General features: G+C 66.1%; 49 protein-coding genes and 1 tRNA gene (2 of these 50 cut by a window edge). 38 read left to right on the top strand and 12 right to left on the bottom strand.

Annotated elements, in window-relative coordinates; genetic code table 11:
• A protein-coding gene (locus ACZF5Y_RS13370) for a pyridoxal phosphate-dependent aminotransferase (RefSeq protein WP_497533135.1) crosses the window boundary here: on the bottom strand, nt 1–171 show its 5' end (the start). 1,035 nt of this gene lie to the left of the window's left edge; only the first 171 of its 1,206 coding nucleotides appear in the window; it begins with the start codon at nt 169–171; its stop codon lies off the left edge, out of view.
• Nucleotides 172–244: 73 nt separating this feature from the next.
• On the bottom strand, nt 245–1,018 hold the full coding sequence (locus ACZF5Y_RS13365; RefSeq protein ID WP_497533133.1) for an L-threonylcarbamoyladenylate synthase: 774 nt from the start codon (nt 1,016–1,018) through the stop codon (nt 245–247).
• Nucleotides 1,019–1,244: 226 nt separating this feature from the next.
• Between ACZF5Y_RS13365 and ACZF5Y_RS13360 the strand changes: the two genes are divergently transcribed.
• The 3 genes from ACZF5Y_RS13360 to nusG all read left to right on the top strand — a co-directional run bounded on the left by ACZF5Y_RS13360 (nt 1,245) and on the right by nusG (nt 2,493).
• Nucleotides 1,245–1,320, top strand: a tRNA-Trp gene (locus ACZF5Y_RS13360).
• A gap of 52 nt (nt 1,321–1,372) precedes the next feature.
• Entirely contained in the window at nt 1,373–1,645 is a 273-nt protein-coding gene (gene secE / locus ACZF5Y_RS13355; RefSeq protein WP_497533132.1) for a preprotein translocase subunit SecE, read from the top strand.
• 41 nt (nt 1,646–1,686) lie between these two features.
• Nucleotides 1,687–2,493 (top strand): transcription termination/antitermination protein NusG, encoded by an 807-nt coding sequence (gene nusG / locus ACZF5Y_RS13350; protein WP_053352672.1) that lies wholly within the window; start codon nt 1,687–1,689, stop codon nt 2,491–2,493.
• A gap of 282 nt (nt 2,494–2,775) precedes the next feature.
• Here the strand turns inward: nusG and ACZF5Y_RS13345 are convergent, their stop codons facing one another.
• Entirely contained in the window at nt 2,776–3,600 is an 825-nt protein-coding gene (locus tag ACZF5Y_RS13345) for an endonuclease domain-containing protein (protein WP_497533130.1), read from the bottom strand.
• 399 nt (nt 3,601–3,999) lie between these two features.
• Here ACZF5Y_RS13345 and rplK point away from each other — a divergent pair, with 399 nt between their 5' ends.
• The 9 genes from rplK (at nt 4,000) to ACZF5Y_RS13300 (ending at nt 19,225) form a co-directional block, all read left to right on the top strand.
• Nucleotides 4,000–4,428, top strand: a complete 429-nt coding sequence (gene rplK / locus ACZF5Y_RS13340) for a 50S ribosomal protein L11 (RefSeq protein ID WP_053352670.1) — start codon at nt 4,000–4,002, stop codon at nt 4,426–4,428.
• 11 nt (nt 4,429–4,439) lie between these two features.
• Nucleotides 4,440–5,129 (top strand): 50S ribosomal protein L1, encoded by a 690-nt coding sequence (rplA, locus tag ACZF5Y_RS13335; protein ID WP_053352669.1) that lies wholly within the window; start codon nt 4,440–4,442, stop codon nt 5,127–5,129.
• A gap of 293 nt (nt 5,130–5,422) precedes the next feature.
• Entirely contained in the window at nt 5,423–6,559 is a 1,137-nt protein-coding gene (locus ACZF5Y_RS13330) for a serine/threonine-protein kinase (RefSeq protein WP_053352668.1), read from the top strand.
• On the top strand, nt 6,556–12,711 hold the full coding sequence (locus ACZF5Y_RS13325; protein WP_497533127.1) for an Ig-like domain-containing protein: 6,156 nt from the start codon (nt 6,556–6,558) through the stop codon (nt 12,709–12,711). Before ACZF5Y_RS13330 ends, ACZF5Y_RS13325 begins: the two co-directional genes overlap by 4 nt.
• A gap of 47 nt (nt 12,712–12,758) precedes the next feature.
• Nucleotides 12,759–13,751: an AAA family ATPase gene (locus tag ACZF5Y_RS13320; protein WP_497533125.1), complete on the top strand. Its 993-nt coding sequence runs from the start codon at nt 12,759–12,761 to the stop codon at nt 13,749–13,751.
• Complete coding sequence (locus tag ACZF5Y_RS13315) at nt 13,748–15,115, top strand: DUF58 domain-containing protein (RefSeq protein ID WP_497533123.1); 1,368 nt, start codon at nt 13,748–13,750, stop codon at nt 15,113–15,115. The genes ACZF5Y_RS13320 and ACZF5Y_RS13315 overlap by 4 nt, the downstream gene beginning before the upstream one ends.
• Nucleotides 15,112–17,622 (top strand): transglutaminase domain-containing protein, encoded by a 2,511-nt coding sequence (locus tag ACZF5Y_RS13310; protein WP_497533122.1) that lies wholly within the window; start codon nt 15,112–15,114, stop codon nt 17,620–17,622. The genes ACZF5Y_RS13315 and ACZF5Y_RS13310 overlap by 4 nt, the downstream gene beginning before the upstream one ends.
• Nucleotides 17,622–18,440, top strand: a complete 819-nt coding sequence (locus ACZF5Y_RS13305; protein WP_497533120.1) for a PP2C family protein-serine/threonine phosphatase — start codon at nt 17,622–17,624, stop codon at nt 18,438–18,440. Before ACZF5Y_RS13310 ends, ACZF5Y_RS13305 begins: the two co-directional genes overlap by 1 nt.
• A complete protein-coding gene (locus ACZF5Y_RS13300; RefSeq protein ID WP_497533119.1) occupies nt 18,437–19,225 on the top strand; it encodes a hypothetical protein in 789 nt (262 codons plus the stop codon). The genes ACZF5Y_RS13305 and ACZF5Y_RS13300 overlap by 4 nt, the downstream gene beginning before the upstream one ends.
• Before the next feature lie 118 nt (nt 19,226–19,343).
• Here ACZF5Y_RS13300 and ACZF5Y_RS13295 read toward each other — a convergent pair whose 3' ends face one another.
• Genes ACZF5Y_RS13295 through eccD form a run of 3 tightly spaced genes read right to left on the bottom strand, consistent with a single transcriptional unit; the run spans nt 19,344 to nt 23,305 of the window.
• Nucleotides 19,344–20,618, bottom strand: coding sequence for a S8 family serine peptidase (locus ACZF5Y_RS13295; RefSeq protein WP_497533117.1), 1,275 nt, complete (start codon nt 20,616–20,618; stop codon nt 19,344–19,346).
• Complete coding sequence (eccB, locus tag ACZF5Y_RS13290; RefSeq protein WP_497533115.1) at nt 20,615–21,964, bottom strand: type VII secretion protein EccB; 1,350 nt, start codon at nt 21,962–21,964, stop codon at nt 20,615–20,617. Before eccB ends, ACZF5Y_RS13295 begins: the two co-directional genes overlap by 4 nt.
• Nucleotides 21,965–21,967: 3 nt before the next feature.
• On the bottom strand, nt 21,968–23,305 hold the full coding sequence (eccD, locus tag ACZF5Y_RS13285) for a type VII secretion integral membrane protein EccD (protein ID WP_497533113.1): 1,338 nt from the start codon (nt 23,303–23,305) through the stop codon (nt 21,968–21,970).
• Nucleotides 23,306–23,423: 118 nt separating this feature from the next.
• Here eccD and ACZF5Y_RS13280 point away from each other — a divergent pair, with 118 nt between their 5' ends.
• From ACZF5Y_RS13280 to ACZF5Y_RS13180, 21 genes are all read left to right on the top strand, one after another.
• On the top strand, nt 23,424–24,755 hold the full coding sequence (locus ACZF5Y_RS13280) for a hypothetical protein (protein WP_497533112.1): 1,332 nt from the start codon (nt 23,424–23,426) through the stop codon (nt 24,753–24,755).
• A gap of 83 nt (nt 24,756–24,838) precedes the next feature.
• Entirely contained in the window at nt 24,839–26,170 is a 1,332-nt protein-coding gene (locus ACZF5Y_RS13275; protein ID WP_497533111.1) for an FHA domain-containing protein, read from the top strand.
• Between the two features lie 29 nt (nt 26,171–26,199).
• On the top strand, nt 26,200–26,865 hold the full coding sequence (locus ACZF5Y_RS13270; protein WP_497533110.1) for a hypothetical protein: 666 nt from the start codon (nt 26,200–26,202) through the stop codon (nt 26,863–26,865).
• 176 nt (nt 26,866–27,041) lie between these two features.
• Entirely contained in the window at nt 27,042–27,359 is a 318-nt protein-coding gene (locus ACZF5Y_RS13265; protein ID WP_053353891.1) for a WXG100 family type VII secretion target, read from the top strand.
• Between the two features lie 34 nt (nt 27,360–27,393).
• Entirely contained in the window at nt 27,394–27,690 is a 297-nt protein-coding gene (locus tag ACZF5Y_RS13260; RefSeq protein WP_239684069.1) for a WXG100 family type VII secretion target, read from the top strand.
• 132 nt (nt 27,691–27,822) lie between these two features.
• Nucleotides 27,823–28,158: a hypothetical protein gene (locus tag ACZF5Y_RS13255; protein WP_497533108.1), complete on the top strand. Its 336-nt coding sequence runs from the start codon at nt 27,823–27,825 to the stop codon at nt 28,156–28,158.
• Nucleotides 28,155–29,618 carry a S8 family serine peptidase gene (locus ACZF5Y_RS13250; protein WP_497533106.1) on the top strand — a complete coding sequence of 488 codons (1,464 nt, stop codon included), beginning with the start codon at nt 28,155–28,157 and terminating at the stop codon, nt 29,616–29,618. Before ACZF5Y_RS13255 ends, ACZF5Y_RS13250 begins: the two co-directional genes overlap by 4 nt.
• A 797-nt stretch (nt 29,619–30,415) precedes the next feature.
• Nucleotides 30,416–30,919, top strand: coding sequence for a hypothetical protein (locus ACZF5Y_RS13245; protein WP_497533105.1), 504 nt, complete (start codon nt 30,416–30,418; stop codon nt 30,917–30,919).
• Between the two features lie 77 nt (nt 30,920–30,996).
• Complete coding sequence (locus tag ACZF5Y_RS13240) at nt 30,997–32,298, top strand: hypothetical protein (protein ID WP_497533104.1); 1,302 nt, start codon at nt 30,997–30,999, stop codon at nt 32,296–32,298.
• A 78-nt stretch (nt 32,299–32,376) separates the two neighbouring features.
• A complete protein-coding gene (locus ACZF5Y_RS13235; RefSeq protein WP_497533102.1) occupies nt 32,377–32,778 on the top strand; it encodes a hypothetical protein in 402 nt (133 codons plus the stop codon).
• Nucleotides 32,779–32,785: 7 nt separating this feature from the next.
• Complete coding sequence (locus tag ACZF5Y_RS13230) at nt 32,786–33,454, top strand: hypothetical protein (protein WP_497533101.1); 669 nt, start codon at nt 32,786–32,788, stop codon at nt 33,452–33,454.
• Nucleotides 33,451–34,047, top strand: coding sequence for a hypothetical protein (locus ACZF5Y_RS13225; RefSeq protein ID WP_497533100.1), 597 nt, complete (start codon nt 33,451–33,453; stop codon nt 34,045–34,047). The genes ACZF5Y_RS13230 and ACZF5Y_RS13225 overlap by 4 nt, the downstream gene beginning before the upstream one ends.
• Nucleotides 34,048–34,202: 155 nt before the next feature.
• Entirely contained in the window at nt 34,203–34,520 is a 318-nt protein-coding gene (locus ACZF5Y_RS13220) for a WXG100 family type VII secretion target (protein WP_053353891.1), read from the top strand.
• A 34-nt stretch (nt 34,521–34,554) separates the two neighbouring features.
• Entirely contained in the window at nt 34,555–34,851 is a 297-nt protein-coding gene (locus ACZF5Y_RS13215; protein WP_239684069.1) for a WXG100 family type VII secretion target, read from the top strand.
• Between the two features lie 113 nt (nt 34,852–34,964).
• The gene (locus ACZF5Y_RS13210) at nt 34,965–35,327 is read left to right on the top strand and encodes a hypothetical protein (protein ID WP_497533097.1); all 363 of its coding nucleotides are present in this window, start codon (nt 34,965–34,967) and stop codon (nt 35,325–35,327) included.
• Nucleotides 35,328–35,356: 29 nt separating this feature from the next.
• Nucleotides 35,357–36,793, top strand: a complete 1,437-nt coding sequence (locus ACZF5Y_RS13205; RefSeq protein WP_497533095.1) for a S8 family peptidase — start codon at nt 35,357–35,359, stop codon at nt 36,791–36,793.
• Nucleotides 36,790–37,797 (top strand): hypothetical protein, encoded by a 1,008-nt coding sequence (locus tag ACZF5Y_RS13200; protein ID WP_497533093.1) that lies wholly within the window; start codon nt 36,790–36,792, stop codon nt 37,795–37,797. The genes ACZF5Y_RS13205 and ACZF5Y_RS13200 overlap by 4 nt, the downstream gene beginning before the upstream one ends.
• Complete coding sequence (locus tag ACZF5Y_RS13195; protein ID WP_497533092.1) at nt 37,797–39,263, top strand: S8 family serine peptidase; 1,467 nt, start codon at nt 37,797–37,799, stop codon at nt 39,261–39,263. The genes ACZF5Y_RS13200 and ACZF5Y_RS13195 overlap by 1 nt, the downstream gene beginning before the upstream one ends.
• A 333-nt stretch (nt 39,264–39,596) precedes the next feature.
• Nucleotides 39,597–43,595, top strand: coding sequence for a type VII secretion protein EccCa (gene eccCa, locus ACZF5Y_RS13190; protein WP_497533090.1), 3,999 nt, complete (start codon nt 39,597–39,599; stop codon nt 43,593–43,595).
• A 112-nt stretch (nt 43,596–43,707) separates the two neighbouring features.
• On the top strand, nt 43,708–45,396 hold the full coding sequence (locus ACZF5Y_RS13185) for a DUF5684 domain-containing protein (RefSeq protein WP_497533088.1): 1,689 nt from the start codon (nt 43,708–43,710) through the stop codon (nt 45,394–45,396).
• Nucleotides 45,397–45,545: 149 nt separating this feature from the next.
• Entirely contained in the window at nt 45,546–46,244 is a 699-nt protein-coding gene (locus ACZF5Y_RS13180) for an endonuclease/exonuclease/phosphatase family protein (RefSeq protein WP_497533087.1), read from the top strand.
• Between the two features lie 39 nt (nt 46,245–46,283).
• Here ACZF5Y_RS13180 and ACZF5Y_RS13175 read toward each other — a convergent pair whose 3' ends face one another.
• The 3 genes from ACZF5Y_RS13175 to ACZF5Y_RS13165 form a co-directional block, all read right to left on the bottom strand.
• A complete protein-coding gene (locus ACZF5Y_RS13175; RefSeq protein WP_497533085.1) occupies nt 46,284–47,075 on the bottom strand; it encodes a GntR family transcriptional regulator in 792 nt (263 codons plus the stop codon).
• A 98-nt stretch (nt 47,076–47,173) separates the two neighbouring features.
• Nucleotides 47,174–47,758: a MarR family winged helix-turn-helix transcriptional regulator gene (locus ACZF5Y_RS13170; protein ID WP_497533084.1), complete on the bottom strand. Its 585-nt coding sequence runs from the start codon at nt 47,756–47,758 to the stop codon at nt 47,174–47,176.
• A gap of 5 nt (nt 47,759–47,763) precedes the next feature.
• Entirely contained in the window at nt 47,764–49,401 is a 1,638-nt protein-coding gene (locus tag ACZF5Y_RS13165; protein ID WP_497533083.1) for a DHA2 family efflux MFS transporter permease subunit, read from the bottom strand.
• Between the two features lie 171 nt (nt 49,402–49,572).
• Between ACZF5Y_RS13165 and ACZF5Y_RS13160 the strand changes: the two genes are divergently transcribed.
• Together ACZF5Y_RS13160 and hpaB are read left to right on the top strand one after the other, a co-directional pair.
• Nucleotides 49,573–50,115 (top strand): flavin reductase family protein, encoded by a 543-nt coding sequence (locus tag ACZF5Y_RS13160; protein WP_497533081.1) that lies wholly within the window; start codon nt 49,573–49,575, stop codon nt 50,113–50,115.
• Nucleotides 50,116–50,158: 43 nt separating this feature from the next.
• Nucleotides 50,159–51,622: a 4-hydroxyphenylacetate 3-monooxygenase, oxygenase component gene (hpaB, locus tag ACZF5Y_RS13155; protein ID WP_497533079.1), complete on the top strand. Its 1,464-nt coding sequence runs from the start codon at nt 50,159–50,161 to the stop codon at nt 51,620–51,622.
• Nucleotides 51,623–51,634: 12 nt separating this feature from the next.
• Here the strand turns inward: hpaB and ACZF5Y_RS13150 are convergent, their stop codons facing one another.
• Entirely contained in the window at nt 51,635–52,291 is a 657-nt protein-coding gene (locus ACZF5Y_RS13150) for an SDR family NAD(P)-dependent oxidoreductase (protein ID WP_497533078.1), read from the bottom strand.
• Nucleotides 52,288–53,514, bottom strand: coding sequence for an acyl-CoA dehydrogenase family protein (locus ACZF5Y_RS13145; protein WP_497533077.1), 1,227 nt, complete (start codon nt 53,512–53,514; stop codon nt 52,288–52,290). Before ACZF5Y_RS13145 ends, ACZF5Y_RS13150 begins: the two co-directional genes overlap by 4 nt.
• 164 nt (nt 53,515–53,678) lie before the next feature.
• Between ACZF5Y_RS13145 and ACZF5Y_RS13140 the strand changes: the two genes are divergently transcribed.
• Genes ACZF5Y_RS13140 through ACZF5Y_RS13130 form a run of 3 tightly spaced genes read left to right on the top strand, consistent with a single transcriptional unit; the run spans nt 53,679 to nt 56,624 of the window.
• Nucleotides 53,679–55,190 carry a S10 family peptidase gene (locus tag ACZF5Y_RS13140; RefSeq protein ID WP_497533076.1) on the top strand — a complete coding sequence of 504 codons (1,512 nt, stop codon included), beginning with the start codon at nt 53,679–53,681 and terminating at the stop codon, nt 55,188–55,190.
• Between the two features lie 34 nt (nt 55,191–55,224).
• The gene (locus ACZF5Y_RS13135; RefSeq protein ID WP_497533075.1) at nt 55,225–55,932 is read left to right on the top strand and encodes a FadR/GntR family transcriptional regulator; all 708 of its coding nucleotides are present in this window, start codon (nt 55,225–55,227) and stop codon (nt 55,930–55,932) included.
• On the top strand, nt 55,929–56,624 hold the full coding sequence (locus ACZF5Y_RS13130) for a helix-turn-helix domain-containing protein (protein ID WP_497533074.1): 696 nt from the start codon (nt 55,929–55,931) through the stop codon (nt 56,622–56,624). Before ACZF5Y_RS13135 ends, ACZF5Y_RS13130 begins: the two co-directional genes overlap by 4 nt.
• 55 nt (nt 56,625–56,679) lie before the next feature.
• Here the strand turns inward: ACZF5Y_RS13130 and hisC are convergent, their stop codons facing one another.
• Nucleotides 56,680–57,671, bottom strand: the 3' portion of a protein-coding gene (gene hisC, locus ACZF5Y_RS13125) for a histidinol-phosphate transaminase (protein ID WP_497533073.1). The gene runs 127 nt beyond the window's last position; 992 of the gene's 1,119 nt are visible here — the last part of the coding sequence; its start codon lies beyond the right edge, outside the window; its stop codon occupies nt 56,680–56,682.

The following is a 57,671-nucleotide window of genomic DNA, read 5'->3' as shown; positions in this document are numbered from 1 at the left end:
ACGGGCGGCATCCACGATGTGGTCGGGTGTCGCGAAATCAGGCTCGCCGGCGGCGTAGCTGATTACAGGGCGACCCTCGGACTGGAGGGCCTTCGCCTTGGCGTCGACCTTGAGCGTCGCGGACTCGGCGATGGCGGAAATCTTCTTCGACAAACGGGAGATGTGGCTCACGGTTCGATCCTACTCGGGGGTGCCGACATTGGGGGCATGCCTGGCGGGGTGATCGGAGGAGGGTCCAGAGGGATCAGTAGTACTCGCCGTGGCGGTAGTCCCAGCTGGGAAAGACGTCGGAGAGATTCATCATGATGCGGTCGATGTCGAGCCCCTTCCGAATCATGACGGGCGCCGGCGCCACCGACCGCTCGCCGTGCTGCTCAGGAATGAGCGCACCCCCGGCGTCGACGAACGAGACCATGACGCCCTGCTCATAGCGCGTTTCGAGCGTGGCATCAGGCTGGATCGAGCGTACGTAGTCGTCGGCCTCGATGATGAGATCGGCCTCGGTGGCAATGGCGTCGCCGATCCCGGCAACCACCCCGCGGTTGCCCTTGCCTGACGGGTTGGCCGAGCTCGCGAACGTGAGTCCGTTGCCGTCGGCCCACCGAGCCGCGACGATCCGCTCGCCGGGAATCCCGAAGCGAATCACGAAGCAGCTCGTCCGTCGGCCGTCCATCACGCGGTCTGCGGTGCCGTCATCCGGAAGGCTCGCGAGGCCGTCCTCGCGCCAGGGCAGAATGCAGCCCATCAAGATGTCCTGGTCCCAATGCCGCTGATAGAACTCCTCGATCTCGGGGGTCATCTCGGCGAGTGCGCGCAGCTGATCCATCGAGCCGCACAGCACGACGCCGGGCTTGTTCAGTGCGCGCTGCTTGACGGCGAACTTGCGATCGAGGCTCGCTCGATCTGAGGTGAGGATGATGTAGCCGACCTTGGTCGGGCAGACGACGATGTTGCCCCCCGCGCCCAGCAGGTCGATGGCCTCGGGCTGCACATCACCATTCCATTGCACTCGCGTCACTGCTGCGTTCTCCTTCTGCTGGGGCGTTGTTGCGCCGGCATTCAATTCAATGTTGGATCACCTTATCTTCATCCGATGATACGCGCAGTGGTGCGCGACGCGCCCGGGGAGGGGGTGCCCGGTTCGACACCGGAGGGGGGATCGCGTAGAGTAATCCGTGGTAGTTGACTTCTGCCAAAATTTCCTGTGCCTGCGAGGTGCGGGTGAGGTCGGAAGTTTCTCCCATAGGGCAGTGGCGCAATTGGTAGCGCAGCGGTCTCCAAAACCGCAGGTTGCAGGTTCGAGTCCTGTCTGCCCTGCCACATCCGTCCGGCGCGAGAGCGCCGGACGGTGGCAATGGAAAGGACGAATGCGATGAGCAGCACAGGAGTCGAGGAGAGCGGCGGCCTCGTCGAGCGCGCCAAGGCTGATCGCGCCGCGAAGCGCAATTGGTTCAGCCGAATCGCTCTCTTCATCCAGCAGGTCATCGCCGAGCTGAAGAAGGTCGTCACCCCGACCCGCAAGGAGCTCGTCAACTTCACCATCGTCGTGATCGTCTTCGTGATCGTGATGATGGCGCTGGTGTGGGCGCTCGACCAGGTCTTCGGGTTCGTCACGGTCTTCATATTCGGAACGACGCTCGGCTGATCAGCCGTACGCCGAACCGTCCGTAGAACAAGGAAAGCAGCATGACGAGCGAGAACAACAACCCCGAGGCAGACCTCGACGCGGCACTCGACGCACTGGTGCAGTCGACCGACCCCGTCGCCGACGCCGCGGTTGAGGATGCGCTCGATATCGACAACGCCGAAGAGGCTGAAGCCGCTGCATCGGCGATCGTCGATGAGGAGTCGGAAGACGGCGCCGACGGCGAATCCTCCGAAGATCCCTACAAGGCCTTCAAGAAAGACCTGCGCCGCCGTCCCGGTAAGTGGTTCGTCATCCACACCTACGCCGGCTACGAGCGCAAGGTGAAGTCGAACCTCTGGAACCGTCGCGAGACGATGGGTGCGGTCGACGACATCTTCGAGATCCAGGTCCCCATGGAAGAGGTCATGGAGGTCAAGAACGGCCAGCGCAAGATGGTGACGCGCGTGCGCATCCCCGGGTACGTGCTCGTTCGTATGCACCTCAATGAGACCACCTGGTCTGTCGTGCGTCACACGCCCGGCGTGACCGGCTTCGTGGGCAACGCGCACAACCCGGTTCCGCTGCGCATCAACGAGGCGTTCGAGATGCTGAAGAGCACGGTCGAGCTCGAGCCTGCGGAAACCGCCAAGGGCAAGGCCGCTGCGAATGCCGCGGCTCAGGGCAACGTCGAGATCGACTTCGAGGTCGGCGAGACGATCACGATCAAGTCGGGCTCGTTCGAGGGCCTGCCGGGCACGATCAGCGAGATCAACCCCGCAGCCGGCAAGCTCACGGTGCTCGTGTCGCTCTTCGAGCGCGAGACCCCGGTCGAGCTCAGCTTCGACCAGGTCACCAAGATGGTCTGAGTTTTTCTTTCGCGCGAACGCCCTGCTCTTCGGAGCGGGGCGTTCGTCGTTTCGGTGGTGCGTTGCTGAGGAGGTGCGTTGCGGAGGTGCGGCGGCGGTGGTGCCGAGTCGCGTCCGTGAGGCGGCAGATGCGCGGCCTCCCGCACCGATTCAACGAAACGCATACAGCAGAGACGGCGAAATGTATGTGTTTCGTTGAATCGGTGTCTGAAGAAAAGAACGGCGCACTGTTGGTTCGCCAAAGCCACTGCTCTCGCTGCGGAACGAGATGTCGCGCTCACCTCAGCCGGACCTCAGGTGCAGTCCACGTGCGATGGCGTCGAGGATCACCGTTTGCGTCTCCGGCCAGTGGTAAACGATTTCCGCGTAGGTGAACCGGAGCACGGAGAAGCCGCGGTGCCTGAGTGCCGCGTCGTGCTGCGTATCAGCCGATCGTTGCGTGCCAACGTGATGCCGACCGTCGATCTGCACGACCAACCGATCGCCGATCAGGAAGTCGACACGATGCCCGAATAGCCATACCTGCGGGCGAACGGGAATATGAAGCCACGAGAGACGGGCTCTGAGGAAGGACTCGAGACCGGAATCTGAGAAAGGGGTCGCGGCTTCCAGCAGGTTTCTCGCGCGGGCAGTCCATGGAAGCGCAGACAACTTTTGCAGGTCAGTATGTCCCAGCTGCAAGGCCGAATCCCAGACGGCAAGTGCCTCATCGCGCGGCAGGCAGTGTGCAACGCAGTCGAGTGTGTTGTCGAGACTGTCTTCGAGGAGACCCGGAGCGCGCGGGGTGAGAGGGCGTCTGCGGTGAATGGTGGCGCGAGGCAGGTTTACCCGCCGTCCGCGTGGAGCGGCGACATGCGGCTGGTCCGCCTGCAAAACCCAGAGCCCGATGCGTTGCGCTCGAGTCACGCAGGTGAGTACGACACCGTGCTGCGCCGCGAAGATGAGCGCCGGGTCGGCATCCTGCAATGCGATCCATCCTCGCCGCGGCCGGCGAAGTGTCAACCTGCGTGCCGCGCGGTTGAGGTCGTACTGGGAGTATCCGAGTTCGATGAGGCGAGACGTGCGGCATACGCCGCCGGTTTCACGGATTACACGTTCGATCGCCATGAATCCACCCTCAAGGTTGCAGGCCGGAGGTGAATCGTGGATTCGCTGATCTATGGATGCGGTGGCTCGACGCGGGTCGATCCCGCATTGTGAGCGCACCTCGAGGCACAGTGTGCGTGTGCTCCCGGCACCGATTCGACGAAACGCATACAGCGGGCGCCGTAAAGTGTATGTGTTTCGTTGAATCGGTGCCTGGGGGCGACATGGCCGGCGTGGCGATGGAGGGACCACAGGACACGACACGTGGTCGCGCAGCGCGCGAATCCGGGGTAGACTTACATGGTTTGCGTCCGCGAACGCCTCTGGCGTGTGCGGGGGCAAACGAGTACCGCATCCGGATCGGCCGGAATCGCGGGAGAGCACGCGCATCAGCGCGAGTTCGACGGAAAGGAAACAATCATGGCAAAGGCCAAGAAGGTTACCGGTCTGATCAAGCTTCAGATCGCAGCCGGCGCCGCCAACCCCGCACCCCCCGTGGGTCCTGCGCTGGGTCAGCACGGCGTCAACATCATGGAATTCTGCAAGGCGTACAACGCTGCGACGGAATCCCAGCGCGGCAACATCATTCCGGTCGAGATCACGGTGTACGAGGATCGCTCCTTCACGTTCGTGCTCAAGACCCCGCCGGCAGCTGAGCTGCTGAAGAAGGCGGCTGGCGTGCAGAAGGGCTCCGGCACTCCGCACACCGTCAAGGTCGCCAAGGTCACCGCTGAGCAGGTTCGCCAGATCGCCGAGCAGAAGCAGGCTGATCTCAACGCGAACGACATCGACGCTGCAGCGAAGATCATCGCGGGCACCGCTCGCTCCATGGGCATCACGGTCGAGTAAGGGCAACGGATATGGCACAGAAGTCGAAGGCGTACCGCGCCGCTGCCGAGAAGATTCAGGCAGACAAGTTCTACACTCCCGCTGAGGCAGTCGCCCTGGCGAAGGAGACCGGTTCCACCAAGACCGACGCAACCGTTGAGGTCGCTGTCAAGCTCGGTGTGGATCCCCGCAAGGCTGACCAGATGGTCCGCGGCACCGTGAGCCTGCCTCACGGCACCGGTAAGACCGCTCGCGTCATCGTGTTCGCGACGGGTGCTGCCGCTGAGGCCGCCATCGCAGCCGGTGCCGACGAGGTCGGTGGCGACGAGCTGATCGAAAAGGTGGCCGCTGGCTACACCGATTTCGATTCGGCTGTTTCGACCCCCGAGCTCATGGGCAAGGTCGGTCGTCTGGGTAAGGTGCTCGGCCCCCGTGGTCTGATGCCGAACCCCAAGACCGGCACCGTGACCCCGGATGCAGCCAAGGCTGTTTCCGAGATCAAGGGCGGCAAGATCGAGTTCCGCGTCGACAAGCACGCCAACGTGCACTTCATTGTTGGCAAGGCCTCGTTCTCGGCTGACCAGCTCACCGACAACATCAACTCGGTGCTTGACGAGATCTCGCGTCTGAAGCCCTCGTCGGCAAAGGGCAAGTACGTGCAGAAGGGCGCCGTTTCGACGACCTTCGGCCCGGGCATCCCGCTCGACGTCTCGGGTCTGTAAACAGCTCGAATATCAACAAGCCCCGATCGCACCTGCGGTCGGGGCTTGTTGCGTATATGGGTGCCGGATCATCGAGCCTGCACCACTCGGCGTGCGTCGATGCCGCAACTTGCGCACCGATCGTTGCACTTCGCGCAAGGCCCTGTGGATAACGTCCGTCCCGCTGCCACGCCTCGATTAGGATGATCACGTGACACACCCTTCTCGATTCGCAACCTTCGGCGTGCCCGTGCGCTGCAGGGCGTCGAGTGAAACGGTGATGCGAGCGATGCCGAAGTCTGCGAGGGGGAACGATGCCTAACCGTGCTCCCGTCGGTGCGCCGGCGATCCCGGGCTTCAGTTATGTGCGGCCGCTCGGTTCGGGTGGCTTCGCTCAAGTGTTTCTGTACGAACAAGATATGCCGCGGCGTCTCGTCGCGGTCAAGGTGCTCAACGGTGCGGCGAAGGGGCCGGCAGCGGTTGAGGAGCTGCGCGAGGTCTTCGAGAGCGAGGCCGATGTGATGGCTCGCCTCAGCAGTCACCCTTCGGTCGTCTCGATTTACCAGGCGAGTATCTCGCTTGAGGGGCATCCGTATCTGGCGATGGAATTCTGCCCGGCATCAATGGGCGCACTGACGAAGGGGCAGCCTGCCCGGCTGCAAGATGTGCTTGACGCCGGTGTGCGTATTGCTGGGGCGCTCGAGACGGCGCACCGCGCAGGGGTGCTGCATCGCGATATCAAGCCGTCGAACGTGCTGCTTACGACATTGGGCAAGCCGGCGCTCTCTGATTTCGGTATCGCTCAGGTGCTCGGGCGACGCGAGCTCGACGGCGAGATGGCGATGTCGATTCCGTGGTCGGCTCCCGAGGTGGTCGGGCTGCAGAGCACGGGAAGCGTCGCGACCGAAGTCTGGTCGCTGGGGGCGACGCTGTACTCGTTCGCGGCAGGCCGGTCACCCTTTGAGCTCGCCGATCGCGCGCAGAACTCGCGCGCGAAGCTGACGGAGCGAATCTCGAAGGCGATCTATCAGGCGATCCCGGGTGCGCAGGGGTACGAGCACTTTGACGAGGTCGTCTCGACGGCCCTGCGGAAGCAGCCCCATGAGCGCTACCAGTCGATGGCGCAGTTCGGTGAGGCACTGCAAGGGTTGCAGCGCGCGTACGGGTTCGACGTCACTCCGCTTGAGATCGTCGCCGAGGCATGGCTGCCGCGTGCCGAGTCGGTTCCCGCGGGCACTCGAGGTCCGGTGGTCAGCACCGTGGGGCGCGTGACCCGGGCCGAAGCCCGCGCTGAGATGCTGGCGCAACGCCGGGGCACCGACACCGACGGGCTCATCCTTGATCGCCCGGCGTCGCCGTGGCGCGCCGGGCTCATCGGCGCAGCGATCACGCTCGCGGTGATTGCCGGTGCGGCGAGCCTCATCTGGGCCTTCAGCGGGGCAGGCGGGTGAGCGCGAACACCGGGTCGGAGCGCATCGGCATTCGACGGCTGCAGTGGTGGATCGCCGGTGCAGTGTCGTGCGCGTTGATCGCCACGGTCGCAGTGATTGCGAACGGATACGACGCACGCGAGACTCCGCGGCAAGAACCCGGGGTCTGGGTCGCCCGCGAGGCCGGGCAATACGCGCGAGTCAATACCGACACCGGTGAGCTCGACCTGGTGCGCAAGGTCTCCGACCCGAGTGGCGTGCTGCAGGCGGGTGATCGCGCGGCGGTGCTGTCGAATGGCAACGGTCGGGCGTGGCCGCTCGATGCAGCTGATCCGATCGATCTCGGCGACCGATCTGAGGCCGCAGCCAGCGACGGCGAGGCCACTGACACCGCCGCCGCTGAAGCGGTGGCGCAGACCGACAGTGCTGACGCGCAGAGTGACGACGTGGCGGCGACCGATGACGATGCCGCAGCAGCGGTGCGCCTGCCCGATGGCACCCGCGACGTCGTGAGCGCCGGGCGATTCGTTGCCGTGCGCACCGAATCGGGCGCGGTGTATGTCGGTGAACTCGCCGCCGATGCTGCGGCGACGCAGTTGACCGCCGCCGGGGCCGACGATGCGGCGATTGCCGATCTCGAATCGCGCCTGGGGTCGCTGCAACGCGTCGACCCGCTTGCAGGTGAAGAGGCCGACGCGGAAGGCGCTGAGAACGGAGCGACGGACGGCACCGCAGCGGGCGGCGGATCCGGCGCGAGCGATGGCGGATCGGGCTATCGTGCGACAGCGATCGCGCTGACCGCCGCCGGTCGCCTGGCGATCTTCTCGAGCTCGGAAGACGCCGTTCGCGAGTACGACGCGGCGCGACACGAGTTCGTGGGTGGAGCAGCTGAGACGCCGGCTGCGGCAGGCGAAGCCGCGACCCCGCAGCTCGCACTCGTCGCAGGCGACTGGGTGCTGCTCGACGCCGAGAACGGTGATCTGTGGCGTGAGGACGGCACGACGGCATCGCTCGAACTCGACGGCTCGGCCACACTTCAGGCGAGCGGTGGGGACGGAACGCGCGACGGGCGTCGGTTGCTCATCGCCGACACCAGCGGTCTGCTCACCGTCGATGCCGATGGCACTGTGCAGCGCGAGGTCGAAACGACGGGAACACCCGCGCAGCCCGCATTTATCGGCAATGTTGCGTATGCGGCATGGCTGGGCCAGAACTCCGGCGCTATGTGGACGTCGGCCGAGGGGGAGAAGCCGCTCGCGATCGATGACGCGGCGCGCGAATCGGGCGATCTCCTGCCGGTGATCCGTTCGAATGGCACTCGAGGCGTGCTCAATGAGATGCGCACGGGCATGCTGTGGACGCTGCCGAGCGGCGACTTGATTCCGCTGTCGCAGTGGACGATCTCGGACCCGCCGAAAGAAGATCGTGGCACCGTCGTCGTCGAAGACGTGACTGAGCAGGTCGCGCCGACGGCGGTCGACGACGCGTTTGGCGTGCGGGCGGGCGAAGCCGCTCCGCTGCCCGTGATGCTCAACGACTACGACGCGAATAAACGTGACGTGTTGACGATCGTGCCGGAGTCGCTGAGCGACAGAGGCATCCCCGAATCATTCGGCACGCTGCAGCTCATGCCTGACGGGCAGTCGCTGACGGTGCAGCCGGCGTTTGGCGCGACCGGATCGGCGACCTTTACTTATCGCATCACCGACGGTGCGCTCGTCTCTGAGCCGGCTACTGTGACGCTGACCGTCGTCGGCGATGCGACCAACACGGCGCCGGCGTGGTGCCCGGTCGAGGGTTGCCAGCGCGAGTGGCGAGTGCCGTCGATCGCCCCCGGCGGCACGCTCGTGTACCCAATTCTTGAGGGCTGGGTCGACCCTGAGGGCGATGTCATGACACTTGCAGGTGTCGGGCCGGCACGCTCAGAAGACCCGGTGCGCGCCATCGTCACTGCCGACGGGCGCCTCGCGGTGCGCCACACGGACCCGAATGCCGGGACATCAGACATTGCGCTGCGTGTTTCGGTACGCGACGGCCGTGGCGAAACGGCCGAGCGCGAACTGACGCTCGCTGTCGACCCTGGCGCAACGCCTGAATTCAACGCGACCGCGACGACGGTGCAAGCCGGACGCACCGCGACCGTGTACCCGCTTGAGCGGGTTGCCGGGGGCTCCGGATCATATGCGCTACTCGATGCCACCGAACCCAGCGGCACCGTGCGCGTGACGCCGAAAACGGCGAGCGGGGCGGTGGAGATCGAGGCCGACCAGCCGGGCACTGCGACGGCGACGGTCACCGTGCGCGATACGGTCACCGGAGGAGAGATCACGGGCCAGTTGCGCGTGACCGCGACTCCCGCGGGCCCGCCGCTCGCGCTGCCTGCACTGCGCGCGTTCGTGCGGCCGTTGACTGACACGACGGTGGAGATTCTTGACGCGATTCCCGGAGCAGCCTCGCGCTCGCTGTCGGTCGCTGACGCTCAGGTCGTCGACGGGGAGCTGCAGGCGGACGTCATCGACCATGCTCAGGTGCGGGTCGCGGGCAGCACCGCCGACGGCGCCGCCGGGCGTATCGGGTCTGCCGATGTCACTGTTGCGGAAGGCGATGCGCGCGCGACCGGCAAGCTCACTGTCTTCCAGGTGCCCGAGACCGGGTCGACCGGGGCAATCGCCGTCGCCGATACCGCCACGGTGCGGGCCGGGTCGGTCGTCGATATCCGTGTACTCGACAACGACGTCGCGGCACCCGGCGAACGTCTCGTGCTCGACCCCGACATCGTGGGTTCGGGGACGAGGGGCGAGCTCGCTTTCGCCTCGGGCAATGTCTTGCGCTACCTGGCACCGCAGCAAGCGGGCACGTACCGCTTGAGCTACACCGCGTTTGGTGCCAGTGACCCCGCCGCCGGCGACGTGGGTTCGGTCATCGTCACCGTACTGCCCGAGGGGGCCAACCGCGATCCCCAGCCGACCGCAGTGACCGCCCGTGTCAGCCCCGGTGTCTCGGCGCAGGTGCGCGTGCCGCTCTCCGGAGTCGACCCCGATGGCGACCGAGTTCGGCTCGTCAGCGTGGAGGGCAACCCCGACGCCGGTATCTCGGCGACGATCAATGCCGCGGGCAATGGCTTCCAGGTGGCGGCGACGGCCGCTGCCGCTGCCGGTACGGTGCAGCTCGAATACACGGTTCGCGATCCCGCAGGCGGCACCGGCACGGGAACGCTGAACGTCATCGTGGTGCCGGCATCCGAATCCAGTGCGATCATCGCCTCGACCGATTACGTGCGGCTCACCCCGAAGAGCGAACCCGCCACGGTGCAGCCGCTCGACAACGACATCGACCCGGCCGGCGGGGCGCTCTCGATCGAATCGATCGTGCCGAACGTCGTCGGGGGAGCGAACAGCAGCGAAGCCAAGAAGCTCGCGGCCAGACTCGATGTGTCGAAGTTGAAGCAGGGGCGCATCACGGTGAAACCGGGTGAGGATCTCGGCACCGTGTCATACCGGTACACCATTCGTTCGGCGGCGACGAAGAGCACGGCCGACGGGCTCATCGTTGTGCAGACGTCGGAGCGTGTCGGCGCCCAGGCGCCGACCGTGACCGACACGGTGCTGAACGTGCGCGATCGCGCCGAACTCGCTGGTGATGGTGTCGATGTCGTCACAGACAAAGTGCGTTGGACGACCGGTGATGTCTCGTCGCTCAAGCTCTCGTTGTGGTCGGGATCGGGTGATGACTACCGGGTGTCTGGCTCCAAGATCACGGGCGCCTACCAGGCGGACGGCGACACGGTGGTGTTCAAACTCACGGGCACTGACATCTCGGGTGAACAGGTTACGTCGTACGGGCTGCTCATCGTGCCGCCTCTCGACGAGCTGCGCCTGACGCTCAAGCCCAATGCGCCGCCCATCACGGTGGATGAAGATGCGCAGGAGGAGATCGCCGTCACCGATCTCGTCGATGTGGGTTCCGGGGACAGCGTCGAGCTGCGCCGCGGATCGTTCACCACGGGCCGCGCGCAGGCTGTCTGCGAAGCTGTTTCCGGCGAGACGCTGCGCTACACTGCGGGCAAGGAAGCCCCGTGGAACGATACGTGCCTGATGCAGGCGCGGCTGGTCGGGCAGAAGGCGTGGACCACGCTGGCCGTAAACGTCGTCATCGTTCCCAAGCAGCCGTCTGCGCAGGCCGCTGCGCTGACGCGTACGATCGACCCGGGCACGACATCCGAGATTGAGCTCGCCGATATGGTGACGTGGCAGGGCGGTCGTGAAGGCGACCTGTCGAAGCTCTCATTCGACGTGTCGGGTGCGACGTCGCTCTTCGAAGTCACGAAAGACGGCGCTGCGCTGAGCGTCGCAGCGCGTGCTGACGCGGTGCCCGGTAGCCAGGAGTCGGTGTCTGTCTCAATCGCGGGTGCCGGCGATTCACGTGCGCCGCTGACGCTGCGAGTCGGGCAAGCGCCACGCGACTTGCCGCAGGGAGCGACGGTCGCTCTGCAGTGCACGGTCGGAAGTCAGTGCCAGACGCAGCTCGTCGGCGTCGCGGGGGAGCACGACCCGTTCGCCGGCAAGAGTGGCGGCGGTCTGAAGCTTCTCGACGTCAGTGGCGCCGGTTGCTCGTACGGATCGTTCACGCGGGTCGGTGACAGCGGAGTGTCCGTGAGCTGGCCAGGCGGACCCGAGGTCGGCGGCACCTGCCGGGTCGGTTTCACCGTGATCGATGCTCAGGGGCGCACGGGAGCCGGAACGATCGAGTTCGACGCGCAAGGCATTCCGAGTACGCCGAACATTCAGCAGACCGGGTACACCGCCGACAGTGCGAGCTTCACGGTGACGCTCGGCGGTCGCGCCGCGCACCCCGACGTGTCGGGCGTGACGCTGTCGGGCGGGGGCTCATCGAGCTGTGCCGCCGTCGGTACCTCGACTTTCCAGTGCGTTGCCAGCGGCCTGGCCAACGGAGAGAAGCACCAGTTCACCGCGCAGGCCGTCAACGCCGTGGGTACTTCGGCATCGTCGACTGCAGTGACCGCCTGGGCGTATGCCGCCCCGACGGCGCCGACCGTGACGGTGGAGTCGATCAAGAACCCGCAGAATCAAGATCAGGGAACGGGCGGCGTTCGCCTCTCGGTATCAGGCTCTGGCGACACCAAGCAATTCACTGTGGCGTATCGCGATCAGCAGGATTCGATCGACGGCTCCAGCGGCTCACGCGAATATCCCGGTCTTGCTGTTGGCGCCATCTCGTTCACCGTGACTCCGATCACCAAATTTGACGTTCCCGAAATCGGTGGTGGCAGCAACACCGGCGCCGCCGGTCAGGGTGATGGGTTTGTGATCGGCGCGCCGAGGCTCGATAGTGCTTCGCTGACGAGCACCGGTGACACGACGGCAACGGTCGGTCTTGACGCTGCTGGTGCGCACAGCGGGGAATCAGTGAGCACACGCTTCCAAATTGCTCGAATTCTCGAAGGGTTTGGGGGATGCTCGAATGGGCAAGAATCCCAGAACTTCACGAACCTGAAGAAGTACCGCACGTATCACGCGTTTGTCTGTATGCAGAGCGAGTACGGAGTCAGCTCGGTCGAGACGAACGCGGCGATTATTGGTGGCAGTGTGCCTGAGCCTGGCGGGCAATGGCGTTACCGGGTGGTGTCAACACCTGAGCCCGTGGGTCCGACGAGTGCGACCTACTCGAAAGTCGAACATGGGCAAACCGCGGAGAGTGGTGCAACGCTTCAATTCAGGGTCAATGGTGTGGTAACCAACTCGGAGTTGTTGCTGGATTCGGCCGTCGCCCCAAGTGATGTCGCGGTGCGGCAATGCTTGGATGTGTCTGAAGAAGAAACCTGCTCGAAGTGGAAAAACTTGCCTGCAGACGGTGCTCCAACGACGGCAGCGGTTTCGCTCAACCCGGACCAGTGCTTCTCCACGACGCAATCCAACGATTGGTTGCAGATTTTCTCTATTACCGCTGCAGCGCAGAGTTCCGCGAAGTTTGATGCCATGCCTCCGGCGGCGGGTGCAACGGCGACAACGGTGACCTTGAGCTGGAAGCAGCCATTCGCTTCGCTTGAGGCCGTATCTCTTACTGTCCCGGTTTGCGCGACTCCGCCCGACCCCGGCGATGGCGGCGCAGACCCCGGAACGGGCGGCACAGATCCGGGTACCGGAACCCCGTAGCCCGCACGCAGCACACCGACGATGACCACCACCGCACAAGGAGCCGCATGACCTCCCAGCCGCAGACCGCACCGCACGCCATCAGCCCCGAGCAGGCGCAGTGGGTGGCTCAGCTGTTCTCCACAACGGCAGACGCCGTGGAACAGGCGATCCACGGCAAGCGCCGCGTCGTCGAACTGGTGATCGCGTGCGCCCTCGCCGGCGGTCACGTGCTGCTCGAAGACGTGCCCGGCACCGGCAAGACGGCACTCGCCCGCGCGCTCGGCCAGGTCATTCAGGGTTCGTCGTCGCGCGTGCAGTTCACCCCCGACCTGCTCCCGGGCGACATCACCGGCATCACCGTGTTCGATCAGCGCGTCGGCGCGTTCGAATTCCATCCGGGCCCGATCTTCGCGAACGTCGTGCTCGCCGACGAGATCAACCGCGCCAGCCCGAAGACCCAGTCGGCGCTCCTCGAAGTCATGGAAGAGGGGCGCGTGACGGTCGACGGCACCTCGCACGAGGTCGGCAGCCCGTTCATGGTCATCGCGACGCAGAACCCCGTCGAACAGGCCGGCACCTACCGCCTCCCCGAAGCCCAGCTCGACCGATTCATGGTGAAGACCTCCATCGGCTACCCCGACCAGGCCGCGATGACACGCATCCTGCAGGGCGACCGCTCGGCGCACGCGCCGCTGTCACCCGTCGTCAGCACCGGCATGGTGACCCAGGCGCAAGAGCTGATCAGCCGCGTGCACGTCAGCCCATTGGTTGCCGACTACGCAGTACGCCTTGTCGAAGCCACTCGTCGCGCGAGCGAAGTGCGGCTCGGTGCCAGCGTTCGCGGAGCCCTCGCGCTCGTGCGCCTCGCATCGGCATGGGCCGCCGCGAGCGGCCGACACTACGTGACTCCTGACGATATTCGCGACCTCGCGATGCCCGTGCTCACTCACCGCCTCGTGCTCGAGCCCGAGGCCGAGTTCGATGGAGTGACGGCGGCCCAGATCCTCGGCCAGATCCTGCTCGACATCTCGGCACCGCAGGAGAACGGCACCGCGTGAGTCTCGATACCTCGCGCGCCCCGGTATCGAATACCGGGACGGGAACGCGTGGCAGCACCACCACGCGGTTCGGCGAAACCGTACAGGGCACGGGGCGCGTCAGCACGCGCCGCCGTCGTGCTGCGCGACGCTGGTGGCGCCGCAACCGGCGTCGCCTGCGTCGCCAATGGCGCCGCGTTCGCGAAACCATCACGCCGACCGGCTACTTCGTCATCGCCGTCGCCGTCGTATCGGCGATCCTCGGCGCCACGCTCGGTTGGGTCGAAGCCTGGTTCGTCGCCATCGGATTCGCGGTGCTGTTGCTCATCGGCCTACCGTTCCTCATCGGATCACGCACCTACCTCATTCGCATCGCCGTCGACCGGCTCCGAGTGATGGCGGGCGGCGAAGTCGCTCTGCACGTCGAGGTCGAGAACTCGAGTGCGCGTCCTGCACTCCCGGCGACCGCCGAACTTCCGGTGGGCGAGGCACTCCGCGAGATCCCGATCCCGTTCATCGGCCCTCGCGGCACCGCGGTCGTGCCGGTCGGCATTCCAGCCGTCTCCCGCGGAGTCATCGAAGTCGGCCCGCTCACGCTCGCGCGCCGCGACCCACTCGGTCTGGTGCGCCGCGAAGTCACCTGGCGCGACCGGCACCTGGTACACGTGCACCCGGTGACGGCGATGCTGCCTCCCGGATCCGCGGGCCTGGTGCGCGATCTCGAAGGCGCTGCGAGTCGACGCCTCACCGACTCCGATCTGTCGTTCCACGCGGTGCGCGAATACGTGCGCGGCGATGCGATGCGTCACGTCCATTGGAAATCGACGGCGAAGACCGGCACGCTCATGGTGCGTCAGTACGAGGAATCGCAGACGGCGCGCGCCGCGATCCTCTTCGACGCCGTGCGCTCGGAGTACGCGAGCGATGACGAGTTCGAACTCGGCGTGAGCATTGCGGCCTCGCTCGGGCTGCAAGCGGTGCGTGAAGGCCGTGAACGATTCATCGCTTCGCAGTGGGCTCCGGGTCGCGTGCGGCCGAGCATCGATGGTCTCGAAGAGCTGCCAGCAGAGACTCCCGCGCAGTTGCTCGACGCCTGGGCAGAACTCGAAGCCGCTGAAGACGCGCTGCCGATCGAGCGCCTCACCCGCAACCTCGCCGAGTCGCGGCGCCCGCTGTCCATCGTGGCCGTGGTCACCGGTTCGGTGCCGGATCCGGCCCGGCTGCGCCGTGCCGCCGCCGCGTTCACCGAAGACGTACGGGTCATCGTGGTGCGCGCCGAGCTGCTCGCCGACCCGGCCGCCCGCCTCGTCGATTCGTGCACGATGTTCACCGTCGGTGCGATCGGCGACCTGCCGCAGCTGATGGTGCGCGGGGGGCTCGTATGAGCGGCCCGCTGTCGGAAGCCGAACGCTCCGCAGCTCGTCGCCGAGCGCGACGGCAGCGCAACCGAGTCAACCCGTCCCTGCTCGTCGGGGCCGCATTGCTCAGCGCGATCGCGGTCGCCGCGGGCGCATTCTCGGCGATGCCGATCTATCGCACGCCCTGGGTGTGGCTGGTCGCCGGTGTCGCTTGGGCGCTCGCGCTCGGCATCGTGTGGCTCGGTCAACGCATGCGATGGGGCGTCGCAACCGTCGCACTGCTCGTGATCGCCTTCATCATCGCGGTCGTGCCGCTCGGCGTGCCGAGCGCGCTCGGAAACGGCCCGGTGGGTCTCGTCGACGGACTCATCGATGGTCTCGCGACCGTGTCGCTCGGGTGGAAACAGCTGCTCACGCTCACGCTGCCGGTCGGCACCTATCAGGCCATCATGGTGCCCTGGCTGCTGGTCGCCATGCTCGCCACGACGCTCATCGCCGCACTCGCGCTTCGCGGAGGCCGACTCGCCCCCTGGGCGGCGGTGCCGGCGCTGCTCCCCGTTGCCTTCGGCGTGATCTTCGGAGCATCCGCGGTCAGCGCCCCGATCGCCATCGGTCCGCTGAGCATCGCCGCGCCTCGTGAACTCGCGCTCTGGGGAATCGTCTGCGTCGCGGGCGCATCGTGGGTGGCCTGGTCGTCAGGCATCGGCCGCCGAGCCGCGCTGCGTCTCGGCCGTCGGGCTCAGGCCGACGAGGGTGCCGCGGGCGTGCGCCGCAACGCCGCAGTGCGCGGTCTGACCGCGGTGCTCACCGCGGTGGTCGCTCTCGGAATCGGCGCTGCCGCGGCACCGCTCGTCTCAAGCGATCGGCAAGTGCCCCGTGATCGTGTCGACCCGCAGCTCGTCGTGCGCGAGCAGACGAGCCCCCTCGCCGGTTATCGGGCGGCGAAGCGCGACGATGCCTTCGACCAAGCGATGTTCACCGTGCAATCCGACGGTGAGGCCCCGCACCGTCTCCGCATGGCCGTGCTCGACGGCTATGACGGTGTCGACTTCTTCGTCGCAGACGGTGCCGACGGGCGTTTCACGCGCTTTCCGAGCGGTGAAGCGGTGCAGGATCCCGTCGACGTCACCATCGAGATCGCCGATGGGTACACCGGCATCTGGCTGCCGATCGCTCCGCCGCTCGCGGCACCGCCGACGTTCGACGGCTCACGGGCCGCAGCCCTCGGGGACGCCTTCTATGTGAACCGCTCGAGCTGGGCGGCGATCGCGGTGCCCAGCGGCCGAGGTGTGCGTTCGGGCGATGCGTATTCCGCACCCATGAGTCGTGTCTCGGACGCGGAGCTCAACGCCGACCCCGCGCAGGATTCGCCGCTCGTCGACCTCGACTCGATGCCGCAGCTGGCGCTCTGGCTGAACACGCAGGACCTGCCATCGACGAGTGCGGGGCTGCTTGAAGCGATCCAGCGCCTGCGTGATCGGGGATACCTGAGCCACTCGCTCACCGACGGTGAGGGCGAACGCGCCTGGCTCGAGCGCGCTTCAGATGAGTACGGCACGAAGTTCATCGCCAGCGCCGGCGGTCACTCCGTCGCGCGCATCGAGGCGCTCTTCACCCAGCTCAACGAGCAGGAGCGCGCGGCGGGCAGCGGGGCAGATGACCGAGCACTCGTATCGGGCATCGGCGACGACGAGCAGTTCGCGGCCGCGGCCGCGCTCATCGCCCGCGCGATGGGATTCGACTCGCGCGTGGTGCTCGGGGTGCGACTCGGCGACGAGCAGGCGGGCGTTCCCGGCGTTCAGGCCTGCAGCGAGACCTGTACCGGCGAAAACCTCGCCGCCTGGGTCGAGGTGCGCGGCGACACCGGCGATTGGGCGACCATCGACGCGAGCCCGCAGCTGCAGGTGCCGCCGAGCACGCTCGAACGCGGTGAACAGCTGCCCGAATTCCCGACGGTGCCCGAGGAGCGAGACGCCAGCCAGGCCGACCCGCCGACGGGCACGAGCGGAGACTCGGGCGATCCCTCCGAGACGCCCGAGCGCGATTCGTTCGCAGCGCTGTGGCCGATTCTGAAAGCGATCGGCCTATCGATTCTCGCACTCGTGCTGCTCGCCCTGCCGGTGCTGTTCCTGCCGGTTGCGAAGCGCATCCGCGCGCAGCGACGCCGGCGCGCGGGCACGGCCGAAGAGCGGGCGCTCGGCGCCTGGGACGAACTGATCGACGGGTACGCCGATACCGGGCGCACGGCCCCCGCCAACCTGGGGCGCCGCGACACCCTCGAAGCGCTGCAGGTGCCATCGGCCCAATGGATCTCGTGGACAGTCGATCGTGCGGTGTACGCCCGCGAAGGCATCAACGACCTCGACGCCGATCAGCTCTGGGCGCTCGTCGACGACGAACTGGCCGCGCGCCGCGCGAGCCTCGGATTCTGGCGCAGACTCAGCGCGCGCTATTCGCTGCGCTCGCTACTGCCCAAGACACGCATACGACAGCGACTGCGTCTTCCTCGACGCTTCGCCGCAGGAGGACGATGATGCACACCGACACCCGACCCGAAGTCTCAGCGGCGGTGCGCACCGACGTCGGCATGCTGCGATCGATCAACGAAGACGCGGCGCTCGCCGAGTTTCCGAGCTTCATCGTTGCCGACGGCATGGGCGGCCACGAAGCCGGAGACGAGGCCAGCCGGTCTGCGATCGAAGCCTTCGCCGAACACATCCACCCCGGCGACCCGTCCACGGTGCGCGAGGTCGGAGCGGCGCTTGAAGCCGCACGCGAAGCCGTAGCCCGGGTGGCGGCGGATCGCGCGCGCGGGGCGGGCTGCACCTTCACGGGCGCCGTGATCGTCGAGCACGAGGGCCGTATCTGCTGGCTGGTGCTCAACATCGGTGACTCCCGCGTCTACCTGCACCGTGGAGCCGAGCTGCATCAGGTGACCATCGATCACTCGCTGCGCGACGAGATGATCGCGGGCGGCGCAAACGATCCGGCAACGCTTCCCGGCCGCAACGTCATCACGCGCGCGCTCGGCTCGGCCGACACAACTGCCGACAGCTGGCTGCTTCCGGTCGAAGACGGCGCACGCCTGCTCATCTGTTCCGACGGCCTCACCACGGAGGTCGACGACCAGCAATTGCGTGCCGCGCTCACCATGGGCGGGCCAGCTGAGACGGTCGCCGAAGAGCTCGTGCGCCGCGCCAACTCTGCGGGCGGGCGCGACAACATCACCGTGATCGTCGTCGATGTGGTCGCGGGCGGATCGGCCTGGCACGTCGGCTCGACGGGCACCGAGAGCGCCACCGCCGACGATGACCTCACGCTCACCGCGACCGTGCCGAGGCGAGCTCGATGACGGGGGAGCGCGACGCGTCTGCGCCCGACTCCGAGCCCACGCAGTCACCCGAAGAACCAGACCGCACCGTGATCGTGCCGAGCGCGGGTGATGCCGATGACACGGAGGCCACGGTGGTGACGCCCCGGCGGCCAGCCGGCCCGCGCCGCCCAGCTGCGCCGCTCGATCAGACGGTGGTGACCCCGAAGTCGAGTGAGGCCTCCACCCCGCTCGACCGCACCGTGGTGACGCCTCGCCCCGACACCCCAGAGCCACCGGCGCCGATCGACGAGACGATCGTGACTCCGCGCCGCGCTGCGCAACGCGATCAGCAGACCTCCACGGCTGCGCCGCCGCTCGAGCCCACTGCCGCGGCACTCCCTGAACGGCCGCGCGGCGCATCGTTCAACCCGGCACCGCCGGTCGCCGATCCGGCGCCGGGCGAATTGCCGCCCGAAATTGCCGCGCGCATGTTCAAGTCTCCGCTCGACGCGAAGTACCGCATCCCCGATGCCCCGACCGAAGCGCCGTCGCATGCGTTGCCCCGCCGTGGTGTGTCGCCGGCGCTCCCCGTCATCACCTCGAGCCGGGCCGGCAGGCGCAACGTCGCGACGTCCGCGACTGACGCGCGCATCGGTGCGCCGCCGGAGTCGCGCGCCGCACCTCCCGAAGCCGAACGCCAGGGCCTGCGATCCACCGAACGGGCGAACCGCCGCTTCGGTACGGGCACCGTGATCGGCTTCGGCGCGAGCCTCGTCGTCGCGGTCGGTGGCTTGTGGATCGTCGCGATGCTCGCGTTCGGCTGAGTCGGGGGCCTGTGGAGCCAGCGGCCTGCTGAGTCGGGGGCCCGCTGACTCGGGGCCGGCTGAATCCGCGGCCGATGAAGCGATGAGCCGGCTGAACCGCAGAGAGTCGGTCGCAGCGTCAGTCGCCTGCAGACTCCGATTGCCGGCGTCGTCGCAGCAGCGCACCGAGCCCGAACAGCGCGACGAGGCCGGCGGCGACCACGGCGATCGCTGTGACGAACGCCTCGTTGCCCGCTTTCGCCGGATGCGTGGTAACGCGCGTGGGCGATGACGAGAAGGCGGCATCGCTCGTGTCGGCAAATGGGCTCACCGGTCCGCGCGTGGTCGCGCTGGGACGCAGGTCGAGCGCGGCAGCAGGGCGAATCACGCCCCACCCGACCTGGTCATCTCGCGCATCGGGGTTCGACCGGGCCGCGGTCGCTTCGAGCCGGTACTTCCACCCCGCGGGCCCCTCATCGGGGTATCGCTCGGCGAGCAGTGCGGCGGCACCCGCGACGTAGGCGGTCGAATAGCTCGACTGTGGTGCCTCGCCGTAGATGCAATCGCCGCCTCCGGTTGCGAGCGTGAGCACATTCTGACCGGGCGCCGCGACGTCGACGTGATCGCCGTGAATGGAGTCGCTCGTCGGCAAGCCGGCCGCGTTCACCGCGGTTACCGCGATCGCTTCCGGGTACGCCCCCGGGTAGCGCGGTGAATCTTCGGTGTTCTGCGTGGTGCCTCGGTTTCCGGCGCTGCCGACGACGAGCGACCCGCGATCCGACGCATATGTCGTCGCTTCGCGCACCGCGGATTCGTCGACATCGTCGCTGAGCGACACCGAGATGATTTGGGCACCGAGGTCGGTGGCGGTGCGGATGGCCTGGGCGACGCGCTCAGGAGTGGCGTCGAACCCCTGATCTTGACTGGCCTGATCGTCATCGCGGAACACGCGCAGCGAGATCAGTTTCGCCTCGGGCGCGATGCCGACGACCCCGGAGGCGTCGGACGGGCGGGCGGCGATGATGCCGGCGAGTGCGGTGCCGTGGCCCTGCGGATCACCGAGCCCATCAGAGCGCTCGCCATCAGCGATGAGCGAAGCGCTGCCGGGGGCGAACGCATCGGCGAGCTGGGGTCTGGTCACGTCGATGCCCGAATCGATGACCGCGACGGTGACACCGGCACCCGTTGGCGCGTCGATGAGCGTGCTCGGAGACCACCCGATCTCGGTGAACGCCGGGGGAGGGCCGGCGATCCGATTCAGCACCCCGACGGGGCACCCATCGCCCTCGGCGGCCTGCGAGGTCTCCGCGAACGCCGCGGGTGCCGCAACAGACATCGGCAGCGCCGACAAGGCACCAGCTGCGCAGGTCGCCGCGAGCAGCAGTGATGCCGTGCGACCGAACCGCCGCGTCATGAGGCCTCGGGGCTCGCAGATGCCGCTTCCGCGGTGAGCGCGGGGCCGGCAGTGAGCAGCTGGATCCACGTGGCCGGTACGACGGCGACATCGCTGTCGGCGTAGCCGAGTCGGGTGACGCCCGTCGCCACGTCGCCGGGCACGGCGTAGGCGGTGCCGCTCGCATCGATGAGGGTGAGGGGGCCGGATGATCCTCCACGCACCAATGCCCCGCCGTCGGCGGCGACACTCACGCGCACGGTGCCGCTGCCGGCTGCGTCGGATTCTGTCGTCTCGTCGGTTGCCGACGTCACCGCACTCCCCGGAGCCGCAAGCACCGTCTGCTGGTCGCTCGAAGCACCCGTGAGCGTTGCGCACGGCCCAGCCGCCGATGCAGCGGATGTGAGTGGACGCTGCGGCCAATCAGCGGGGCCCGCCGGGTCTGCGGTCGCGAGTGCGGCGATCTGCGCGGGGCTGACTTCGACCTCGTCGCCGAGGGAGCCAGACCCGCCGCCGAGCAGATAGAGGCGATATGCCAGGTCGCTGAGTCGCGCGAGGGATCCGTCGTCCGTAAGCAGGTATCGCTCGTCGTCTCCGCCGCCGGTCGGTCGAATGACGGACCCGGCAGGCAGATCGACCCCGCGAACGGTGCCGCCATCAACCGCGTCGATCGGTCGCAGATCAGCGCCCTGAGTGAACAGCGCGAGCCACTCGCTCCCAACCTCTGCGGGCGCAGCACCATCGAGGCCGATGGCGCGGAGCACAGCCGTGCGATCGCTCTCGGCGACGGCGTAGCTCGTGCCGCCCGTGATGACGTAGGTGCCGCCCTCGCTCGTAACGACGACGCCCGAATCGGTGGGGGCGGCATCGGGCCGATCCCCACCGAGCTGCATTCGAGTCGCATCCGGGGTCGCGCAGGCGGCCCAGCCGCTGCCGTCGAGGTGCTCCGCCTCGGGCAGCGTGTCCGGTGCGCCGAGGATGCCGAGGGTTCCGCCGATCGGAATCCCTTCGAGTGCGCCCTGCTTGACCGTCACGACCTTGAACTCTCCGGCAGGGATGGCCATGCGTGCGCTCACCGTGTTGATCACCGGGTGCAGCGTGCCGTCGACGCTGATGTAGCGCGCGCCGGTATCGCTCGCGACGATGAGGCGGTTGTTCTCCCAACCGCCCGGCAGCTTGGGTTGGATCAGCCCGATGAACACTCCGGCGAGCACCACCATTGCGGTGAGGGCGATGCCCGCGAACACCGCGCGCAACGGCTTCGCGGGTTCGAGCTCTTTGCCTCCGGGTGCGCCGCCGACGAACGCGGAGAGCAATCGCGCCTTGCTGAAATTCTGCGCCTCGAGCAGATCCTTCTTGCTCGCCACGGCCTACGCGAGCCCCGCGGTGATTGCGCCGAGCGGCAGCAGCAGCGCCAGCAGAATGACCTCGATCGTGTCTCCGAGCGTCGCTACACGCATGCGCGCGCGGGCGCTGAGCAGCGTCAGGCCCGACACCAGGCCGGTGGCGATGAGCAGGGCGGCGAGCAGCAACGGTGCGTGGTCGCGATGCGTGAGGATCGCCACGAGCCCGGCGACCGCGAGAATAGCGGTGCCGCCCGCGAGCAGAACGATCACCGAGGCGCGTCGGGCGGATTGCCGCGACTGGAACATGAGCACGGCGCCGCAGATCAGCGCGAGCGCCGTGCCGATCCAGCTCGTGGCGGCGACCACGGGCGTCGCCACGAGCACGGCGAGAGCGAAGGCGATGCGCAGGGCGACCAGCAGCCGGTGGCCGGAATCAATGCGTGCGGCGACGCGCTCGGGGTCGACGGGCGGGGTCGGATCGAACATCTCGGCCTCGGTCATCGGCGAGATGACCCGGATGCGAGTGCTGCTGAGCGTGAGCCAGGGTAGCGCGCCGGCGAGCAGGCCCGCACACGCGATCATGACCGCGTAGGGCCCTGCGGGGTCGACTCCGGTGATGCCGACCACTGCGGCCGGCAGCGCGATCGCCGTGCCGAGCGCTACCGGGAGCAGCAGGAGCTCAGCCGGTCGGGTGGCGACGAGCAGGGCCGCGCCGCCGGCGACGATCAACCCGAGCCCCGCGGCCGCGAGGGCGAAGCCCCAGAGCGGTTGCTGATGCGCGATGAGGTAGCCGGTGAGACCGCCGAACACTGCGGCTGCGAGTCCGAACCCGAGACCGGCCTCGTGCTGGGCGATGCGGCAGAGCGTCGCCGTCAGGGCGAGCAGCACCAGTGTGCCGACGCCGGCGATGACGGCGGGAAGGTACGACGACGCCGGCTGCAGCGCGAGCAGGATCGCGCTCAGTGCGACGAGCGTGAGGCTCACGGCGGTGGCGGTGCGCGCAGCATCTTCCGGGCGCCACGCGGTGTGGTGCGCCGCCGTCGCATCGATGACGGCCTCGACCACATCGTCGTAGCGGCGGGGAACAGCGATGAGCTGGCCGCGCGACAGCGTCAGAATCTCACCCTGGTCGATGCCCTGGGCCACGGCCCCGCGCGTCGGGTCGAGCTCGGCGCCATCGGCGCGCGTCAACCGGTAGCCGCCGTGCAGCAGCGTGGCATCGAGCACACCGAGCCCGCGCGCGATGCCCGGAAGCACTTCGAGCAGCGGCAGGCGCCCCGGAATGACGAGATCGACACGGCGCTCGCCGTGCACCACCGACACGCGTACGACGACGCTCGCGTCGGTCGTTTCTGCACTCACGCACTGCCTCCCCGTGCGATCAATGGATGTTCCCCAGGTACCAGCAGCATCCTAGTGCGGATCGCGCCGCCGCGTCCGCCCCCGCCTTGGGTGCGAGTGCGACGCTACACTGTGTGGCGTGAGTCAGCCTGCGCCGCGCCTGCGCCGGATCGCGCTCGAAGCGGCGGGGAACCGGCACGACCTTGTCGTGCCTCAGAACGAGGCACTCGCCGGTGCGCTCGCCGCAGTGGGAGTTCATCTCTCTGCGACAGACCGCGTGCTCGGACCCGACGGCGCAGCCGTCGATGCGGCGACGTCTGCTGCCGAGCTGCGCGAGGGCGGGCTGTACGCCGTGGCGGGTCCGTTGCACGTGTCGACGTCTGATCGTGCCGAGGCGGATGCGCTCCGACGCGCGAGCGCTGCGCCCTGGGCGCTCCTCGGATTCGGCGCGGCGGCCGCCGTACTCGCCGCAGTTGTGCCCGAGTGGCGCTGGGTGACCGTCGCAGTGCTCGCGCTCGCCGCGGTGGTGACCGCTGTCGCTGCGGGAAGCCGGCGCCGCGCACGGGGAAGCCTCGTCGCTGCGGCCGTCGGGCTCGGCGGTGCCGCCGCCGCATCGGCCGTGCTGCCGGCGGTCGGGGCGTCACCGGGCCTGGCGCTCGCCGTGGCCGCGGCGGCGATTTCGGTGCTGGCGGCGCTGTTGGGCTTCATGGCGGTGTCGCCTCGCTTGCAGGCTGCTGCGACACCGCTGGTCGTGATCAGTGCGACGGTCGCGGTGCTCGCGCTCGTCAGCCCGGCGCTGGGCTGGTCGCCGGCGCAACTGCTGATCATGTGCGCCGCACTGGCAACGGTCGGCGTGCGCGCCGCGCCGAGTCTGCTCGTCGGCGTCGACCCCGGCCACCACATCGACTACGGCCGATTCATGTCGCTGCGGTGGACGGTGCGAGGGCGCGTTCCCGAGTTCATCGAGAGTGTCGATCGGGATCGCGTCACCGGAGTCTTGGCGCTCGCCGAGGCGCGGCTCGACGCCACGGTGCTCATGCTCTCGGTGGTCGCCGCCCTCGGAATTCCTGCCGCCATCGTGCCACTGACGAGCGGTGATCTCGTGCAGATTATCGCCGGCTCGGCCTTTGTTGCCTGGACGGTGCTGGGGCTGCTGCTCACCTCACGACGCACGGCGGCGCGAAGCCTGCGCACGCCTCCTCGGGTCGCGGTGATCGCCGGGCTCGTCATGCTCGTAGTGCTCAGTGCACCGCACCTCACGCTCTCGGTCAGTCTGCTGGTCGCCGGCGGCGCACTGCTGGCGGGGTTGGTCGCGGCCGCCGCGATCCTGCCCCTGGCCCGCGGGGACCGGTCTCTCGGATGGTCGCGCACGGGCGATATCGTGGACAGCATCGCCGTCGCCCTCGTGCTGCCCGCAGGAGTGCTCGCGGCCGGAACGCTGAATCTACTGCAGGGGGTGCTTGCCGCATGAGCGAAGACGCACGCGGGCGTGCGCGCCGAGCGCGCGGTGCCGGATCGCCACCCACTCCAGTCGCACCGCAGTACGCACGAGGCGTGCCACAGTCGCCGCACCAGGCGCAAGCGGCTCCCCAATCGACGCAGCCGCCGCTCGGCAGTGCTCCGGCGGTGCGCATGCGACCGGGCACCCCGGTACCCCAAGCAGCTGCCGCTCCGGTCGGTCAGCGTGCGCGGCAGCGACCGCAGCCCTCGGGTCGACCGGTGAGGACACCGAAGCCGACGCGCCCACCGGCTCGCACCGCCGCCGATGCTCGCCTCGCCGGTGCCCTCGCGCGCTCGCGCGCCTGGGCGCGACCCTCTGGCGTGGGAGCGCGTCTTGCGGCCTACTCGATCGATGCCTTCGTCTGCCTCGCGATCGCGGCCGGCGTCTGGATCGCTACGCGCAGCGTGCTCATCGGGGTCATCGTCGTCATCGAACTCGCAGTGATTCTGCTCGTCATCGAAGCGCGCACCGGTGCGACCATCGGCAACCTGCTCCTGCGTCAGCGCACCGCGCGTGACGATGCGCCATTCTCCCCAGGCGTTGGTCGCGGCTTCGTTCGCGGACTCGTGCAGGGTGCGGGAAGTCTGATCGCGCTCATCGGGGGATGGGGTGTGGTCGCCACCAGTGCTGCTGATCCAGCGCGCATGGGGCGCAGCTGGGCAGATCGCGCCGGTCGCACGCTCGTCGTGAAGGTGCCCACGCCCGCCGAGCGCCAGGCCTGGTCGAACAGTGCGGCCGCGTGGGCGCAGCAGGCGCCGGTCGAAGCGGTGCCCACGAACACAGGTGCGGCTGCGCCGGTGCCGGGTGCGCTGTCGACCACGCCCGCGCCGCCACTCGCCGCGATTGCATCGGTCGCGCCTGCAGGAGCTGTTTGGGGAGTTGGCGGAGCGCCGCAGGTCGTGCACCAGCCCACCACGGCGCCGCGCGTGGCCGCAGCGCCAGTCGCCGCCTCGGCAGCGCAGGCTCCGGCACCCGCGCTGCCTCCGGGCGTCGTCACGGTCGATGCTCCGATCGCCGCCGCACCTCCGCCACGCGAGATCGGAGCGATGCTGTTGCTCACGTTCGACACCGGGCAGCGTGCCCAGCTGCGCATCCCCGCCGAGGCGAACCTGGGGCGTCGACCCGACGCGGCGTCGGCGGAAGATCAGCTCGTGGCCGTCGAGGACCCTGCCGGTTCCGTCTCGAAGACCCATCTGCGACTCGAATATCGCGGCGACAGCGTGTGGGTCACCGATCTCGGTTCGACGAACGGATCACAGATGATCGACGACACCGGGGCATCAAGCCCGCTGGCCCCTGGTGCGCGCACGCGACTCGACGACGGTGCGAGCGTGCGCATCGGGGAGCGAAGCTTTACCGTGGCGACGATCACGGGGGAGTTGTAATGCGGCAGTGGCGGGCGGGGGGTCTCACGGTGCTCGCTGCAGCATGCGCGCTCGGTTTGGCGGCATGCTCGGCTCCGCCAGTCACCGTTGATCTTCCTGAGTCGTCGGCGGAGGAAGCCCAAGCCGAGGCGACAGTGCGGCAGTTCTTCGAATATTTGCAGACTGGCGAGAGCGAAGCCGCATCTGCGATGACCGACCTCAATGTTGATCCCGGCTCTGTCGAGGGAGCTCTGCTCACTGATGAGGTGTACGGGGAAGTTACGCAGCGGCCACAGCTGGCGAGCGTTACGGCGCGGGAGTCTGGGGTCACAGGCATGTCCGCCAAGGTGACCTATTCTCTGGGCGATAGACAGGTCTCTACAGAGCTTCAGATGGAACGGGTCGACCCGGCGGGTGCTCAGGAGCCCTTCTACGTGATGAAGCTCGATCGGGAAGATGCTGGGATCTCGTTCGCAGGAGTGCCGGATAATGCAGTGGTACGTATCGCCGGTATTGATGTGTCCGCCGCTGTGAACGAGGCGGGCGATCCCGGCGAAGGAGCACTTCCTCAGGGCACTTTCGCGGCATTCGGAGGAAAATACGCATTCGAAGTGACGCTGGAGGGGTCCACAAACCCGGTCGCAGTGCAGGTGCAGACCTCAAGTTTCGCCGGTGGAAGCGAGACACGAGATCCGTTTGCCGCTGCGTTACGGTGACAAGTGGGCGGGTGCTGCGCTGCCAGCCGTGTGACAAAATTCGTAGGCGAATTCATTTGCCACGATCGGGTGGCTTCGCGTAGCGTCGTGTGTGGTGGCTTCGCCTGTTGGCGTGACGCTTAGGGAAACGTGTGCATCGTTGCGGTGCGCGCAACATTGAACTCAAGGGGAACAATATGGTTCAGACCATTGCAGCTGAAGAGGGAGCACTTCGCCGGGGCCAGCAGGCTGTTGCTGAGGCGAAGGCCGGTATTGACCAGCAGACGAAGAAGGTGCGCGGCGATATCGAGCAGCTTCGCGGGTACTGGCAGGGTTCCGCGGCGGGTGCGTTCACGCAGCTGATGCAGCGTTGGGATGCTGAGACGGTGAAGCTCAATAACGTGCTCGTCGATCTTGAGAACTCTCTGCGTGGCACGGAGCAGGATCAGGCTGCGACGGAGCAGGAGCACCAGCAGGCGATCTCGGGCCTCGGCGCGATGATGTCCGGTAACTGAGTACAGACGCGACTTCTAGGGGAATAGAGAAATCATGAGCATGCAGTCGATGTCGGTGCAGACCGCACAGGTCAGTGCACTTTCGGGTCAGATTCGTAATGGTGCGCAGGGGATTCGTTCGGAGATCGAGCGTTTGGAGTCTGAGGTTGCCAAGCTGCGCGGAGCGTGGAGTGGCGAGGCGCAGAACTCGTATGACGTGGCGCAGCGTCAGTGGACGCAGTCGTTGAACGAGCTGCAGTCGTTGCTGGAGCGTATCTCGAGCAACACGGAGCAGATCGCTCAGGCGTATAACGCGAGCGATGCTCGCAACGCTGGCCGCTTCGCCGGCTAGTCCATGTATCGGCACGGCGTGCCGCAAGCCTGAACGTAGGCAGGCTCGCCTTGCCCCGCATGTTGCAAGGTCTTGTGGGGGAAGTCACGCGTAGACCGTTCTGCAAGCGAGTGTCGGAGGGAACACAATTACATGTCCGGAAATTCATCCATCGGTGCGACCGGTGATGCAGGACAAACGGTGCGTGCCGCTGGGTCATTCGATCCGGGTGCGCCGTCAGCTTCTGAGATGCGCGCAGTTACGGGACCGTCCGGATTTGATCAAGACCCCTATCGGCTCGCGATGAACATTCTTGGCTCGACGGTGAGCCGAGCGTTCGTCGACTATTTGCAGATTATCCATCAGGATCTAGCGGATGCCGAGAGTTCGATCAGCGCCCTGCATGATCTCGATACAGAGATTGCAGCGACCTTGCAGCAAGTCGATGTACCTCGAAGCATTGGCAAAGCCGCAGGAAAGCAGCCGTGAAGCGAAGCGGGCAGTTCGCCGCCACCCTCATCGTCGCCGCACTATCAGTGATGGTCGCAGCGCCAGCTCAAGCCATCATCGACTCTGCCGGGCGTCAGGAAGGCCTGTGGTATGCCGCCAACTTGCGCTTTGATGAGATCGCAGCGCAAGGACTCTCTGGGGCAGGAGTAACGATCGCAGTCATCGACGATGCGATTAATCCTGATGTCGCAGAACTGCGGGGCGCTGATATTGAAGTCCGCGGGCAATTCTGCCGTGAGGCCGCTACGGGAGCGGAACTCCCCGCAGTGACCGATGACCCCGCTACCTCGCACGGTACCGATGTGGTCTCAATGCTTGTGGGCAACGGCGTAGCAGCCGACGGGGGCGCTGGCACGCGAGGTATTGTTCCCGGTGCGAAAGTGCTGTTCTACGCTGCGGACGGCGTGCCTGGAGCCGACGGCACCTGGGGGTGCGAAGCCTACAATCCGGTTACCGGCGAGTTCGAGAGCGATGTAGAGATTGCCGGGGATGATCCCAGCGTCGATATGAACCTGACCGTTCCGGAGGCGCTCGCCGCGAGGCAAGCCATCGCCGACGGGGCTGACATCATCAGCATTTCTTCTGTGTCTTCTGCATGGAACTCCATCTCCTGGTCGCCAGTAGCGACGCGTGCGCTGCGAGAAGGAATTCCAATTGTTGCGGGAACGCGTAACCCGGACTCTACGATCGAGCAGTCGTTCGAAGTAGTTCCAGCCGCGCTCAACGGGACCGTTGCGGTCGGTGGTGTGAAGCCCGACGGGAATTTGATTACCTGGTATGACGAAGAACGGCAACAGGATGTGACTCCGCCGGGTTCAGATAACCGAGGTTTCGTGGCGCCGGGATATCAGGTTCTTGTCCCTGCCGACCAAGGCAGCTGGGGCGCAGGGCTTTCATCTGGTATTTCGCTGGCCACCCCTTTGGTAGCTGGGTCAATTGCACTCGGTCTTGAAAAGTTCCCTTCCGCAACAGCGAATCAGATTCTGCAGGCACTCGTGCGAACGACCGGCGAAGGTTCCGTGCATGATGCTGTTTGGATCGATGATGATTACGGGTACGGGATTGTGAGTCCTCTGGGCATGCTCGGCACAGATCCCACAGAGTACCCCGACGAGAATCCGCTCTTCGTGAAGAGTAGCGATGACCCTCGATGTGGGGCTGGCGCGACTGCGACACCCACGGACACACTGGAGGCCTGCGCATGGGCTGGGGCTCCGACCATCGCTGATGTACGCGGGGACTTCGCCCAAGGTGATGTGAAGCCGCCTGTCACGCTCGCTTCACTTGTTGAGCAGTGGGCCATACCGATCTTGTGGGGTGGCCTCGGGTTTCTTGTTGTCGTTGCGACAGTGATCGTCATGATCATCGCAGCGGCTCGACGCCGGGCGAAGAAGCTTCAAGCACCGATTGATGGGGAAATGTGGGGAAATCGCTCATGAGTGCACTGTCATTCGAGCGCCAGCTCGAGAATCTGGCATACGGGGAAAACTGGCAGATCGATAATCTCGGTCGTCTTATCAGCGCAGTGGACGGACTTCAGAGAAGGATTGACACTCTGGCAACGACACTGCCTGGACAGTGGACCGGTGAAGCTGCTGACCTGGCGGTGCAGCGTTTGCGGGTGCATCACACCAACCTGGGGCGCTTGAGAACCATGTTGAATGATGCTCAGTCGATGATCACTGGGATGAGTGAAACTTCATGTGCAGCATCTTGTGCGAACACGGTACGCAAGAGCGAGGCCGAGCGTCTGTTGCAGAACCTCCCGTCAGGGGTCGTTCCCGGATGGGTTCACGATGCGCTCAACCAGGGCAAGACTGTTGAAGTTCCAGTTTTTGGCACAATCGACCTCAATGCTGGCGCCGAAGACTTCGCGAATTTTCTCGGCGCAGGTCGGGAAGAAGCCGCAGCAAAGGCAATACAGCAGTTGCGTCAGCTCGCTGGTTCCGAGGCGGAGAAGCTGACCGCACTCCGCGTTGACTACGAGCCCCTTCCCTCCCGTGACGGGGGGACGACGCCGCCGCCAGTCGAAATGCCGCAGTGGGGGATCCCTTCGGGGTCGAGTGGGCCAGGCGGAGATGCACCCGGATTCCCGGGCGGTGTATTCCCCGGAGGGCCCAATTTTCCGGGAGGGCCAGGCGGTCCGGGTGACAACGGCAATGGAAGCGGAGGCAATGACGGGGGAGGGACTGGGACGGACCCGAATCTTCCTGAATTCCATTGGGATCCGCCTGTCGTGGATCCTCCGTATGATCCGAACAACCCGGGCAGCGGGGGTGGCGGCGGGAACGAAGGCGCAGGCGGTGGTTCGGGGAGCCGTCCCAGCGTTGATAGCAGTCTCGATGGGTCCGCGGTGCGCAGTGGTCTGGGTGCGGCGGGCTTGGGTGCGGCGGGCCTTGCGGCCGGTGCCCGGCTCGCGGCTGGCGCCGGTGGATCGGGCGCGGGCGGTGGCTTGGGGCAGGGCCTTGCGGGCTTGACCGGCGGTCTGCGCGGAGCTGCAGCTGCCGCAGGTACGGGCGGCGGCGGCGGCGCTGGTGCGGCAGGCGCGGCAAGTGCCGCTCGTGGCGCTCGCCCGGGCGGCATGATGATGGGTGGCGGCGCCGGAGGCTCTGAAAAGAAGCAGACAAAGAAATCTGGCTTGGGCGGATACATTGCGCCTCATCTGGATGATGAGGGTGATGGTGGTCCCGCGGCCGACGCTTCCCGCGCGGGCAGGCGGGGCGATTCGCCCGAAGGCTGACATCTCGGGGATTATCCGTTTTTGGCCCGAGAAGGTACTGATCAGCGGAACGTGCATATGTGTGAGGAGCAAGAGTTTTGGCGGAATACGGCACGATCACACAGACCATCAATGAGATGCGTCGTGCTGCAATAGATGCGCATATGGCTGGCCAAGGCTGGTTCACCGACTACGAGTATGCCGATCGATACGCGCTCTGGGGCTTCGTTCCCAGCTGGTATCGAGCCCCCGACGAAGATGGGTGGGGAGGGGGAGAGCGAATCGGCGTAGGTTTCGACTCGCTGGAAAGCAGCTTCGACCAGATCAGATCACGCATCGAAGCAGCGACGAGCAAATGGTTGGGGTTACCCGCAGAAGACGCTGCTGCAGATCCTCGAGGATCTGCAGAACGAGCAAGTGCGGCTTTTGGAATCGCAGTTCCTGGTTCCGGTGCAATCGTAGACGGGGAAATGGCGAACGCGACCCACACGGTCAACGAAATACTGGCAGGGTCACAAACGCGTGGCTCCTTTCGGGCGCCATTTCATGATAAATATGACGCGCAATTCTCGAAGGTCGTCGGCGGGCTCGGATCGGCGACAGCCGTGTTGCAAATCGCTTATGCAGCCGAGAACCGCATCTGGCCGAGTGCTCGGACTGATGCCGCAGGAATTTGTGAAAGCGCTCGCAATGCATTTCTGGAAAGTGCTCGGAAGAGTGGCGAGCATGCTTTTGAAGTCGTGCTCGCCGTCGTCTCGGCAGTTGCCGGCGTCGTCGCGGCCGTCCCAACTGGAGGTGGCTCCCTGGTAGTTGCATTCGCCGGTATCGTGAGCAAAGCGGCGGATGCCGTAACTGGGTTGGAAGAAGCTCTGGGTGCCCCATCTAATGGGTACGATTCGGTCATGTCGTGGCTTGAGACTGCTTCTGGAGAGTTAAATAGCGCGATCTATGAACAAGAGAGCGCCATTCGAAATATGATGAGTGCCGCGCTTCAGGAGGTCCAATCCACGAAGCAGGACTTTGATCTCGATGCATACCAGCTCGCCGATTTTCCTCGAGATGACATGATCTCGATGGACTCGAGCGACGCTGAAATGGTGCTTTTGAACATGGACCGAGTGCGGGCGAAACTCGAAACCGCTTCCCAGGAGCTCGGTGTGCTTCCTGGTGACAGCTATCTGAATCGAGATGGCTCCGTCGGGCTGGGTGCAAACGGCCCAAGTGCTTCGATCAGCGGCCTGCACGAGGTCCTCGCTCAGTGCGTCAGGTCGACGCGTGATGAGTACACAAACGGGCGGGAGCTCTTCAGTGCGATCGTTGACGATTACTTTCAAACTGAAGCGGAAGCCGACGCCGTCGTCAGAGCCCTCATGCGTGAGCTCGAAACCCGGGAGCCCTAACCGATGAACGCCTCGAGTCGCTACTTTGATACGTTGCGCCCCACACCGCAAGGTGGAGCGGTCTCTTCCGCTATGGTCATGAGCACCGTGAACGGAGCCATCGCCGTCGATCTCGTTATTGGCTCGATGCACGGACTGCGCCAAGAGCATCTTGACAATGCAGACTCGGCGCTTGACGTTTTTGACCAACTCGATGCGCGCGTCCGAAATGTGATCGGACAAACTCTCGATGATGAGCGTTCGGTTCCGGCACAGGTTTACCGAGCGAGCGCGCCTGTGCACACACCCGAAGGGTTGACGCCCGAGAGATTCGTGCACCTACTCAAGGTTGAATCGGTCACGATCGCTCCAGACGGCGGTGAGTCGCAGCCTGACCGTGTCACGGTGCGTTACGTCGCCTCTCACGACTTTGTCGAGCAACGTTTCGCTGCGATCGTTCGTGAGGGGCAAGGGTTAATCTTTGAGCTTCCACGGGTATAGGTCTGAAATGGGTGATCTGATGCAGCACCGAACAGCGAGCGCGGACAATTCACCGAAAGGTAAGGGCGCAGCGGGCATCTCAACAACGGCATGGTGCTTGGTGGGGGCCAGTCTGATTGCGAACCTGGTAGGCATCTTCTGGATGCGGCTCTGGCTTGTTGGTCTCCCGATTGGTATCGCGGCGTTCATCGTCTGCCTCGTGGCAGCGCATCGCGAAAGGAAAATGAGCTTAGCGAATGCGAAGCTCATTGCCGGGGGATGCTCCCTCCTACTCGGGGTGCTGATCGCAGTGTCCTGGGTGGTGACATTCATGATCATGCCTGCGGCGGCCTTGGGAGGGAATCAGACACAACTGCAAGTTGAACTCAGCGTTCGCGCGGATGGAGATTTCAGAGTGGTACATACTCAAGAGCCTCGCCCTGGAGAGAGCACGGTGGGTGTGGCCGAGGTCAGGGCCACAGATCACTTCCACACGATGATTCGCACCGATCAAAGCACGCTGCAATTCTTTGCAAACATTGAAGCGAATGATTCCGACGCAACGAGAATGACGTGCTCCGTCAAGATCAATGACAAGTTGGTGCTCGAGCGAACTGGCGAGAGCCGCTTCGTCGATTGTTCGGCGGATCTGCGAGAACTGTATGGCGACCTTGCACAGCCTGGTGGCAGCGCTTGAATGACGAGAAATACGGCCAATGGCATTCCCGAATCGATAGTTCACCCAAGGCGACGTTTCGACAGCAAAGTCTTGCACCGTGGTGGTGGATTTGGGGAGGACTCAACGGTCTCTTCGTTCTTTTGCTGGGGGTTCGCGCACTAACCGCACTGTGGTTTCAGCACACGGTGGCTGGAGTGGTCTGGCTGATAGTGATCCTGCTGGTTGTCAACGCAGTGACCATTCCGATCATCATCACTCAAGCTCGAAAGCGCGTGGTGATTGACTACGCGCAAGGATTGATTGCCACTGAACGAAGCGGACCCCATGCGGCTTCCGAGTTCGTCATGATCGTCGATCACGCCCGCACCTTTCCTCAACCCGCTCACCTGCTTGAACTTCGGTTTCAGAGAGGAAGTGTGAACGTCGAGGCGGGGGCGTTCCGAGCCACTCCGGAACATCAGCGACGCAATGAAGCTTTGATCGCATTCATCGACACCTGGACTGCCGCCCCCGAGCGGCATCGATCGCTGCTGGGACCCGGCGCGGCGTCAGGCATTACTGCGTATGCGATCGGTAAACACGAAGCGGGGGAAATTCTGCGTCTTTCCTGATCAGAACGCACACCTCAATTAGTTGCTGCAATAATTTGGGTTTGGGTGGTGGCTTCGCGTAGCGTCGTGTGTGGTGGCTTCGCCTGTTGGCGTGACGCTTAGGGAAACGTGTGCATCGTTGCGGTGCGCGCAACATTGAACTCAAGGGGAACAATATGGTTCAGACCATTGCAGCTGAAGAGGGAGCACTTCGCCGGGGCCAGCAGGCTGTTGCTGAGGCGAAGGCCGGTATTGACCAGCAGACGAAGAAGGTGCGCGGCGATATCGAGCAGCTTCGCGGGTACTGGCAGGGTTCCGCGGCGGGTGCGTTCACGCAGCTGATGCAGCGTTGGGATGCTGAGACGGTGAAGCTCAATAACGTGCTCGTCGATCTTGAGAACTCTCTGCGTGGCACGGAGCAGGATCAGGCTGCGACGGAGCAGGAGCACCAGCAGGCGATCTCGGGCCTCGGCGCGATGATGTCCGGTAACTGAGTACAGACGCGACTTCTAGGGGAATAGAGAAATCATGAGCATGCAGTCGATGTCGGTGCAGACCGCACAGGTCAGTGCACTTTCGGGTCAGATTCGTAATGGTGCGCAGGGGATTCGTTCGGAGATCGAGCGTTTGGAGTCTGAGGTTGCCAAGCTGCGCGGAGCGTGGAGTGGCGAGGCGCAGAACTCGTATGACGTGGCGCAGCGTCAGTGGACGCAGTCGTTGAACGAGCTGCAGTCGTTGCTGGAGCGTATCTCGAGCAACACGGAGCAGATCGCTCAGGCGTATAACGCGAGCGATGCTCGCAACGCTGGCCGCTTCGCCGGCTAGTCGCGGAGTGCGGCCCAGGTCAACGCGATACGTCGCGACTCGGGCCGCACTGTGTTTGGTTCTCGTGTTCGGAGAATCCAAACGTTCGGGTATGGCGCTGGAGGGAAGCACAAGTGTCCGAAAGTAAACGTTTGGCCGTCAGCAGTGACTCCGCCGAGATCATGAAAGCGCTGCAGAATTACGATTCGAACGCGCCGTCGAGCGGTGAACTGCAAGACGTCAGCGGTACGCGCGCCGCATGTGGGCAAACCTACGTAACTGCACTCCAATACATCGGGGCGAACTACTCTGCGCAGTTCGCGGCGCGACTCGCGAAGATTCGCCAGGATTGTGTCATTGCCGGCCAGATCCTTGAAGAACTGCAGGAGCTCGATGCTGACATCGCTTCGGAAATGCAGAAGTTCAGTAACCCGGGGCGCGAGCCGGCTACACCCCAGCCACGCACGAACGACGACAACGTTAGGACGAATTGGTGACGCGACGTCATCCGACCATTGCGTGCGCAGTGGCGCTGCTCGTCGCATTCGGAGTCGGCGCACTGGCTGCACCGGCATTTGCCGACGTGGACGCGAGCACGCGAGCATCAGGCCTGTGGTATGCCGATCGAATGAAGCTGGCCGACGTGCGCGACCTTGGCTTGACTGGAAAAGGGATCACCATTGCGGTAATCGACGACGCTATCAATCCTGAGGTCGCCGAGTTGCAAGGCGCCGACGTCGAGGTGGTAGGTCAGTTCTGTCGCGATCGGGCATCAGGGTCGGAGCTGCCTGCGGCCACTGATGACGTGGAGCGCGCGCACGGGACGGATGTGACCGCGATGCTCGTCGGAAATGGTGTCGCCGCAGATGGCGGCCAAGGTACGCAGGGAATCGTGCCCGACGCGACGGTGCGCTTCTACGCCTCGGACGGCGTCGCTGGCACTGACGGCGACTGGACCTGTGATGCCTACAATCCGGTGACTGGGGAATTCGCATCGGACAGCGACGTGCGGCTCTCTGAATTCGGAGGGCTCCCGACCGCGCCGAGCGCGCTCGCGGCATATCAAGCGATTCAAGACGGCGTGGATATCATCAGCATTTCCTCTGTCGCTTCAGCGTGGAACTCGATCGATTGGACGCCGGTCGCGATCTATGCGCTCCAACAGGGCATCCCGATCGTTGCCGGGACGAATAACCCGGGAGTGACCCTGGACGAAGCTCTGAACACCATCCCAGCTGGTCTGAACGGATCGGTTGCAGTGGGGGGCGTCGATGTCGATGGCAATCCGATTCTCGGCGTCGATCAAGAACTCGGCGATGTCACTGAGGCGGATGGCCTCCAGAACATGGGGTTCGCGGGTCCCGGGTATCAAATACTCGTCCCCTCATCATCGGGCGGTTGGTCGCCTGGACTGGCGTCTGGAACTTCGCTCGCGACACCTCTCGTTGCAGGAACCATTGCACTCGGGCTCGAACACACTCCCGATGCGACGGCGAATCAGGTGATTCGCGCGATGATGAGCAGTACCGGAAAAGGAACGGTGCGAGAACCCGAGTGGATCGACCCGCAGTACGGATATGGCATCGTCAATCCGGTAGCGATGCTCGGTGTCGACCCGATGCAGTTCCCCGACGAAAATCCACTCTTTGTCACGTCGCCTGATGACCCGCGCTGTGGCGCAGGTGCATCAGTCTCGGGCAACGGAGAATTGGTGCAGTGCCGATGGACGGTCGGCCCAACGATTGATGCCGTCAAAGCGCAACTTCCGCCGGGCGTGAGAAACGACAACGTCACCGAGTCATCCCCAGCGGCCCAACTCATGCAGTCAGTGGGTGGCATCATTATGTTCACTCTTGGCGCCTTGATTCTGATCATCGGGATTGTCATTGTCATAGTCGTTGTGGCGCGCCAGCGATCTCGACGGTCGGGATCAACCGGCCAACGCGCGGAGGAAATACGATGAGTCAGCAGTCGTACGAGCGCCAGCTCGAGGAACTCGCGTTCGGCGAGGACTGGAAACTCAATAGCGTGGAGCGCTTGATCGCTTCCGTTGACAGTGTGCAAAGCAGGATTGCTGAGACGGTCTCAGCGCTGCGAGACAAGTGGCAGCGCGAAGCAGCAGAACTGGCGCTTGCTCGCCTAGAAACGCATGCGCGCAACCTCGGTGTGTTCCGGGGAGCGTTGAATCAAGTTCAAGCGCTCGTCACCGGAGTGAACGAGAACGCGTGCTTTGCTGCATCTGCGAATCAGGGCAAGACGGTGGAGGTGCCATTCTTTGAGACGGTTGACTTGAACGGCGGCACGGAGGCGGTCGCGAATTTCTTCGGCGCGAATCGTGAACAAGCCGCTCAAGCCGCACTCGACGACATGTCGGAATTCGTTCAGGGCGAGATTGTGAAGTTCAACATTGAGGTGGAGTACGAAGCGCCCCCCGTGTCTACGGGAAGCCCTGGTGGGCCAGAGAAATGGAATGTGACGCCGGACGCAGGGGCGCCGAGCGACCGGGGTGGTCCTGGTGGCCATCTCGGCGGCGGTGCGGGATTCCCGGGCGGCCCGGAGTGGCCATACGGCCCCGGAGATAACGGCGGCGATGGCAATGGCAATGACGGGGGAAGAACTGGAACTGACCCGAGCCTTCCTGAATTCCATTGGGATCCACCTGTCGTGGATCCTCCGTATGATCCGAACAACCCGGGCAACGGGGGTGGCGGCGGAAACGAAGGCGCAGGCGGCAGTTTAGGGAGCCGTCCCAGCGTTGATACTAGTCTCGACGGCTCCGCGGAGCGCATTGGTCTGGGTGTGGCCGTCCTTGCGGCCGGTGCCCGACTCGCGGCTGGTGCTGGTGGTTCGGACGTTGGCGATTCGCGAGACCTTGGCTGGCCGATTGTGAACTGCAGTTCGAATGCCTCCTGCTTGCCGGGACAGGTTCAGCAAGATTGCGTGCAAGCATCTGAGGAGGACTCCTGATGATTCGGGCCATAGTTGCTGGTGTCATCGTTGCATTCTTCGGCCTGGGGACAGTGTTTATCGGCAGCAGCACTGCGAACGCCGCGATGAGTGATGATGAGCGGGCGAGCGCACTGTGGTACACGCAGCGGCTCAAATTTGATCAGATTCGCGAGCAGGGGTTGACCGGGAAAGGCATCACCATTGCGGTGATCGATGACGCAATCAACCTTGAAGCGGCAGAACTGCAGGGCGCGGACATCGAAGTTCGTGGTCAGTTTTGCCGCGATCGTGCCACCGGCGAAGAGTTTTTAACTACCACCGACGATCCCGCGCGAGCACACGGAACATCGGTGGTGTCGATGCTCGTAGGCAATGGTGTCGCTGCTGATGGCGGAGCAGGTACTCAGGGAATCGTTCCTGACGCTCGGGTGCTGTTTTACGCGGCAGACGGGCCCACCGACGAGAGCGGTGCCGCGACATGTGACGGATACAATCCCATCACTCAAGAGTTCGGCGCCGATGAAAAGTTCGATCTCGACGCTGAAGACTACGAAAGCGAAACTGACGTTTCGATCGACTATTCGATAGCGGTCGCAGCAAAGCAGGCCATTGCCGACGGAGCCGACATCATCAGCGTGTCTTCGGTGTCATCGGTCTGGTCGATGTTGAGTTGGTCTCCAGTTGCAACCCTCGCGCTTCGGGCGGGCATCCCCATTGTTGCGGGTACGCTCAACCCCGATGGTACGACGGCGGATATTTTGCAACTCCTGCCAGCACGGTTGAACGGCACTGTCGCGGTCGGCGGGGTTGACTATCAAGGTGAGCCAATCATCGGTATTGATCCGACAACGGGTGACCTGCAGACGCAGCGTGGCCTAGATAATATGGGTTTCTCGGGTCCCGCCTATCAGCTCTTGGGTCCTTCTGATGGGACTACATGGGCTTCCGGGACAGTGTCGGGGAGTTCCGTCGCTACTCCTCTCGTTGCCGGAACTATCGCTCTGGGGCTCGAAAAGTACCCTGACGCCACCGCAAACCAAGTCTTGCAGGCAATGGTTCGGACGACCGGAAAGGGTATTTTGCAGGATCCGGGGTGGCTGGATCGACTGTACGGATACGGCATTGTTAATCCAGTTGCGATGTTGCAACAGGATCCCACTCAGTACCCTGACGAGAACCCACTATTTGTGAAAAGTAGTGATGATCCGAGGTGTGGGTCGGGCACGACATCGCAGCCGACACCTGATCTCTCCAACTGCACGTGGGCAACCGTACCCATGGCAGATCGTGTATGGCCAGAAGGCTCCGACGATGAGCCCTGGAGCTTCGACGGAACCACAATGTTTATGGTTGCGGTAGTTGGACTTCCAATTCTTGGAGTGGCCGCCACGGCAATCATCGCTCCTATCGCTGTCGCCCGATCACGACGACGCAACGCACAGCTTTCCTTGCCTTCAGCGAACGCATCGGAGTATGGGAAATGAGTGAAATATCCTCCGAGCGCCAGTTGGAAGAACTTGCGTTCGCTAAAAGGTTGGAACCTCGATCACCTCGGTGAGTTGATCTCGTCAATTGCACGTGTGCAAGAACGAATTTCTGAAAGCGTAACTCAGCTCTCCGAGAGGTGGACTCGGGCCGCGGCCACGTCAATCGCCGTTCGAACAGGTAGTCGAGAAGACTGAATGGATGAGAGCGCGACGCCGCCCTGATTTCAACGGAATGCGCCCGCGCGATGTAGTTGCAATCACTATTGATACGCTGAACCGATGGCTGCGGAGCGGGAACCGCGGCCGCACTGAAGCTGGGGGAGCACGTAGATGAGTAGCCGTCTCGCGCCACCGCGCGTGCCATCGGGCAGCGTCACACTGCAGGCGCCGCCCGAGATCGAGCCTGCCGAGGGCGGCAGCAATCTGCTCACCTCTGCACTCCCCATGCTCGGCAGCGTCGGCGCGATCATCATGGTGTCGGTGAGCAATGCGGGCCCCACGGGTTGGATCACCGGTGGCATGTTCCTCATCAGCGCCCTGGGGTTCGTGTTCGTGAACGGCTGGCGCCAGCGTGCGACGCGTCAGGCATCGATCCTGAGCTCGCGCAGGGAGTACCTCGCCTACCTCCGCGAGCTCCGCGACACCGTGCGCACCGCGGCGAAAGCGCAGCGACGCGAACGCAATTGGCGGTACCCCGCTCCCGAAGCGTTGACGTACCTCGTCGAAGATGGCGCGCGCGTGTGGGAGCGCGACGCTCAGACCGATGACCACCTCGCCGTGCGCATCGGCACCAGCGAGCAGCCGTTGTGCCTGTCGTTGGTCGCCCCAGAGCTCCCTCCGATCGCCGATCTCGATCCGGTCGCCACGACCGCCGCGCACCGCTTCCTGGTCACCCATGAGACGCAACCCGACCTGCCCACGTATCTGCGACTGTCTCATTACCGCAGCGTGCAAGTCGTCGGTGACGACCTCGAGCGCATCCGCGGTCTGGCGCGTGGCATCATCGCTCATGCCGCCGCGCTGCAGAGCCCTGACGACTTGCAGATCGTGATCGCGGCGAGCCCGCAAGCGCTGCCGCACTGGGAGTGGGCGAAGTGGTTGCCGCACGCGCAATCGTCGCGCCTGCGCGACTCCCTCGGGCCGGCGCGCATGATCGGCTCCGATCTCGACACCCTGCTGCGCATGTTGCCGGCCGACCTGCGTGAGCGGCCACGGTTCAGCCTCGACGGCCCGGCAACCACCGGCCCGCATCTGCTCGTGGTCGTCGACGGGGCGTCGGTGCCGCCGAGCGACTCAGTCTTCGCGGGCGGGCTGCAGGGCGTGACCGTACTCGACCTCCCCAACACCTGGGACGACAACGACGACCCCAACACGGCGCGCATTCGCGTGAGCTCCGGCTCCGCGGAAGTCGCCGAGGGGCGCACCGGCTCGCAGCAGATCACCCCCGACGACATGAGCGTGGTCGAGGCTGAAGCAGTGGCTCGGCGGCTCGCTCCGCTGCACCGCGAGGGTGGGGGTGGCGGATCAGCAACCCGAGCCAGCAAGCGCCAGCAGGAGCTGCTTGAACTGCTCGACCTGCCCGACGTGCGCGACCTCGACCTCGAGCAGCAGTGGCGGTACCTGCCGGAGCGCGACCGGCTGCGCGTGCCCATCGGCCAGGATACGAACGGCGCCCCGCTGATCCTCGACCTCAAAGAATCGGCCTCGCAGGGCATGGGCCCGCACGGCCTCATCATCGGTGCGACGGGCTCCGGCAAGTCTGAGGTACTGCGCACGCTCGTGCTGTCGCTCGCGCTGACCCATTCGCCCGAGCAGCTGAACTTCGTGCTCGTCGACTTCAAGGGCGGCGCGACGTTCGCGGGCATGGCCGATATGCCGCACGTCTCCGCGATCATCACCAACCTCGGCGAGGAGATCAGCCTCGTCGACCGCATGCAGGACGCGTTGCAGGGCGAGATGACGCGGCGCCAGGAGCTGCTGCGCTCCGCGGGCAACTTCGTGAACGTCGGCGAATACGAGAAAGCGCGCAAGAACGGCCGCTCCGATCTGCCGCCGCTGCCCGCGCTGCTCATCGTCGCCGATGAGTTCTCGGAGCTGCTGAGCGCCAAGCCCGAATTCATCGAGTCGTTCGTCGCGATCGGCAGGCTTGGCCGTTCGCTGCACGTGCACCTGTTGCTCGCCTCGCAGCGCCTCGAAGAGTCGCGCCTCAAGGGCCTCGACACCCACCTCTCGTACCGCATCGGTCTGCGCACGTTCTCGGCGGCCGAGTCGCGCACCGTCATCGGCGTGCCAGACGCGTACCACCTGCCGCAAGAGCCGGGCGGTGGTCTGCTCAAGGTCGGCAGCGACGACAACCTGACCCAGTTCCGCGCCGCCTACGTTTCGGGGCCGCCGCCCGCCAGACGTGCCATCACCTCAGGCGACTCTGGCGCCACCGCGGGTGGCACCGTGCGCATCACCCCGTTCACCGCGGCGGCGCAGCAGCTCACCGACCCCGCAGTCGAGGCCGCACGTGCGAACGCCGAGGCCGAGCGCCGCGCCGAAGAGCTCGCCGCGAGCGAGCCCGAAGAGACCCGCAGCACCTTCGAACTCGCCGTCTCACGGATGTCGGGCCTCGGCCCGGCCGCCCACCAGGTCTGGCTGCCGCCGCTCGAAGAGCCGGCCACCCTCGACCAGCTGCTCGGCAAGCTCGCCGTCAGCTACGAGCTCGGGTTGCTCGCGCCGCGGTGGCGCGAGCACCGCCGCCTCACGGTGCCGGTCGGCATCGTCGACGTGCCGCTCTACCAGCGCCGTGACGTGCTCACCCTCGACCTTTCGGGAGCCGCGGGCAACGTCGCCATCGTCGGCGCGCCGCTCTCGGGCAAGAGCACCGCAGCACGCACGCTCGTCTCGGCGCTCGCGCTGACCCACACACCGCACGAGGTGCAGGTGTTCGTCATCGACTTCGGTGGCAGCTTCGCGGGTCTGCGCGACCTGCCCCACCTCTCGGGACTCGCGACCCGTGGTGAACCCGAAGTGATTCGCCGCACGGTCGCCGAGGTGACCTCGCTGCTCAACGCCCGCGAGGCCTACTTCCGCGCGCAGGGCATCGACTCGATCGACACCTATCGCACCCGACGTGCGCAGGGGCTCGTCGACGACGGGTACGGCGACATCTTCCTCGTCATCGACGGCTGGGCCACGCTGCGCAGCGACTACGAGTCGCTCGAGGTGCCCGTGCAGCAGCTCGCGGCGCGCGGTCTGAGCTTCGGCGTGCACCTCGTGCTCACCGCGAGCCGCTGGCTCGACATTCGCCCGAACGTGAAAGACCTGCTCGGCGGGCGCATCGAGCTGCGGCTCGGTGATGCCTCCGACTCCGAGGTCAACCGCCGCGCGGCGGCCAACGTCTCGGCGCTGCCCGGGCGAGGCCTCGACCCCGCCGGCCTGCAGATGCTCACGGCACTGCCGCGCATCGACGGGGAGCCCGGCGCCGAGACCCTCGTTGACGGTGTCGACGACCTCGTCGCCAAGATCAGCAGCGCCTGGCAGCGCGAGCACGGCCCCAAACTGCGTCTGCTACCCGAGCGCCTGCCGCTCGCCGAGCTGCGCGAGCACCCGTCCGCCAATGCGAAGCAGCTGCTGCTCGGCCTCGACGAGGCCGAGCTCGCCCCGGTCGGCATCGACCCCGATCGCGAGCAGCACCTGTACCTCTACGGCGACTCGGGATCGGGCAAGTCGTCGATGCTCCGCGGCATCATGCACGAGATCACGCGCCGCTACGAACCGGGCCAGGCACGCATCTTCATGATCGACTACCGTCGTGCGCACCTCGGCGAAATTCCCGAGGAATACCTCGGCGCCTACCTCACGACGGCCGACCAGACCGCCGGCGCCGTCGCGCAGCTCGTCGAGTTCTTCCGCGACCGCTTGCCCGGCCCCGACGTCACCGCCGACCAGCTGCGCGCGCGCAACTGGTGGACGGGCGCGGAGGGCTTCGTGCTCATCGATGACTACGACCTCGTCGCCACGCAGCAGGGCAACCCGGCGGCGCCGCTCGCGCAGCTGCTCGCGCAGGCCGGCGACCTCGGGCTGCACGTCATCGTGACGCGACGTCTGGGTGGCGCCTCGCGCGCGGCCTACGATCCGATTCTGCAGGGCATGACTGATCTCGGAGTCACCGGGGTACTGCTGAGCGGCAGTCCCGAAGAGGGGCAACTGATCGGCAAGGTCAAGGCGATCCCGAGCGCACCGGGCCGTGCCCAGGTCGTGTCGCGTGCCCGCGGGCACCAGATCGTGCAGCTCGCGTATGCTCCGACGACGCAGGAAACGGAACACACCGGTCAGCAATAGCCCGCACTCGGGATTCTCGAATGCGGCGCTGACCGATACGCTGTCAGGGATGCAGCTGCGGCACATCTTCGGCCGGCCCGGGCCAACATCGCGCAGCGGGAAAGAGTGAGTGATGGATTACGAGACTTCGACGCAGCTCGGCGCGGGTTTCTTCCTGGTCTTCGGCATCTGGTCGCTCGTCGGCCTCGCGTTCTACGTGTGGTACCTGTGGGCGCTGTCGCGACTCTTCCCGTACCTCGGTCTGCCGTCGGGCTGGGGCTGGATTCCCGTGTGGAACCAGTGGCAGCTCGTGCAGCGCGGGGGCCTGCCCGGCTGGCTCGTGCTGCTGGGCTTCATCCCGGGTCTGAGCATCGTCGTGCTCGTCGTCTCGATCATCGCCATCCACCGCATCAACAGTGAATTCGGCAAGGGCGCCGGCTTCACCGTGCTCGGTGCGTTCATACCGCCGCTGTGGGCCACACTTTTCGGGTCGCAGTTGCGGGATCGCGAGTACGGCGACCAGGGCTACCCCGTGGGCGGACACGACTCGGCCTACCCCGGCGCCGCCGCGTCCGGCGCCGCCGCGTCCGGCGCGACGGGCTACGGCGCCGAGGCGCCCCCGGGCTACGGTGGATTCGCGCCGCAGGGTGCGGCAGATCCTGCAGCATTCGGTGCGCAGCAGCCCGACCCCGCCTGGCAGGGCCTGCCGCCGGTGGCTCAGCCTCAGGCTCAGGCAGCGGCCGACCCGTGGGCGGCCCCGCAGGTGCCGGCGGCTCCGCAACAGCCGGCCGCCGGCTACCCGGCGGCCGCTGCCGACCCCTGGGCGCAGCCGGCGCAGGCAGCCCAGCCGGCGGTGCCGCCGGCTCCCGGTGCCCCTGCGTCTGGCGGGCTCTTCGGGGCTCCGGCCGAGCCTGCGCCTGCGCAGCCGCAGGCGCCCTTGCCCAACAACTGGGGCTTCAGCAACACGACCGAGGGCGACTACGCGCGTCTCGCCGCTGAGGGGCACACCCCCGCAGCGCCCGCGCCCCTCGGTGGTGTCGCGGCACCCCAGCCGTTCTCCTGGCCCGCCGTGCAGGAGTCGAATGTCGAAGGCGAATCGGGCCCGCTGATTCTGCCCGAGCCGCCCGCCTCGGCGGTGCCGGTGGCGCCGGTGACTCCGGCCGTCGAACCGCCCGCACCGAGCTACCCGACGCTCGCCTCTGCGAACCCCGCGCCCGAATCGCAGACCCCGCTGGCCCCCGAGGTACAGACGCCCCAGGCGCCTGAGCCGTCGATCTTCGACCGCGAGACTCCGGCGGCGCCCGCGATCGGTCTGGCACCCGCGGCACCAGTCGTTCCTGCGGCGCCCGTGGCTCCCACGGTTCCTCCGGTACTGGAGCCGGCTGCGGCTCCCGCATCGTTCGAACCCGCGACGGCAGGGGTGCCCGCTCCCGTCGCGCCGGCTCCGATGCCCGACGCGGGGGGTCTCGACGAAGACCACACCGTCGTCGTCTCCCGCCGTGCGCGCTGGGGCATCGAACTCCCTGACGGTGAAACGCTCGAACTGGTCGGCGACGACGTGATCGTGGGGCGCAAGCCGGAGCCCCGTGACGGTGCGACGGTGCTGCAGATCACCGACCCGACCCGCACCATGTCGAAGTCGCACGCGCGCCTGCGCCGCGACGGCGAGGAATGGACGATCGAAGACCTGCAGTCGACCAACGGCGTCGCTCTCGTCGACGCCGGGGGCGCGACCACGTCGCTCGAGCCCGGCCGCATCGCCCCGGCGACCGAGCAGTTGGTCATCGGCACCCTGCAGGTGCGTCTGCACCAGCTCGGCTGAGCGGGAGGGTTCGGTGACGCGGCACCCCGAACGTTCACGCACCTGAACGAGTTGTCAGCCAGAACTCGCTGATTCCACAGGTCGACGGGCGTAGTGTGGCATCTGTCGGGCTGCCGAACGGCCCGCGCCAACCCAGTGGAGGCCCGAGTATGAAGGTCATCAGCTACAACCTGCGCAAGAACCGTGCCGTCTGCGAGCTCGATGCGCTCGCAGAAGATCACGGCGTCGACGTGCTGTGCCTGCAAGAGGCCGAAGCGGTCGCGCTGCCGGCGCGCCTCGGGCACCTCTCGCTTGTGCACGCCACCGAGCGCAACCGGCTGGGCCTTGCCATGTACGTGCGCGACGAGCGCTTTCACACGCGATCAGCGCACACGTTCCAGCTCAAGAAGTCGCTGCACGACCGTTTGCTCGCGCCCGCTCACGAGCGTCTGCTCGGCGTGCGCCTGCACGACTCCGAGATGCAGCGCGACCTCGTCGTCGCCTCGTTCCACGCCGCACCGCTCACCGCGCTGAACTCGTTGCGACGACACCAGATCCACGCCGCGCTCGCCGAGCTGCGCCAGCTCGGGCCGGGCCTGCCCGCGCTGATGGTCGGCGATTACAACTACCCGGTCTTCAAAGGGCGCCTCGATACCGAGATGCGCGACACCGGCTACGAGCTCAGCCTCAGCGATAAGCGCACGTACACGCGCTACAAGATGTTCCGCGGTCACTTCGACTTCGCGACCTCATCGGGTCTCGACATCGCGAGCGTGCGCACGCTCGACCGCGGCACGTCGGATCACCTGCCCATCATGGTCACCGCCGCGATGAGCGATCTCGCGCTGCCGGTGCTCGCTGCGGCCTAGGGCTGCGGGCGCTGCGGCGCAGCACCCGAGTGCGGCGAACTACCCCAGACCGGGATCGTAGGTGGCGAGGAGGCCGGTTGCCGGGCTTGCCGCCTGACGCGAGAGCGGGTTGCGGTGCTTCGCGCTGTTCTCGATCACGAACGTCGCCATGGTCGGCAAGTAGCGATCGTCGGCGCTCTCGATGACGATGCCGAACTCGTTGTAGGCCAGGCGGCGCACGCGCAGCAGCGGGCTGCCCGGGGCGATGTGCAACTGCTCGACCTCGAGCGGGTGCGCGGCGATCGCGTCGATGGTGTGGCGCGCCCGTGTCGGCAGAATGCCGACGTGCGCGAGAGCCTGGTACACGCTGCCGTGGTGGAAGTCGGTGCCGAGCAGGTGCTTGCCGATCTCGTACGGGAAGAGGGAGCGCTCGAGCATAGCCGGCTTCTCGTCGAGGTAGCGCACGCGAATGATCTCGACCACGGGCGAGTCGGGGGCGATCTGCAGTTCACGAGCGCACTCCTCAGTGGCAGTGCGCCGGCTCGCCTCAATGACGCGCTGGCCGGGCGTGAGCCCGAGTTCTCGCGCCCACTCGCTGAATGAAATGAAGGTATCGAACGACTGCGCCGGCGCGGTGTGCTGCACGCGCGGCGGGGTACCGCGACCTCCCACGATCATGCCGTCGGCGCGCAGTGCGGCGAGGGCCTGGCGCACCGGTCCGCGAGAGGTGCCGAACTCGGCGACGAGCGATTTCTCGCTCGGTACTTTGTCGCCGGGCTGCCACGCGCCCGTTCGGATGCGGTGGATCATCTCCTCGTACAGCTGCACGTGAAGCGGCGCCTGGGTGGTCATGTGGCCAACCCTATAAGTCACAACTTGGTTACGGTGGCCCGGGCGGTAACGGGCGCGTGAACGATCGGCGAACGGCGAGTGTGTTCGCTGTGATCGGGTTACTCAGCTTGTGCTGCGGAGGCCGTGGCGGGGTCTGGTGATCCGCCATCGCCAGACTGCGCTTGCGAATCGCGTGCGCACCGAGCGGCGGGGGTGTCCGTTCGCAGGCTGTCGGCCGAGGCCGCGTTGAAGCGGTGGAGTGCGGCGCGCAGGTGCTCGAGCTCGTCGGGGCTCCAGCCGACGAACCGCTCGTGGTACGCGTGCGCCCACTGCGCCCGAACCGCCCCGAGCAAGTCTTCCGCTTTCGGGCTCGGAGTGAGCAGCACGACTCGGCGATCTTCGGGAGACGGCTCGGTATCGACGAGGCCGAGATCGCGCAGCTTGGTGATCTGCCGGCTGACCATCGCCTTGTCCATGTCGAGCAACTGACTGATGCCAGTCGCCGTGATCGGTCCCTTGCGCAGGATCAGCTGCAGCACCATGATGCCGACACCCTTCAGCTCGGGGTCGACCTCTTCCGCATATCGCGCCCAGCGGGTGCGTGCGAACGCGAACACCTCGGAGAACTCCGCGATGATGTCGGAGATCTGATCGGTGTGCGCTGCGGCGTCGGGGTGCGCGGCGGAGGCGCTGGCGTCGTGCATAGCTTCTAGTGTGCCGCGCCGAGCTCGGCTTCGCGCTGGGCGCGCTGCAGATCGGCGCGCTGCTGCGCCGCGCTCTTCGTGTTCAGGGGCAGGTTCGGCAGGAATGCGATCGCGATGATCGCGACGATACCGACCGGGGCCGCGGCGAGGAAGACGTCGCCGATGCCGTGACCGTAGGCGTTCTCGACGACCTCGCGAATCGGGGCCGTGAGCTCGGCGAGCTTCGGAATCGCCCCGCCTTCGAGCGCCTTCGCGCCGGCCATTGCCTCGGGGTTCGACTTCGCGAGGGCACCGAGACCGTCGGTGATGAACGTGACGATCTGGTGCGAGAGCATGGCGCCCATCGCCGACATGCCGGCGGTGCCGCCGATGGTGCGGAAGAAGGTGACCGCCGAGCTCGAGACGCCGAGTTCGTTCGGCGACACCGTGTTCTGCACCACGAGCACCAGGTTCTGCATGCACATGCCGACGCCCGCGCCGAGCACGAACATCGAGATGCCGACGTACCAGAACGAGGTATCGGCGCGCAGCTGCCCCATCATCAGGAGGCCGCCGAGCATGATGACGGAGCCCGACACCATGTAGCGCTTCCACTTGCCGGTGCGGGTGATGAGCTGCCCGACCAGCGTCGACGCGAGCAGCACGCCCGCCATCATGGGAATGGTGAGCAGACCAGACTCGGTCGGCGTCTTGCCGCGGGCGAGCTGCATGTACTGCCCGAGGAACACCGAGGTGCCGAACATGGCGAGACCGACCGCCATCGACGCGATCACCGACATGGTGAAGGTGCGGTTGGCGAACAGGTGCATCGGGATCAGCGGCTCGGGGGAGCGCAACTCGACGAAGACGGCCGCGCCCAGTAGCGCGAGGCCACCGCCGACCATTGCGACGGTCTGCCACGACCACCAGTCGAACTGCGTGCCGCCGAGGGTGACCCAGATGAGCAGGCTCGCGAAGCCGATCGAGATGAGTGCGGCACCGAGGTAGTCGATGCTCACCTTCCGCTTGATCGTCTGCAGGTGCAGCGTGCGCTGCAGCACGATGATCGCGATGATGGCGATCGGGGCGGCGACGTAGAAGTTCCAGCGCCAGCCGATCGCGTCGGTGATGGCACCGCCGAGCAGCGGGCCGCCGACCGTCGAGACCGCCATGATCGCGCCCATGATGCCCATGTACTTGCCGCGTTCGCGCGGGCTGATGATCTCGGCGAGCACGATCTGGCCGAGTGCGCCCAAGCCGCCCGCGCCGAGCCCCTGCAGCACGCGGAAGCCGATGAGCCACGCCGAGTCGGTCGCGGTGCCGGCGAGCGCCGACCCCACCACGAAGATGACCAGCGATGCCTGCAGCAGCACCTTCTTGCTCGTCAGGTCGGCGAGCTTGCCCCAGATCGGCGTCGAGATCGCCGACGCGAGCATCGTCGCGGTGACCACCCAGGTATAGGCGGCCTGGCTACCGCCGAGGTCGGCGATGATGATCGGCATCGAGGTGCCGACCACGGTCATCGACAGCATCGAGACGGCCATGCTGAGGAACAGGCCCGTCAGGGCGAGGTTCTTCGCGCGGCCCGTGAGCAGGCCGTCGCCGGGAGTGCTCGGGGTGGTGGGTGCGGGGGTGTGCGGCGCGGGCGCGGTGCTGGTGGTCATTCGGAGGGCGGGATCCTTCGCGAGGTCGTCGGATTTTCGTTGATGAAGGTCAACTATACGACATTGGTTGATGAGAGTCAACTATTGCGGAAGGGACATTGATTGGGTATAAATGAATATATTGAATTAAGTTAAAACGGGCGAGATCGCCGAACCGCAACGGAGTACCAGATGCAGCTCAATCAACAGCACCCGAGTGGGTTTCTTCCGAATTCGAATCTCTACCACCCGACGCAGCACCACTTCCGTGGCAGCCTCGGCCGGTTCGCGACGGGTGTCGCCGTCGTGACCTTCATCGGCCCCGAGGGCGAGCGTCGGGGGATCACCATCAACTCGTTCACCTCGATCTCGATGGATCCGCCGATCGTGCTCGCCTCGATCGGTCGCACGGCACGGTCGCACGATGCCCTCGCGGGCACCAACTTTACGATCAACATCCTCGGTGCCGAGCAGCAGCGGCTCGCGAGCGAATTCGCCGGCAAGCCCGGGTCCGCGGCCCCCGTGTGGATCGACGGCGAGTACGCGCCGCGCCTCGGCGGCACCATCAGCTGGTTCGAGTGCACGCCCTGGGCGGCGTATGACGGCGGCGACCACACCATCTTCCTCGGCGAGGTGCGCAACTTCGACTACTCGCGCGGAGACGCGCTCGGGTTCGTCGGCGGGCAATTCACCGTGATCCCCGAAGCCGGCGGCGGCTCGGAAGAACTGTTCTAGGTCGCCACGGCGACGACATCCCCGAAACAGGAGCGCACTCGACATGGGAATCAGCACCGGCACGCAGTACCTCGAACGTCTCAACGCGCGTCGCATGTACGTGGTCGTCGATGGAGAACGCCTCACGACCGGAGTCGGCGACCACCCGCATTTTCGCGGAGTGGCCCGCACCGTTGCTCGGCTGTTCGATCTGCAGCACGACGCCGAGTTCGTCGAGCGACTCACCGTCGCATCCCCCGGTGCCGACGGGCGCTTCGCGACGGCGCTGCAGGTTCCCAAGTCAGCAGCCGATCTCGAGCGGCGACGCATCGCCTTCGATGCCTGGACCGAGGAGACGAACGGTTTCATCGGTCGTACGAGCGACTACCTCAACAGTGCGCTCGCCGCGCTCGGGGCCGCGACGTCGTTCTTCGCGCAGGCCGACCCCGTATTCGGAGAGCGGATGGCTGCGTACGTCGATTTCGTGCGTGAACACGATCTGTTCGCGGCGCACACGCTGCTCCCACCGCAAACGAATCGTGCGGAGCCCAACGCGGACGCCGGCGACGGTCGGATCGCGGCGCGCATCGTCGAGGAGCGCGCCGACGGCATCGTCGTGCGCGGAGCGCGCATGCTCGCGACGAACGGGCCGATCGCCGATGAGCTGCTCGTGTTCCCATCGACCGCGCTGCGCGGTGCCCCGCAAGATGCGCCGTACGCCTATGCGTTCGCGATTCCCACCGACACTCCCGGTCTGAAGTTCTACGCACGAGCACCGCTGGCGCGTGGGGTGCGATCCGCGGATGAACCGCTTGCCTCTCGTTTCGAAGAGCCCGATGCGCTTGTCGTGTTCGATGACGTCTTCGTGCCGAATGAGCGCATCTTCATGCTCGGCCACGCACGGCTGCGCAACGAATGGTACTCGGCGACCGGTGCGGCGGCGCTGATGACCCACCAGGCGATCTGCCGGGCTGTCGCGAAGACGGAATTCTTCCTCGGCCTGGCAAGTGAGATCGCCGAGGCAATCGCGATCGACGGGTTTCCTCATATTCAGGAGGACCTGGGGGAGCTCATCACCCACGTCGAGATCGGTCGCGCGATGATTCGGGCAGCGGAGGCGGACGGTGCCTTGACGGCCGACGGGGTGTTCGTGCCGCGCTGGCAAACACTCAATGCGGCACGCAACTGGTTTCCGCAGCAGGTGGCTCCGCGATTCGCGGCGATCATTCGCAAGTTCTCGGCATCGGGGCTGATGGCGCTGCCGAGCCCGGATGACTTCGTCGATGACGACGCGCGGTCGGACCTGGAGCGCTATCTGCAGGGTGCGCGGGTCGATGCGGAGCGTCGGGTCGCGCTCTTCAGGCTCGCACTCGATGCGTCGGTCACCGGGTTCGCAGGCCGGGATGCGCTCTCCGAGCTCTTCTTCTTCGGCGATCCGGTGCGCATGAAGGCCGCGCTGGTGAGCGGATACGATCGCGCCCCCGCGCGTCGGCGCGTGCAGCAGTTGCTCGCGCGCGCCGACGCCTAGAGGAGCTGTAGTTCACAGGTGACGGAGGCGCTGGCCGGCGACGCGGCTCGCCGGCGCCTCGATGATGTCGGCCACCAGGCATGCGAATCCGGCCTCTCTGCCGGCGAGCCCGTCGGTGACGACCACCGCAGCCGCCCCTTCGTGAGTGCCCGCACGGAGCTCGGCATCGAGCGCCAGTGTCCACGCCTCCGTCGCGGCTTTCACCGCTGAATAGTTCGCGCTGTTCGCAGTGGGCGTCGCGGCGAGCGGAGAACTGACGCTCACGATCCATGAGGCGTCTCCGAGGAGCAGGTGTGGCATGCAGGCGCGCGAGATATGCCGGAGCGCGATGAACGATTCAGCCAACGCCGTAAAGCGCTCCTCGGTCTGCGCGACGACGCCTCGGCCGCCCGACCAGCCGCCGATGAGGTGCACGAGGTGGCCGATCCGGATGCCGGCATCTGCGAGTCGCTGCGGCAGTGCAGCCGCCTCCTGGGGCACCGTCAGATCCGCACGGCACCGCACGGCGGGTGCGACTTCGCGTGCATCGGTCGTCGTGAGTGCCGGCACCATCCGTTCGCGAATCGAACGACCGGTGATGACGACGGGAAAGCCCCGGCGGAGGAGTTCCTCCGCCAGGGCTGTTCCGGCTGCACTCGTTCCGCCGGCGAGCAGCACCGCTCCGGTCATGCGTTCCACCGTTCGCGGTTCTGCGGGTGCGGCGTGCGCACGTAGCCGAATTCGACGTCGAGCTGCGGGCCGTCCTCCAGATCTTTCGAGAGCCAGTACTGGCCGGCGCGGTCGTACGAAGATTCGATGACGATCGCGTGCTGCGACGCGGTCATCATGTCGCGGAAGATGCGCTCCATGCGCAAGCCCTTCACGGTTCCCACGGCCCCGATCTCTTTGAAGACCAGTTCGACGACCGCCCGTGCCTCGGCGACGACGTGCACATTGACCTCGTGCATCATCACGCGGAGTTCGTAGTCGATGTGCGTCTGCGTCTGCGCCGCGGTGTACGCGCGTGAGATCACGTCGTTCATGAACAATCGGGCCGCACGGATCTTCGCATCGGCCTTGCCGACCGCGATCGCGTTGCTCTGCTCCTTGCCGAGCCGGGCCTGTCGGAACGAGCCGCGACGAGCGCGCAGCGTCGTCGTCTTCTTGAACTCCTCGAGTGCGCCGACCGCGAGTCCGAGCGCGTGGGCTGCGTGCGCGGCGAGATTGAAGTTCGCGCGCATCAGTGGCGACGCGTAGTGGTGCGACCAGATGCCCGTCTCGTTGACCATCGCCGTCGGCACGAACACCTCCTCAATGGTGATGTCACCACTCCCGGTGCCTCGCAGCCCGAGCCCGTTCCAATTGTCGTGCACCTGAACGTCGGCGGCCGGCACGTACCCCGAGATGTAATAGGGAAGGCCGTCGCGGGGGCTGGTCATCGGTTCGCCGTCTTCGCCGTGCAGCACCGATCGTCCGTACAGGTAGGTCGCCTCGGGGGACCCAGAGCAGAACGGCCACTTGCCAGAGATGAGGTAGCCGCCCTCGACCTTGCGGGCGATGCCGCTCGCGCGGCCGACGTTGCCGGCGGTGATCCAGCGCTCGCCACGACCCAGAATTTCGCGCATCGCTGCGGGCTCCGCCCAGGTCGAGCCGGTGTGGAGCATGCAGAGCCACCCCGCGGATCCGTTGATGCGCGAGACCTCTTCGACGGCTTCGAGCCACTCGACAGGGTGCACGTCGAGGCCGCTGAGCTCGGCAGGGAGGAAGGCTCGATACATGCCGCAGTCGTACAGGGCATCGGTGACCTCGGCGGGCATGCGCCGCTCATCTTCGATCGAGGCTTCCGCCTCGAGCAAGAGCGGCTCGAGATCGCGAACGGCGTCGACGAGTCGCGGTCGATCGGTGAGGGACATGAAAACTCCTTGCGTACAATAATGAGTCGAATTTGAATTGATGTGAATCAATATAGGTCAAGACTAGGGCGCGAGCATCGGTTTGGCTACGGAGTTCGAGAAAAATGTGACAAATGAATATAGTTAATTGTCCGCACTGTTGCGATGAACGGAGAGCACCCCCAATGGAACGAGTCGACGACGCCGCGCACGACCCCTTCGAGCTGCCGGGAGATCTCAGCGAGGCAGCGGTCACGTCCGAGCTCACCTGGGCGGTCGACGGCGACGAATTGCGGTATGCCGCGACGGCGGGCACCCTGGTCGTTCGTGACACCGACGGCAGCCCGATCGCCGGCATGTTTCACACCGCGTACGAGCTGCTGCCGCGCGATCCGTCACGTCCCGTCACGTTCTTCTTCAACGGCGGCCCCGGATCGGCGAGTCTCTGGCTGAACATCGGCGGCTTCGGCCCGCGCCGCGCATCGACGCGCACGCCGCTCGCGACGCCGCCGGCCCCCTACGCCTGGGGTGACAACCCGCATTCCCTGCTGCCGCACTCCGACCTGGTGTTCATCGATGCCGTCGGCACTGGCTATTCGCGCATCGCCCCCGGGGTGTCGACGAATCGGGCCTGGGGTGTCGACCAAGACGTGGACCTCTTCGCCCGCGCGGTCACCCGATATCTCGCGAAGACCGGGGCCTGGAACCGGCCCCGCTACCTCTTCGGCGAATCGTATGGCACGACACGCGCCGCGAGCCTGGTGCATCGGCTCCAGAACCAGGGCGTCGACTTCAACGGCGTCATCCTGCTCTCGACGCTGCTCAACCGCAGCACGTCGTTTGCCGCGGGCGACCACTTCTACATCAATCTGCTGCCGAGCTATGCCGCGACCGCGCGCTTTCACGGGGTCGCCGGGCATCTCGAACTCGACGACGCGGCATTTCTCGATGCCGCGCGCGCATTCGCCCTGGGGGAGTACGGCAGCGCCCTGCTGGCCGGTGACCGCATCTCGCGCGACCAGCAGGAGGAGATCGCGCAGCAGCTGTCCGCGTTCATCGGGATCCCTGCAGACGAGCTGCAGCGCCAGCGACTGCGGCCCGAGATGGAGTGGTTCCGCACCGCACTGCTCGGCCGCAGCGAGCGGAAGATCGGGCGCTTCGACGCGCGGTTCACGGCTGATGACGGCTACGTGATCGGCACGGGATCGCATGATCCCGCGACCGATGACGCGGCGACGGCGGCGGTCAACAGTGCGCACCTGGCGGCCTACCGTGAGCACCTCCACTCCGATATCGGCTTCCGCACGGAACTGCCCTACCTGCCGCTCAACAACATGGAGATCGCCGCCGCCTGGGAATGGCGGCACCGTGCGCCGGGACTCGACGCGCCCCTCGAGGTCGCCGACGTCGGCTACGATCTCGCGGCGGCGATGCGCCGGAACGCGGCGCTTCGAGTGCTCGTTATGGGAGGCGTCTACGACCTCGCGACCCCCTTCTTCCACGCCGAGAACGATGTCGCCCGCATGTTCCTCGCACCGGAAGTGCGCGAGAACCTCGCCTTCAAGTGGTACGAATCCGGTCACATGACCTTCGTCGACGAACTCGTCATCACCGACATGGCGCAGGACCTCGCCGACTTCTATGGCGGTAAGATGCCGCATACGCCCGCGCCTGGTGAATCCGCCCGGCGATCCTGATGCCCTCCGGCCCCGAAAGAACGGCACCCCACCAGTGACCACGCACGTTTCGAAAACCGAGGTTCCCGCGACCCGGGCGATCGCCGACACGCTCGTGGATCTCATCGAGCGCGAAGCGGTCGAGGGCGACTACGCCCCCGGGCACTTCATCGGAACCAAGAAAGAGCTGCTCGAGCGCTTCGGTGTGGCGCCGGCGACGCTCGGAGAGGCCATCCGAGTGCTCCGCAACCGTGGTGTGATCTCGGTCAAGCCGGGCCCCGGCGGCGGCATCTTCCTCGCCGCGCAATCGCCCATCACTCGGCTCGGGCACAGCCTGATCCAGCTCGATGCGGCGGATGCGACGGTCGAAGACTGCCTCGGCATCACCGACTCGCTGGACCAGGAGATCGTTCGTGATGCGGTGCTTCACCGCACGGCAGCCGACGCGCGTGACCTCGAGGCGCTGCTCGCGAAACTCGAAAACGTGTGGGGAGACCGTGAGCAGGCTCAGCCCCTCAACTGGCGACTGCACCAGCGCATCGCCGAGATCACGCCGAACCGCATCCTGCGCATCGTCTACACGAACGTCGTCGACTACATCCTGACGAACCTCGACGGTGTGCCTGCGGCACCCGGTTTCTCCTCGACTTCGGAGGATCGCCTCGACGTGCATCGCCGGCTCATCGAGGCCATCGTGCAACAGGATCTCGACGCGGCACTGGTCGCGGTGCGCGACCACCGCACAGTGCTCTCGCGCAAGTGACGGAGCGCGGATCGCGCTCGTCGACGGTGTCGCGCGGGCTGTCGGTGCTGTGGCTCCTATCGGAGCGACCGGAGGGGTTAACCATCACGGAACTCTCTCGCGCGCTCGAGACTCCGCGCCCGCCCCTCACCCGTGTCGTGAACAGCCTGGTCGATCATCGCACCGTGCATCGTCGCGCGAATGGTCGGTACGTGCTCGGCGCCGGGCTGCTCGAACTCGCCAGACCGCTGCAGCGATCGTTGGACGCGACGGTACGCATTCCTCTGCAGCGCGCTGCCGATGCCGCGGGTGCCGGGGCGGTGCTCGTCGTAGACGGCGGCGAGGGGCCGATCGCTGCGGCGTCGGCCTCCCCGCAGACGTCTGAACTGCATCTCGTCACACCGGTGGGCCATCGGTTCACTGCCGGGCCGATCGCGCCGCGCGTGGCCATCGACATGCAGCGCGACGCGGTCGGGGGCACCGACGCCGATCGCGCGGCGGTCGATCGAGCGCGCGACGCGGGATACGCGATGAGTCGGGGCCTGGCTCTGGCGGGGACGACGGCGGTTGCGTACCCGGTGCTCGTGCCTGAGGAGTACGGTCTGGGCTGCGTGATGCTCGTGACGACCCGGCTCGATGCCGATGCCGAGCTGGTGCGCGTCGGAGCCGAGCTCGCCGCAGAACTGGGCGAGCGCTTCGCGCATCCGCTCTGAGGATTCCCACCACGAAGCGGAGGGCGCCGGAGTGGCCCCCGGCGCCCGAGCCGCTCTATGAAGCGATCGCGGGAGCCGCGACCCGCCCGCCGGTCAGCCCGGCTTCGACGAGTGCCGTGGCGCACGCGATGAGCAGATCGTTGGCCTCGCGCTCCGCGATCGTTGCGCGGAAGCCTTCGCCCGGAAACGCCCGTACGAGCAGCCCGCGTGCTTCCCAGCACTCTGCGGCCTCTGCGGTGTCATCGCCGAGCGGGAACCAGAGGAAGTTCGCCTGCGACACCGGAAGATCCCATCCGGCGGCTGCGAGCGCGGCGGCGACTCGATCTCGTTCGCTTACCAGGGCATCCACCCGCGCCTGCAGCTCGGTTTCGGCCGCGAGCGAGGCGACGGCGGCCCGCTGCGCGAGGCCCGTCACCGCGAACGGCAGTGATACTTTGCGCATGGCCTGGGCCAGCGGTTCGGGGGCGATGGCGTAGCCGACGCGGATGCCGGCGAGACCGTACGCTTTCGAGAAGGTGTGTGCCACTGCGACGTTCGGGTAGCGGCGAAAGAGCTCGACGCCATCTGGCGCGTCATCTTGCGTGTTGAAGTGCTGGTACGCCTCGTCCATCACGACGGCGATGCTGCTCGGTACGCGGTCGAGAAAACGCTCGACTTCCGCGTTCGGAACGGTAGTGCCGGTCGGGTTGTTCGGGTTGCAGATGATGATGAGTCGCGTGCGATCGGTGATCGCGGCGAGGATCGCTTCGAGGTCGTGCCCCGACTCGGCAGTGAGGGGGACCATCACGGGCGTCGCCCCAGCCGCGCGCACCAGCATGGGGTAGGCCTCGAATGAGCGCCAAGCGAACAGCACCTCGTCTCCGGGCCCTGCGGTCGCGCGCATGAGCTGCGCCACGACCTCGATCGAGCCGCAGCCGAGCACGATGTGATCCGGTGCGACGCCGTAGCGCGTTGCGAGGGTGCGCGTGAGATCCGCTCCGGAAGAGTCGGGGTAGCGGTTGATGCCGCCCAGCAGGCCGGCGATCGCGTCGGTGACCGAGGGGAGCG

The organism is Leucobacter sp. WKLB1 (assembly GCF_059696215.1).
This window is presented reverse-complemented; position numbering and strand designations above follow the sequence as displayed.

Coding starts and splice junctions, on each gene's coding strand:
- ACZF5Y_RS13310 (WP_497533122.1), top strand. CDS start 15,112: ATGAGCGGCCCGCTGTCGGAAGCCGAACGCTCCGCAGCTCGTCGCCGA.
- hpaB (WP_497533079.1), top strand. CDS start 50,159: ATGGGAATCAGCACCGGCACGCAGTACCTCGAACGTCTCAACGCGCGT.
- ACZF5Y_RS13305 (WP_497533120.1), top strand. CDS start 17,622: ATGCACACCGACACCCGACCCGAAGTCTCAGCGGCGGTGCGCACCGAC.
- nusG (WP_053352672.1), top strand. CDS start 1,687: ATGACGAGCGAGAACAACAACCCCGAGGCAGACCTCGACGCGGCACTC.
- ACZF5Y_RS13140 (WP_497533076.1), top strand. CDS start 53,679: ATGGAACGAGTCGACGACGCCGCGCACGACCCCTTCGAGCTGCCGGGA.
- ACZF5Y_RS13170 (WP_497533084.1), bottom strand. CDS start 47,758: ATGCACGACGCCAGCGCCTCCGCCGCGCACCCCGACGCCGCAGCGCAC.
- ACZF5Y_RS13230 (WP_497533101.1), top strand. CDS start 32,786: ATGGGTGATCTGATGCAGCACCGAACAGCGAGCGCGGACAATTCACCG.
- secE (WP_497533132.1), top strand. CDS start 1,373: ATGAGCAGCACAGGAGTCGAGGAGAGCGGCGGCCTCGTCGAGCGCGCC.
- ACZF5Y_RS13145 (WP_497533077.1), bottom strand. CDS start 53,514: ATGTCCCTCACCGATCGACCGCGACTCGTCGACGCCGTTCGCGATCTC.
- ACZF5Y_RS13175 (WP_497533085.1), bottom strand. CDS start 47,075: ATGACCACCCAGGCGCCGCTTCACGTGCAGCTGTACGAGGAGATGATC.
- ACZF5Y_RS13215 (WP_239684069.1), top strand. CDS start 34,555: ATGAGCATGCAGTCGATGTCGGTGCAGACCGCACAGGTCAGTGCACTT.
- ACZF5Y_RS13300 (WP_497533119.1), top strand. CDS start 18,437: ATGACGGGGGAGCGCGACGCGTCTGCGCCCGACTCCGAGCCCACGCAG.
- ACZF5Y_RS13220 (WP_053353891.1), top strand. CDS start 34,203: ATGGTTCAGACCATTGCAGCTGAAGAGGGAGCACTTCGCCGGGGCCAG.
- ACZF5Y_RS13150 (WP_497533078.1), bottom strand. CDS start 52,291: ATGACCGGAGCGGTGCTGCTCGCCGGCGGAACGAGTGCAGCCGGAACA.
- ACZF5Y_RS13200 (WP_497533093.1), top strand. CDS start 36,790: ATGAGTCAGCAGTCGTACGAGCGCCAGCTCGAGGAACTCGCGTTCGGC.
- ACZF5Y_RS13295 (WP_497533117.1), bottom strand. CDS start 20,618: ATGACGCGGCGGTTCGGTCGCACGGCATCACTGCTGCTCGCGGCGACC.
- ACZF5Y_RS13235 (WP_497533102.1), top strand. CDS start 32,377: ATGAGCACCGTGAACGGAGCCATCGCCGTCGATCTCGTTATTGGCTCG.
- rplK (WP_053352670.1), top strand. CDS start 4,000: ATGGCAAAGGCCAAGAAGGTTACCGGTCTGATCAAGCTTCAGATCGCA.
- ACZF5Y_RS13185 (WP_497533088.1), top strand. CDS start 43,708: ATGGATTACGAGACTTCGACGCAGCTCGGCGCGGGTTTCTTCCTGGTC.
- ACZF5Y_RS13165 (WP_497533083.1), bottom strand. CDS start 49,401: ATGACCACCAGCACCGCGCCCGCGCCGCACACCCCCGCACCCACCACC.
- ACZF5Y_RS13195 (WP_497533092.1), top strand. CDS start 37,797: ATGATTCGGGCCATAGTTGCTGGTGTCATCGTTGCATTCTTCGGCCTG.
- ACZF5Y_RS13180 (WP_497533087.1), top strand. CDS start 45,546: ATGAAGGTCATCAGCTACAACCTGCGCAAGAACCGTGCCGTCTGCGAG.
- ACZF5Y_RS13345 (WP_497533130.1), bottom strand. CDS start 3,600: ATGGCGATCGAACGTGTAATCCGTGAAACCGGCGGCGTATGCCGCACG.
- ACZF5Y_RS13330 (WP_053352668.1), top strand. CDS start 5,423: ATGCCTAACCGTGCTCCCGTCGGTGCGCCGGCGATCCCGGGCTTCAGT.
- ACZF5Y_RS13265 (WP_053353891.1), top strand. CDS start 27,042: ATGGTTCAGACCATTGCAGCTGAAGAGGGAGCACTTCGCCGGGGCCAG.
- rplA (WP_053352669.1), top strand. CDS start 4,440: ATGGCACAGAAGTCGAAGGCGTACCGCGCCGCTGCCGAGAAGATTCAG.
- ACZF5Y_RS13255 (WP_497533108.1), top strand. CDS start 27,823: ATGTCCGGAAATTCATCCATCGGTGCGACCGGTGATGCAGGACAAACG.
- ACZF5Y_RS13160 (WP_497533081.1), top strand. CDS start 49,573: ATGCAGCTCAATCAACAGCACCCGAGTGGGTTTCTTCCGAATTCGAAT.
- eccCa (WP_497533090.1), top strand. CDS start 39,597: ATGAGTAGCCGTCTCGCGCCACCGCGCGTGCCATCGGGCAGCGTCACA.
- ACZF5Y_RS13320 (WP_497533125.1), top strand. CDS start 12,759: ATGACCTCCCAGCCGCAGACCGCACCGCACGCCATCAGCCCCGAGCAG.
- ACZF5Y_RS13260 (WP_239684069.1), top strand. CDS start 27,394: ATGAGCATGCAGTCGATGTCGGTGCAGACCGCACAGGTCAGTGCACTT.